Source organism: Marinococcus sp. LNHM4E3-1 (genome assembly GCF_056034405.1).
In genome coordinates, this window is the sequence record NZ_JBQLID010000009.1 from 57672 (window position 1) to 115342 (window position 57671).

The window sequence follows — 57671 nt, forward strand, 5'->3', positions numbered from 1 at the left end:
GAAGCGACAATGCCGGCGAGATCGATGCCCGGAATCAGTGGATAGCCCTGTGCAATCTGGCTTTTAGGTACTGCTGCCAGGCCGTCTTTATAGTTGATGCTTGAATAGTGTACATCAATGGTGACGTCGCCTTCAGGCAGATCCTTTTCCTCCAGTGTACGTACTTCTTTTGTAACTTCTCCCTGATCGTTTTTATCCACGACCAGCGCCTTAAATGTGCTCATACTTTCCACCTCCATAAAATGATCTTCTGCCCTATTCCCATAAAAGTTTTATTTTATGCGGGCTAAACAAAAAGCACGCGCCTCCTTTTGGAAGCACGTGCTGCTTGCTACGGTGTTAAAAACAGGAAAAAGATGATAAATACAAAAAACAGAGCGTACATAATCGGATTCAGCTGTTTCCCTCTTCCCGTCAGCACCATCGTGATCGGATAGAAGATAAAGCCCATGGCAATACCGGTCGCGATACTGTAGGTGAGCGGCATCGAAACGACGGTTAAAAAGGCAGGCACGGCAATTTCGAGACGCTGCCACTCAATTAAGCGAAGCGACGATACCATCAGCGCCCCTACAATAATAAGAGCGGGAGCCGTTACAGCACTTGTTACCACACCGAGAAGCGGCGAGAAAAACAAAGCGGCAAGAAACAGCAGTGCCGTAATAATCGAAGCAAATCCGGTGCGCCCTCCGACAGCTACGCCCGCTGAGGACTCAATATATGCTGTTGTTGTAGACGTTCCAAGAATCGAGCCGATCACGGTAGCAGATGAATCCGCCACCAGGGCTCGCCCGGCACGCGGCAGTTTGTTATCTTTTACGAAGCCGGCCTGGTTGGCTACTGCAAACAAAGTTCCAGCAGTATCAAAAAAGTCGACAAACAAAAATGTAAGAACAACTACGATAAACCCAATAATGAAGCTTGAATCCCACGAAAAGTCTGTAAGAGAGGTGAAAGCAGCCCCGAATGTCGGTGCGATGCTGGGCACCCCGGAGACAATCTGACCCGGAGGCTGAATCTGACCCACCAAAATACCAGCCAGAGCTGTAATCACCATCCCGTAAAAAATACCTCCACGGATACCAAGGGTCATCAGTATGACGGTAACAACCAGTCCGAAAGCCGCAAGAGCAGCCGGTCCGGAAGTAAGTGTGCCAAGCGTGACAAGAGTAGACTCATCAGCCACCACAATCTGCGCTCCCTGCAGACCGACAAAAGCAATAAACAGCCCAATACCAGCAGAAACCGCATATTTCAGTTCCTCCGGAATTGCGTTAATAATTTTTTCTCTAATGCCAAATGTCGTTAAACCAATAAAGATCATTCCGGAGCAGAATACCCCAAATAAAGCAAGCTCCCAGGGGATCCCCATTGTCAGCACAACGGAATATGTAAAAAAGGCATTGAGCCCCATCCCCGGTGCCAGAGCAATCGGATACCTGGCAAGCAGCCCCATGATCAGTGTCCCGATGGCTGCTGCCAGGGCTGTCGCTACAAACACGGCGGCCTCATTCATTCCGGCTTCGGCTAAAATACTGGGGTTGACGAATAAAATATACGCCATCGCAAGGAAAGTCGTTAAACCGGCTAACGATTCTTTCTTGTAGTTCGTCTCATTCTTTGTAAATTCAAAAAAACGATCCATCCTCTTATCTCTTCCTCTCTTTGCTCTCCCCAGGCAAAAATCTCTCTGCTTCTATTATATACTTACTAAGTGCTTACCGCACAAGCCCCTACTCCCATTCAATGGTCGAAGGCGGCTTAGACGTAATATCGTACACGACACGGTTGACGTGCTGCACCTCATTGACAATTCTGGTGGAAATTTTTTCAAGAACGTCATATGGAATACGGGCCCAGTCCGAAGTCATACCATCAATTGAAGTGACCGCGCGGATTCCGACAGTGTAATCATATGTCCGGCTGTCTCCCATTACGCCAACGCTCCGCATATCCGGAAGCGCCGTAAAATACTGCCAGATTTCCCGGTCGAGACCGGCATTCTTGATTTCCTCCCGTAAAATATAATCCGATTCCCGGACAATTTCGAGCTTCTGCTCCGTAATTTCCCCGAGTACGCGAATGCCAAGTCCCGGTCCAGGGAATGGCTGGCGCCACACGATTTCATCCGGCACTCCGAGCTCCGTTCCGAGCTTGCGGACTTCGTCTTTAAACAGCGTATTCAGAGGCTCGATCAGATCGAATTTCATATCTTCCGGCAGTCCGCCGACATTATGGTGTGACTTAATCGTCTGAGCTGTGTCCGTACCACTTTCAATGACGTCAGTATAAAGCGTGCCCTGGACAAGAAAATCCACGTTTTCAAGCTTTCCTGCCTCTTCTTCAAACACGTAGATAAATTCATTTCCGATAATCTTCCGTTTTTGCTCCGGATCGCTCACTCCTTCGAGCTGATCGAGAAAACGTTTGGCCGCGTCTATTTTCACGATATTCATTTGGAATCCGCGTCCGAGAGACTCCATGACGCCTGTCGCTTCCTCTTTACGCAGCAGGCCGTGATCAATAAACATGCATGTAAGCTGATCTCCGATCGCTTTGTGTACAAGCGCCGCAGCTACCGAGCTGTCCACACCGCCGCTCAACGCACACAGCACATTACGGCTGCCTACCTGTTCCCGGATAATTTCCACCTGCTCATCGATAAAGTTAGCCATCGTCCATTCATTCGAGCATCCGCAGACCCGGTAGGCAAAGTTTTTCAGGATATCATCGCCAAACTGGGTGTGGCGTACTTCAGGATGGAACTGAACGCCGTACATTTTCTTCTCCGGAGCACTCATGGAAGCTACCGGGCATGACGGACTGGTCGCGTCGACCGTAAAACCTTCTGGTGGCTCAACAATTAAGTCGCCGTGACTCATCCACACGCTCTGGGTTTTCGGCAGTCCTTCAAATAATACTGGATTCGCCTGCACATGAATATCCGCCTTGCCGTATTCCCGATGCTGGGCTTTTTCCACTTTTCCGCCGTAATGCAGCGTCATCAGCTGCATCCCATAGCAGATACCCAGTATAGGAATGTCAAGGTCAAAAATAGCTGGATCACAGGTGAGCGCGCCTTCAACATACGCGCTGTTCGGGCCGCCGGAAAAGATAATTCCCGCTGGATTTAATTCTTTAATTTTTTCTGCACTGATCGTGTTCGGATGAAGTTCACTAAAAACACCGAGATCTCTGATTCTGCGTGTAATCAATTGATTATACTGGCCGCCAAAGTCCAGAACAATAATCGTTTCACTGATATTTCCTACGCTCATCGCTTCTACCCCTAACTGTTTTCAAATATGTACGTGCAAGGTTCACTTTAAAGGAATGCCTGCTTCCGGGCAACTATCTGTTTTCGATTGCCGGGCGTACGTCAAACATTTTAATGAAAGTCTTTTTTTACAGACTAAAAAAGCTGCTTTCGCATTATACGAAAGCAGCTTTTTAACTGGGGACATACGGCGGCGCTTCGGCTGCTTTCTGTCCTTCACTGCCCTCGTAGTCCAGCCATTTTCCGGCGGCCAGGTAGAGACATTTGGGCCTGATCCCAAACTATACGAGGTATTCACCTGTAAACATGAAATAAATTTTAACAGCCCGTCATGAGCCGGTCAAGAACGGATTTTCTTTACCAGTCGTTTCCATGCAGCAACTGTTTCCGGTTCGGCTCCGTCTCCGGTTTTACGCCCGTAATACAGACGTTCGTATTTTTCAGTCAGTGGTTCCATATCACCGCTGCCGTAAATGTCATTCACCCGCCCGGAAAATTCCCGCAGTGTTTCCCCATTGGTTCGTTTCACGCGCGCTGTCCGCAGCAGCCTTATCAGTGCCTGATAGGCACTTTGAAACTCTGCATCGGAGTGCATATGCCGGTATTTGAAAAGAAGATAGCTGGCCAACAGCTTCCTCCGGAAAAGCCAGCCGGCTCCAAGGAGGAGGACAACCGCTGCAAAAAAGGGCCACAGCGGAAGTCTCCAGTCAATGCCGGCGCCCCCGGATGTATCCTCCTGCTCTTCTTCGTTCTCTTCTTCTGATTCAGGAGTTGTTTCCTCTTCTTCGGGTGCTTCTGCTTCTTCCTCCGCCGGCTCATCTTCAATTTCAGGTGCTTCTTCCGAGGCTTCATTGTTTTCATACGTGTAATTAAACTCTGAAGAAAAACCTTTCGTCGGTTCAAACGGGACCCATCCGACCTCCGGAAAATACACTTCCACCCAGGAATGCGCATTTTCATTGGTGACCTCCACCTGGTTTTCATTTCCCGGAGCCTGGTCACCTTCCGTGAACCCTTTTACCCAGCGTGTCGGTATATCCAGCGTCCGGAGCAGCACCGCCATCGAAGTCGAGTAATTGTCGCAGTACCCGGTCCGTGATTCAAACAAAAACTGGCTGACATAATCCCCGCCTTCCGAGGGAGCCGGGATGTTTGTCGTTTGATAGGAAAAATCCGGACCGCGCAAATACCTTTCCACCGCTCTTGCCTTTGCATAACGGTTATCATCTTCCTCGGTAAGGTCTTCGGCGAGCTCCTGAATTTCTCCCGGGAGATCGTCCGGAAGCTGTGTGAAGTATTCTGTTACTTCCTCCGGGTCTTCTGAGTCATCAGTAACAGCACTCATCTGCTCTACGGGGAAATCCGCCGTTTCATACGCCACCGTATAATTCGTTAACGACGCCGGCTCCCCGCCAGTCTCAAATTCCGCCTGGGTTGTCCAGGTATCTACCGATGCTTCTATGTCTTCTTCAATAGAAAGAAACGAACCCGGATAAAAGGCAAAATCAAATTCCTGGGTTTCTGCCATTTCAACGTTTACTTCCTGTTCTTCCGTCTCGATACTCTCATTATATAAGCCGGCCTCAGAAGACGTCTCATCAGGGGCATCCACTTCCCACCCAAGACCGGTGTAAACATTTTTAGCTTCGCCCCGCCAGTAGCCGTTAATATCACCGGAGGCAGTAAACACCGGCATATCACTCATTTGAAATCCGCCGCCCAGACGTTCATCGGTATCGTCATAGCCAATCTTCTGTACGCCCTGGCTGCTTCCGGTGCTGCTTTCTCCCCACGTTAAAAACGGAACGGGGTCAGGCCACCGTGGTTCACTTTTGGGAGCAAGCACGCCAACGCCCCCGGCTATAATCAAAAAGACAGCCATAATCAGCATCCACCGGCTAAAGACCTTTCTCTGTGCCTGCCTGTCTTCCGCACGTGATACGATACGATCCCACTGAAGCAGTCCTAAAAGCAAAAATCCTATAACAAAAGTACGGATTACCGCAAACATTCCATCGTATTCGAAAAAAGTATCCATCACGCCAATATAAATTATTGTAAACGTCAGAAAAAATAAAATTCGGCGGGATTGAACTACCCAGAAATAAATCAAATAGCTCATAATAGCGAGCAGAAGCATAAACAACACACTGCGGAACATATCAGTTAATGCGTACCACTGGCCGCTGATAATATAACCAATATTTGTCTGTACTTCTGCAGCCAGGGAAACCAGCCAGCCCGGCTGCAGCAGCGACTCCTCGTAAAAAACAGTGTTTATGCCTGTCAGTATGACCAAAAGTACGATGCCAATAATCGTCCACCAGGGTGGACGCAGATAAATGACAACAAAAAAAGCGGCAGAAACAACCATAAATACAGTAACTGAACCTGTTCCGGTAGCTTCCGGCAGAGGCAGCAGCCATTCTGCCAGCAGGAAATAACCAAGAATATAAACAATCAACTTTTTCCAGGTATGCTCCGGTTTAACCAAATAATTATGCCTCCTCTATAACAATTCAAAACCATCCTCGCCCGGCTGAATATAGTAGATATGAATATTGGTATGCCGCAGTGCTTCCACACCTTCGCGGCGCGAGACTCCGCTCTCATCAGAAAGCAGCGCTACAATGATGGAACGCTTCTGGCCGGCCCACTGTTTTAATTCTTTAATTCTAATTTCAGAAAGTACCGGGGTAACATAAATTAATGCTTCAAGCCCCGGGGCCTGGCGTAAAAACGGCGAGGCCTCTGCTTCTGTATTCAATTCTACATACGCCAGACTCTGATAAATACGCTGAAAATGCTCTTTCGAGGTTCCTGGTTGCTGCAGGACCTGCTCGGAAGCCGTGACCCCGCAGCCAATCGGCATTTTCATCTGATAGGCATACTCCGTCAAAGAAGCAGCAAATTCCACCGCGGTTTCAAATAATTCAGACGTTATATCAACGGCGTTTTCAAGCAGCAGAAAATAACCCTCTCCTTTTTCGGATTCAAATTCTTTCGTGACAAGCTTTCCGGCCCGGGCCGTTACCTTCCAGTCAATGTTTGCCATCCGGTCCCCGGGAGTGTAATCGCGAACTCCTGCCACATTCACAGATTCGCTTTGCAGCCGCTGCGACAGCGATACTGCTTCAGAGGAGCTATCTGCCGCTGTATTCCAGTTCGCTAATTTTCTCATTCTTGGAAGCACCACTACTGTGGAAGAAACTGGAATATCATAATCCTTCTCCACAAAGCCAAACAGATCACCGGAGCGAACGCGGAGATAGTCGATGGTGTGCTTTCCCCGCCGTCTGCCCCTAATACTGTAAGAATAGGAGGCCTCCCTTTGAAAAAAAGGGAACACCAGGGTTTCAGCGGACGTTTCCCAGTCCCTGATTCCGTACGGCTGGTGATCCCGGATTTTTACATATATCAGTGGAAACGGAATTCTTTTTTTCAGCGTAACCTCGACTTCTGCAGAGCCGTTGAATGAAAGCATCTCAGCTGTCAGCCTGCGCTCTGCCTTTAAAGAACGAAGTGGATAAATTAACAATAATAATTGCATTACCGCAAGAGTTGTCACACTGTAAAATAAAAACCAGCTGACAAAGCCTCCCTGAAACATAGCGTAAATAAATAATACAGCTAATGCAGCCACAACAGCTGCCAGCTGCATTACTTTTCTTCCGATTTTTAAAAACCGAGTCATGGGCGTACCGCCGAATCACTGTCTGATGCCGGCACACGCACACTCGATAAAATGTCCCGCACTACAGTTTCCCCGTCTTTATCCGCCATCTGCTGGTCTGTCTGCAGAATAAGACGGTGGCCCATAACAAATGGCGCAAGATACTTCACGTCATCCGGAGTCACATAGTCTCTTCCTCTCACAAAAGCATATGCCTGTGACACCTTCATCAGCGCAATTGACCCTCTTGGACTGACGCCAAGATAAATATCGCGGTGGTTTCTGCTTTCCCGCACGATGGAAACAATATACTGTTTCACTGACTGGTCTACATGCACGTTTTTCACGAGTTCCTGAGCCTTTAAAACGTCTTCAAGACTCATTACAGAGGAAAGCTCGTCAATTGGATGGGTGAATTCCACGCGCTCGAGCACTTCTATCTCCTGCTCTTCTGTCGGATAACCGAGCCGGAGCTTAAACAGGAAACGATCGAGCTGGGCTTCCGGCAGAGGATACGTCCCCCCGTACTCTACCGGATTCTGTGTGGCCATTACAAAAAATAAACGTTCGAGGCTTCTCGTTTCGCCGTCCACTGTTACGCTTTTTTCCTCCAGCGCTTCGAGAAGGGCTGACTGCGTTTTCGGGGAAGTACGGTTAATCTCGTCTGCGAGCAGAACGTTTCCCATTAATGGACCAGGACGGAATTCAAACTCCATCGTCCGCTGGTTATATATAGACACACCTGTAACATCTGATGGGAGGAGGTCCGGGGTGAATTGTATCCGTTTAAAACTAGCGCCAATGGATTTGGCAATTGCCCGCACCATCATCGTCTTTCCCACGCCAGGCACATCTTCAAGCAGGATATGCCCACGGGCCAGGAGCGCTGTCAGGCTTAATTCAATTTCAGCTTTTTTTCCGACCACGACCTGCTGCACGTTTTCGATGACACGCTGCAACGCTTCACGTTCGTTCACCAATATCTTTCTCCCCCTACTTTATATGCTCTCGCTCTCTAAATCATATTAATCTTATCACAATTACCCACCCCTAGAAAGAAAACCGACTATCCCTGCTCCCGGTTTTCGGGCAGTATTTTTCTCCGCTCCACCGGTGATTTCAACACAATTGACGTATTAATATTTCCGTAGGAAATCAGGGTATCAACAAGCTCTCTCAGGCTGTCCATTCCTTCTACCGCTGCTTTAATAAAATAGCTTACTTCCCCAGTTACCCGGTGGCATTCCAGTACCCGTGTATCCTCTGCAATCATTTTTTCAAAACGGGGGATCGTATCCTTCAGTTCGCTCACCTGGATCATCAGAAGCGTATCCCGGCCCACTGCTTCCGGGGAAACCACTGCACTGAAGTGATCAATAATTCCTCTCTCCTGCAGCCTTATCATTCGTTCAGAAACGCTTGGACGGCTTAAGTTTAATTTCTTGGATAAATCACTTACTGATATTCTTCCATCCTCCTGAAGCATCTCGAGCATTTCAACATCAATATGATCCATTCAAACGCACTTCACCTTTCTTTTTGAATGTAAATTATATGATATGTATTCATTTTTAATATTTTTAAGCTTATTATCCTTCATATAATTATTCAACCTTGGAATCTTTTTCCTTATACTAGAAGTATCCTATTGTTGAAGGGGAGACGACCGTTGATAAACATAACCAACATACTACAAGTCCTGGCCGGATGTTTGTTAGCTGCCTTCGGCATTACTCTGCTCCAGCATGCTGATTTAGTCACCGGAGGCACGGCAGGCCTGGCGCTCGGCTTGACTTACATCCTGCCGTTGTCTTTTTCGGCTGTGTTTTTTATCATTAACCTGCCTTTTTATGTGTTTTCTGTTGTGCATATGGGATGGAAATTCACGCTGAATACAATCGCCGCAGTGTCTCTGCTTTCCGCGCTGACAAGCCTGAGTTACTTTCTTCCTGCTTTCAGCATCCATCCGGCTGCTGGAGCCATTTTCGGCGGTGTCAGCATAGGCGCGGGCATATCGATACTATTTATGAACAACACCTCGCTCGGCGGCGCTAACATTCTCGCATTATTTCTTCAGCGCCGGCTCCAGTGGAATCCCGGCAAAGTCAATTTATCCTTTGATGTACTCGCTGTAGCCGTTGGGCTTGCTTCTGTCGGCTTAATCGCAGGCACTTATTCCACACTATCCATTATTGCTACTGCTTTTGTGCTCAGCATAGCTAAAGGAAAAATCGCCGCTTCAAGGCCCGTTCCTAAAGCGAAGCCCCGTTCCTCACGCCAGGGTGCACTGATCGAAAAACAATAAATCAAAAGCAGCTTCCCCGTGGGAGGCTGCTTTTTCAGCTTTCAGTCAAGCCCCCCGCCAGTGCTGCAGCTGCTTTCTTTTCATCATCAGCCACAGAAGCTTCAAACAGCTTTTCCTGCTGAAGCGGCGTGTACTTCATGTCAAAGCCATGGTGCCAGGCAATTTGGCGAACGAACTCCCGCTGTGTTCTGCCATTTCCTTCACGGAATGGATGAATGTGATTAAGGTCATTATAAACTGGGGCAAAGGCTTCGGCGAAAGCTTCTCTGTCTCTGTACGTCAGTTTATTTTTTTCCTGGACGGAGTCTCTTAGATGACGCAGACCTCTGTCGATAAATGCTGCAGGCAGAAAGGATGTTCTTCCTTTAGCAAGATCCACCGTCCGAAATTCTCCAGCCCAGGCGTATACATCAGAAAACAGCCGCCGGTGAATACGCCGTATATGCTCTTCATCAAAGGAGCCAAGCACCTTTTTTGCCGTCATCATCTGCTGCAGACGGTACGTTGTAATAATCTGCTCGATTTTCTCTGCTTTGGCTGCTTCCCGAAAATTCATTTTGTTTATAAGCACTCCGCTGTCTCCATACGTGTAATAGGATTCGCTCATATTATAAACGCCCTTCCGCTACAGAAGCTGTCACTTCTTTAATCGTCATTTGCCCGTCGCGAAGCTTCCGCACGGCTTCGATATCTTTTTCTGAAAAAACAAAACCTTCTACTTCTGCAGAAACAATCGCGTTCTTAAGCTCCTGTTCTTCGGGCGTATCCGGGAAATCGTATTTGTCCACTGCGGACAAGCCGTGTTTTTCATGCATTGTTTGCCCTCCCCTGCCTGTAATGAAACTATTTTGCTTTCTTCTCGTTTCCTCCCGCTCTCTCCTGCCCAGGGTAAAAGAAAATCCTTTTTTTGAGCGGTTTTTCAGGTGCGGCCTTCGTTAGTATCGTTTGGGATACTATACCACTTTAAAGTGGGTACTTCCATGCCTGAGCCTTTTCCTAGTATGATGAACTCTACATACACCTGCATACTATAATAAAAATTAGAGGAGGGTTTACGCATGACTAATGTGATTGATCCCGCTGTTTCTGTCGGGCCTGTGCAGCTCCGCGTGCAGGATATCGGACGGGCCGCTGCTTATTACGAAAACGTGATCGGCCTCCGGATACTCAGACGCTCATCTTCTGCCGCAGTTCTCGGCGTGCCGTCAGACGCACTCCCTCTCGTCATGCTTCGGGAAGTGGAGGGTTCGATCACTCCCCCGCGCACATATGCCGGGCTGTACCACTTTGCTGTTCTTCTTCCGGACCGTGCGTCCCTTGGAGCTTTCATCCGTCATCTGCACAGCACTGGTGAGCGGTTCGGAGCCTCTGATCACAGTGTCAGCGAAGCTCTCTATCTGACTGATCCAGACGGAAACGGTATCGAGGTTTACCGTGACCGCCCCCGAACAGAATGGCTATATGACAGCAACGGATTCGTGCACATGACCGTGGAGCCCCTTCATGAACAACAGCTGCTTCAGGCGGGAAAAAATACGCAGTGGCACGATATTCCTGCCGGAACTGTGATGGGACATGTTCATCTTCATGTGCACGACATGGAGGAGGCTTATCATTTTTATGTAGAAGTGCTTGGACTTGGACTGACCGCCGACCCGCAGAAATTCCCTGCTTTTTTTGTTGCTGCCGGCGGCTATCATCACCATATCGGGCTTAATCCATGGGCAGGAGCACAGGCTCCTAAAGCATCTATACGAAATACCGGCATCGATATGTACACACTTGTGCTTCCCTCTGACCGGGCTCTGAAGTCTGTTGCCGACAGGCTGGAGGCCGCCGGTTATCCTTTTCACCGCGAAAAACATGCTTTTTACGTTACCGATCCTTCGGGCATTGTCGTATGCCTTACCGTAAATTCCCCGAATACCGCCCTGTCTTCTGCTAAGATAGTCCAGCTGACTGAATAACCTTTCGCAGTGCGCACGATAAAAAGCAGCCGCATCTAAAAATACGGCTGCTTTTATTATTCATTTTTTGATAACAGCTGCATATCAAATGCTGCGGCCGATATACTTTTTGAAAGCTCCCATTTCCGGATTTCAACCAGCTCTACTGCCCTGTCACTGAAAAAGCGGATGCCGGTAGAAGCTTCTGCCGGGTAAACGCGGGCACTCATCACCTTTTCCCCGTCCTGCATAAATACTTCTACCGTGGAGTGATCGATAAAAATATGCAGATACAAGAGGCCTTTTTCCAGAACAACGTCTGTCGTTCTTGTTCCTCCGGGCCCCCTGCCGGACTTTTCACGATCAAGCGTTATTTTTTGCTCGTGTGTATTATATACAAGCTTCGTTTTTTCCCCTGTACCTTCATTTGCGAGAATGTCCAAACCACTTTCTTCTGCCTTTAGCGGATCTATAACAACCTGAAGCTCCAGACAGTTTCCTTCGACACCTTCCATCTGTCCTTCATCTTCAATGATGACGCCGCGGTGTTTCACTTCTTCTCCGCGCAGGTCTGCCAATTCCGGCAGAGGCCGGCTTTTCCATAGGCCCGCTTCACAGGACAAAACGCGCGGCAGGCTCATCGCACCAGCCCACAATTCTTCTTTTTCCGGCATATCACTTTCCCACATCGCAAACCATCCGATAACGATTCTGCGCCCAAAGCGGTCCAGCGTTGTCTGCGGGGCGTAAAAATCAAAACCATGATCGAGCGGGTGGAACACGTCAAAATCAAACGTTCCCTTCTCGAGGTCCAGGTCACCTACGGCAAACACCGCCTGGTGCAGATTATGATACCGTTCCCCTTCCGGGAGCACGCCCTGCGGGGACATCACAAGCACGTCAAAGCCGTCAAGCCGTAAAAGATCCGGGCATTCCCACATGTAGCCCATATTTCCCCGGCCTGCTGCCAGTATGTTCACGAATTCCCAATCCAGAAGGTCTTCTGACCGGTAAAGAAGCACCTGGCCGACGTTGTCTTCTGTCCGGGAGCCAAGCACTGCATAATAATAATCATTTTCTCTCCACACTTTTGGATCCCGGAAATGATTCGGATGTACTCCTCCTGCAGGGGCTTCTGATATAACAGGATTTTGAACGTGCTTTTCAAACCGGAGACCATCTGAACTTGTGGCCAGACACTGAACCTGCTTTAAATCTTCATCCGGGTCCGGGCCCGTCCACACATTACCTGTATACATTAAGACTAACTGTCCGTCCGCCTCCACGGCACTTCCCGAAAAGCAGCCATCCATATCATATGGTTCGCTTGGCGCCAGCGCGGGCGGAAGATGCTCCCAATGGACAAGGTCCGGGCTTTTAACATGGCCCCAGTGCATGTTATCCCATTCCGGTGAGTACGGGTGATACTGATAAAACAAATGATATTCACCCTTAAACATACTGAAGCCGTTAGGATCGTTCATCCAAGATACAGGAGCTGTAATATGAAAGGCGGGACGCCAGTACTCCTTTTTGTTTTTCTTTTGTATGGATGCAATGCCTTTCACTGCTTCGTTTATTTGCTGCTGATGATTCATGTACCGGCACCCCCTAAAGCGTAAACGACAGCTTCAAACGGCCGCAGGGTGATTTCCTTTATCCCCTCTGCCCGGGTATCTCCGTAATTATTTAATATCAGGTCCGGAGCCTGGACTGCAAATTCCCCGGGGAGCTCACAGCTTGTTTTAGTATCGTAAAGATTCACCATAATAAGCATTCTGGTACCCTCAAGAGTTCTTATATACGCCATAACCTGCGGGTGGTCCGGAAGCGCAAGGTCAAATGAGCCGTATATAAGCGTTTTCCATTTCTGACGCAGCCGTATTAATGTTTGATAGTAAGTAAATACAGACGGGGATCTCTTTTTTTCCTGTTCGACGTTAATCGTAGAATAATTCGGATTAACCTTCAGCCAGGGCGTGCCTGTCGTAAAGCCGGCGGACGGACTGCTGTCCCACTGCATCGGGGTGCGGGAGTTGTCACGGCCGGTCTTCCAGATTGTTTTCATAATATTTTCGTGCGGCGTTCCTGCCTGACGTTCCTTATGATAAAGGTTCCGAATGGCAATATCATTGTAATCTTCAATGGACGGGAATTCGACGTTGGTCATACCGATCTCCTGCCCTTGATAAATAAACGGGGTTCCCTGCATGAAAAAGTACATCGTTGCAAGCCCCGTGGCCGTTTCATACCAATAGTTATCTGCGTCTCCCCATGTAGATACTGAACGCGGCAGGTCATGATTCTCTAAAAACAAAGCGTTCCAGCCGATACCGTCCAGCCCCTTCTGCCACTTAGCAAAAATTTCTTTCAACGCAAAAATGTCCGGCCGGCTGTCGCCTCCTTTTCCCCATAAATCAACGTGGTCAAATTGAAAGATCATATTAAATTTGCCGTTTGTCTCCCCAACCCATGCGTCCGCTTCTTCAATTGTTACTCCGTTGGCTTCTCCGACAGTCATAATATCGTAATGGTCGAACGTTTCTTTCTTTAGTTCCTCAAGGTATGCCTGAATGCCTGGCTGGTTTAAATGACCGTCGAATGAAGGCGGATAGTCTTCATTATTCGGATTTGGTACGTCCGGAAGGCCGGGTTTCTTTTTAATATGGGAAATAGCATCTATGCGAAATCCATCAATTCCTTTATCGAGCCACCAGTTGACCATATCGTACAGATCACGGCGGACATCCGGGTTTTCCCAGTTCAGGTCCGGCTGCTTACGGGAGAAGATGTGCAGAAAATACTCTTTGGTACCCTCGTCCCATTCCCAGGCCGACCCTTCAAAAATGGACCCCCAATTATTTGGCTCCGCGCCATTTTCCGGCTGCCGCCAGATGTAGTAGTTCCGGTATTCACTCTCTTTGGAAGAACGAGACTCCACAAACCATGGATGCTCATCGGACGTATGGTTAATGACCAGATCCATGATCAGGCGCATTCCCCGCTGATGCACTTCCCCGAGCAGCCTGTCAAAATCCTCCATCGTCCCAAACTCCGGCATAATCGCCTGATAATCACTAATGTCGTATCCATTGTCGTCATTAGGCGAGGCATATACCGGACATACCCATATCACCCCGATACCAAGCTCCTGCAGATAGTCGAGCTTCGAAATAATTCCAGCGATATCGCCAATCCCGTCCCCGTCTGCATCCATAAAGCTTCTCGGGTAAATTTGGTAGACGACCGTTTCCTTCCACCATGTCTGCTCCATTGTTTATACGCCCCTCTGTAAATAAAAATGGTAGTATTGCGGCTTTTTATTTCACCGCGCCTTCCGAAACTCCTTCGATAATTTGTTTTTGAGCTATAAAGTAGAAAATAATAACTGGAACCACTGCAAGCACAAGACCGGCGAGTGCCAAATGCCACTGAGTCGTATACTGGCCGAAGAAATAGAACATTTTCAGCGGAATTGTTGCATTGTCCTGGCCGAGCACCAGTGACGGCAGCAAATAATCGTTCCAGATCCAGATAACATTTAAAATGGCAACAGTTACTGTGATCGGTTTTAACAGCGGAAAGATAACAAACCAAAACATTTGAAAACGATTGGCTCCGTCAATAATTGCTGCTTCATCCATCGATTTTGGAATGCTTTTGAGCGCCCCGTGGTATAAAAATATAGCCAGACTCGAACCAAAACCAAGATACATAAAAATCAGGCCGGCTCCGTTCAGCAGGTTCACCTGACCGAAGATCGATGTAAGAGGAATCATTACGGACTGAAACGGAATAAGCATAGCGGCCACGAATACAAACAGCAGCGTCGTGCTGAGCCTGCTCGGATTCCGGGCGAGCGCATAGGCTGCCATCGAGGAAAATATAACAATCACGGCGATGCTCACACCGGTAATCATAACAGAATTAAATAAGGATTTTAGAAACTCGAGCTCCTGAAAGGCCGTAATGAAATTCTGCCATACAAAGGTGCCAGGCAGAGCCATAACGCTTTCAAAAATTCCGTCCGGTGTTTTAAAAGCGTTGGTAAGCATCAGATAAAAAGGAATTAACCATAGCACTCCAAGGACTATTCCCACAATTTCAAGCGGCACCAGTCTGCGTTTTTCGGCTTTGGTCATACTCATTACATTTCAACCTCCCGGCGTTTGTTGTAGTAAACCTGGGCGAGTGCAATCGCCGTTACGATAATAAAGAAAATCACAGCTTTACCCTGGGCATAAGCCATATCGTTTTCGACGAATGCCGTCCTCACGATGTCCATGGCAAGCATCTGGGTTGAGTCGAACGGGCCGCCATTTGTCAGTGACAGATTCTGGTCATAAAGCTTAAAACCAGTCGAAAGCGTTAAAAACATGCTGACCGTAAAGGCTGGGGCGAGCAGCGGAAACAATATACTTTTGAAGCGTTCAAAAGCCCCTGCCCCGTCGATTTTTGAAGCTTCAATCAAATCACCGGGAATGCTCTGCAGATAAGCAATATAGATAACCATGATATATCCGGACATCTGCCAGGCGGTAAGAATCACAAGCCCCCAGAATCCGGTGGCGGTCGTAGAAAGCCACCCCTGCATCGCTTCAATATTTAAAGCCGTTCCTATTTCACTGAACACGTTAACGAAAATGAACTGCCAGATGAAGCCAAGAATCAAGCCGCCAATCAGATTCGGCATAAAGAAAACAGTCCTAAGCAGATTGCTGCTTTTTAAGCTTCTGGTCACGAGCAAAGCAAGACCGAGACCAAAAATATTCAGCAATATGACTGTCGCGACGGCAAATAAAAGTGTGAACCAAAAGGCGTTGCGGAACTCACCGTCCTGAAAAAGGCTGATGTAGTTTTCCAGTCCGACGAAGCTGCTGATGGACACCCCATTCCAATTGGTAAACGACAAACCGAATCCGTATAAAAACGGGAGAACAACCACTGCTCCGAGGGCAATGAGTACTGGGGCCAAAAATAACCAATATGCTAAACTCCGATCATTCATCGTACTCCTCCTGACATTGCTCATAATGTATCTTTTATATATTCTTTATGAAATTACCGGTTTTTACCGCTCTATTCTGTCGAACGTTCTTCTTTCCATTCTTCCTTCGAAGCTTCTATCGCTTCGTCCCACGTATAATCACCGCTTAAGTAGCGCTGCATTTGAGAGCCGAGGAAACCATCCCATGCATTTGGATAGCTCAGTTTAATCCAGTTCAGTGTTTCATCGTTCTGAATGCTTTCGTTTACCTGCTGGGATAAGGGATCGGAAATTTGCGATGTATCGTAATCTTCATAGGCCGGTACAAAGTTAAAGTCATTTAAGACAGCATCTTTGCCGGTTTCAGAATTGTTCATCCAGTCCAGAAACGCCTCTGCTTCCTGGATGCTTTGATCATCGTTATCCTTGTTTACTGCCCAATAGTTCGGGACGCCGACCGGTATTTCTCCTTCATGCCCTTCCACCGGAATCGGCATCATGCCTATATCTTCGTTCGCAAACTCTTCATCTGCCTGAGCAAGCGACGGATACACCCAGTTCCCCTGCTGGATGATCGCGGTATCACCCTGGGCAAAATATTCCTCCACCTGCTGGGCATAGGTCATGCTGAGAACCGGAGTAATCGAATATTCCGCCTGTAAATCAAACATCCGCTGATACTCATCTTCGCGTTCGAAATCTACTGTTTCTGCCTCATATGCTTCTGTACCGCTTTCATTAAATTCAGGCGACAGATAAGCGTTGCCAAGATCGCCGCCAATGACCCAGGATTCTTTTCCTGGAAAAGCGAATACTCCGTCAATACCAAGCTCTTCTTTTTGGCTGTCCATTGTCTGTACCGCTGCTTCTAAATCTTCATATGTCTGAATGTCATCAGCATTAACTCCGGCCTCTTCAAAAATACGTTTATTATAAATCAGTCCATAGCCTTCGTAGTTGAACGGCAGTCCGTACACTTCGTTTCCTTCACTTACCTGCTCCAGAGTGCCATCAAGAGCTGTTTCAGCTGACTCGGTGTCCGATAAATCCTTCACATACTGATCAAACTGCTGCAGTTCCCTGGGACCAGCTACGCTAAATACATCCGGTGCATCTCCCGAAGAAAAACGAGATTTCAGCGTGCCCAGATAGTCTGATCCTCCGCCTACGCTTGTAATTTGAATATTCACATCCGGATTTTCTTCTTCGTATTCCCTGGCCAGTTCTTCAAAGGCATCGTTAATTTCTACTTTTCCCGTCATGATTTCTACTTCTGTACGGTCATCATCTGCTCCAAACGATTCAAACGAGCAGCCGCTAAGTCCTAAAGCTGAAAAAGCGATTAAACAGAGGGCAGGTTTTTTCACGGTGCACACTCCCTTAGGCGTTCATTTTTTGTAAGTGCTTTCAAGTTGCATTATACGTATTTAAAATTATATGTCAAACGTTTTCATAAAAATAAGTCATATTATTCTCCTTCACTGTTTTTATTTTCATTAAAGCCTTTACAAATAAGCATTTTTAATAGATTATTTAATTATAAATTATAAGTTAACGTTTTCATAAAAGATGCCCTTGTGAAATAAGTTATAATAGAATTAGAAGAATGTTTGTTTGAGGGAGAGAAGGTGCCTATGTCCAGCATCAAAGATGTCGCAAAATTATCCGGGGTTTCCGTGACCACTGTTTCAAGAGTTATGAACAACCGCGGCTATATTGGAAAAGAAACAAGAAACCGGGTGGAAAAAGCTATGAAGGATCTTGATTACCAGCCGAACCAGATCGCCCGGTCGCTGCAGCGCAGCCGTTCGGGGTTAATCGGCGTAATTGTGCCGGACCTGGCACATCCATTCTTTTCTGAACTGATTAATGAAATTGAAGCTTACGCAATTGGCCGGCATTACAAAATCATCGTCTGTAATTCTCTGCACGATGCCGAAAAGGAAGCCAATTATATAAATATGCTCCGCCAGAACCGGGCGGACGGTATTATTGTATGCAGTCATACATTGTCTACCGAAAAATATGAACATGAAGAAATGCCGGTTATCTCCTTTGACCGCGTGATTTCCCCTTCTATTCCCTATGTCGCCAGTGATAACTATCAAGGCGGAGAGATTGCCACCAGACACCTCATTGAGAGCGGGTGCAAAAAAATCCTTCATATTTCGGGACCGCTCGAATACGACCTGCTTGCCAACCGGCGCAAGGACGCCTTTGAATTAACAGCTATGAAAGCAGGCGTCGCTTATAGGAGTATCGAAGGTGCCTATATTGAAGCGACCTTTGAAGATAATTATAAATTTATTGAAGAACAGATCAGTACTGTTCTTAAAAATTATGACGGCATCTTCTGCAGTAACGATCTGCTCGCTTACGCGTTATATGTTTATGCCTCAAGACATCATATCCATGTACCTGATGAACTGAAAATTATCGGCTATGACAATCACAGCTTCACCCGTATGCTGCAGACACCCAGGCTGACTACCATTCAGCAGCCACTCGATAAATTGGGAGAATCGCTTGCGTTTTCCTTAATCAATAATATTGAACGGCAGGATGACCGAAAGCATAATCAAAACATCGTCCTCGACGTTCAGTTGATTAAAGGTGACACTACCTGAAAAATAATAAAACAACTTCCCTCTTGGAAAAGGCGGAAGTTGTTTTATTTGCTCTGCTTGTATAGGAAAACATGGACAGAAAGAAATTCAGCTGATATGATAAATATTGATTGATAATGATTATCACTACTGAATGACTTTTTAATGTTGAAAGAGGATAAAAATGCGTCAACAAACGGAACCCTCTACCTATAAAGACGATATTACTTCACGTCCTGTAACAGCTGTACTAATGTTTATTGCCGGCCTTCCTATACTTGGATTTATTTTTTTGCTTTCGATTTCTGTCGGCGCTGCAGACGTGGAAATTGGTACTGTTTGGAACGCATTGTTTCACTATGACGCTTCCCTGAATGATCACGTCGTGATCCGTGAGCTTCGTCTTCCAAGGGCTATCGCAGATATTATTGTCGGCGCCTGCTTCGCCGTAGCCGGAGCCATTATGCAGGGAATGACAAGAAATCCACTGGCCGAATCCGGGATTCTCGGCATCAACGCAGGTTCAATTTTTATGGTGGCAGTCTGTTTTGCATTTCTGCCGGGTCTTTCTTATAACCTGCTGATCGTTTTTTCTTTTTTAGGCGCGGCGATCAGCATGGGACTGATTTTTGGCATTGCTTCGCTTTCACGCATCGGCCTGACGCCTCTTCGCATGGTACTTGCCGGGGCGGCGATTAATGCATTATTCACTGCATTAAGTGAAGGCATCGCGATTCACTTTGATCTCAGCCAGGATATTGCTTTCTGGTATGCCGGCGGACTGTCCGGCGTCCGGTGGGAACAGCTGCTGCCAGCCCTCCCGTGGATGGGGGGAGCGCTTGTATTTGCAGTCGCCCTATCGAGGTCTGTCACTATTTTAAGCCTTGGGGATGATATCGCTTCGGGTCTTGGGCAGCGTGTCGGCCTGATCAAATTACTCTGCACACTTGCCGTTTTGTTTCTCGCCGGCATTGCCGTGTCTATTGCGGGTCCTATTGGATTTGTCGGCCTCGTTATTCCTCACGTTGTCCGGTTTTTCGTAGGAGTCGACTACCGGGCTATCATTCCGTGCTCAATCGTCGTGGGCGGGATTTTTATGTCGCTCGCCGATATCGGTGCCCGGATTATTAATCCGCCGTACGAAACCCCTCTCGGCTCTTTATTCGCGCTTATCGGTGTGCCGTTCTTTTTATACATTGCGCGCCGCGAGAGGAGGGAGCTCTAAATGCATTCTATATTTTCCGGCGAATGGGAACGAAAGCGCCGCCGACGGCGCATTTTCGTATTCAGCTTCCTCGCCATTCTAATATTTATCGTACTGCTGTTCAGCATGAATTCCGGTGTTACCCCGCTGGGACCGTTTGAAGTGTTAAAGACGCTCTTCGGTTTTGGCGACAGCAACCAGAACCTCGTCCTATTTCAGTTCCGTCTTCCCCGGATCGTTATCGCACTTCTTGTCGGAGCGGCTCTTGCCGTTTCAGGATGCGTACTGCAGGGAATCTCCCGTAACAGTCTGGCCGATCCGGGTATTCTCGGTATTACTACTGGAGCCGGTTTGTTTGTAGTTTTATATATTTCGTTTTTCAGCTCGATTGACGCCGCTTCACCGTATCTACTTCCGGTATTCGCGCTTTTTGGCGGCCTGCTGGCTGCGGCATTAATTTATATTCTTGCCTACGACCGGCAGCTCGGCCTCGTACCGATGAGAATGATACTGACTGGCATCGCAGTAGCTGCCGGGCTGAATGCACTGATGACCGTTCTCATGCTGCGTCTGCAGCCGGAGCAGTTTGACTTTGTCGCTATATGGCTGGCTGGAAGAATTTACGGGTCCACCTGGCCTTATGTATATTCGTTTCTTCCCTGGTTTATTATATTATCGATTTTCATTTACTACCGGTGGCGCGCGCTCGATACTCTCACATTCGGCGAACAGATGGCAAAAGGGCTCGGCCTCCGGGTGGAAAAAGAGCGTCTTTTACTTACCTTCGCGTCAGTGGCGCTTGCGGCATCGGCTGTTTCTGTCAGCGGCGGCATTGGCTTTGTCGGACTGATTGCTCCTCATATAGCACGGAGGCTGATCGGCCCCAATCATGCGCTGGCTCTCCCTGCCTCGGCGCTTCTCGGAGGTCTTCTGCTTTTGTTTGCGGACACACTCGGCCGCACTATCATTCAACCTTCGGAAATTCATGCAGGGATTGTCGTTGCCGTTATTGGCGCTCCTTATTTCCTATACCTGCTTGCCAGAAGCAATGTCTAACTTTATCACCCTGAAAGGATGTTTATGCGATGATCGAAACAGATCAACTCCATATTGGTTATGATCAGCAGACAATCGTAAACGATTTAAATATTGAGATTCCTTCTGGTAAAATTACCGCGCTCGTCGGCGCAAATGGCTCCGGAAAGTCTACCATTCTAAAGGCCCTATCCAGGCTGATGAAGCCCTCGAAGGGTGCCGTTTACTTAAACGGCAACTCCATTCACAGCCAAAAAACAAAAGAACTAGCCAAACAGATGGCCATTCTTCCCCAAAACCCTGAAGCGCCGCAGGGCTTAACGGTTACGGAGCTTGTAACATACGGGCGGGCCCCCCATCAGCGCGGTTTTGGTTCCTTAAAAGCCCATGATAAAGAAATGATCGGCTGGGCAATTGAAATCACCGGCATGCGCGAATTCGCCAACCGCCCAATTGATCATTTATCCGGCGGGCAGCGCCAACGGGCGTGGATTGCCATGGCTCTGGCACAGGAAACCGACACCCTGTTCCTGGATGAGCCTACCACTTTTCTTGATATGGCCCATCAGATGGAAGTGCTGAACATTCTTGAAAAGCTAAATGTTCAGGAGCACCGGACAATCGTGATGGTCGTGCATGATTTGAATCATGCCAGCCGCTACGCCCACCATATTGTTGCCATCAAACACGGTAATGTTGTAAAGACCGGCACTCCTCACGAGGTGATGGAAGCAGGAATTATCGAAAAAGTGTTTGGCATTAAAAGCGATATTATTAAAGATCCCCGTTCCGGAATGCCGCTCTGTCTTCCTTATAATTTATGCGAGGAACAGGGAGCCTCCCCAATATTTGGATCCTAAAAAGAGAGCCGTGCATTATTATGCCGGCTCTCTTTTGCTATAACCATTTTCTCAAATGCCACTCATCCCGGATAGTTATTCCGTTCACACCGACAAGCGGGATGGAGGGCTTATCCTCCCGGGCTCTCCTCGCAGCATCAACATGTACACTCGCCAGCTGAAACCCCCGGCGCCGGTAAAAACGAAGCGCGTATTCATTCTCATTTGTAATGACGACCCGCAGGTCTTTCACTCCCGCTTTTTTTAAATACTCTTCTGTATACATAAGCAGACGGCTCGCATGTCCCTGTTTCTCAATTATACTGTCCAGAGACACAATTAAACCGATGCTGCCTTCGTATGTATAAGTAATCGCTGCGGCAAGTACGCCCTCTTCCTGGACACAGAATCCTTCAAGCTCCGGCAGTACATACGTTTGATTATTAACATGCATTTCATTTGTTTCCCAGCAGGTGGCAAAAAAATCCTTTTTCTTCTGCCAGTCAATTTCTTTCATTGGTTGAATGTTCACAGCGTTTCCCCCTTTTCCCAATTGCTGGTCAATGTCCATTCCAGTCGTTTGATCCATCGGCGTTGAATAGCTTCCGGAGAACGTTTTACCCGGCCAAGCGCCCGGTAAATCACAGCAAGACTATAGGCTTTAATGTTTTCATCTGTAATCTTCATTGTACGAATATTTACGTACGTCTCTAAAAATGCACGACGGAGTTCTCTGTACCTTTCAGGGGCGTGGAATGCTGCGTTCCATAATGCCCAGCTGATGTCTATCATCGGATCGTTCCATCCGGCCCACTCCCAATCGATCAGGACTGCTCTATGGCTTTCGTTCAGAATCATATTGTGCGGCCCCGCATCTCCGTGAACAAACGTAATTTCCCCAGGTGTCCGTGCCTCCCAGGCTTCTACAGCCTGCTGATGCATGCCCCGTGGAGGCAGCGTATCTATACCCAGCTGCAAAGGCTCCGCATTCCGGTCATACTCCCGAACCTTCCCAGAGCGGCTGTGCACCTCAGAAGCAAGCACGGCAGCAAGCTTTTTATAGGCTTCAAGCCAGAGGGAAGAGTGAGGCGGCAGTTTAGAGATATTTTCTCCGCGGTGATAGCTTTGCATAAATGAAAAATAGCCCTCTGAATCCAGACAGCCCGCTGGAGCCGGGAGAAAGGATCCGCCCTGCAGCTGTTCGAGCACTTCATACTCCCTGCGCAGATAACTGCCGCGTCCTTTCTCAATTTTCAATACACGCTGTCCCGACGTCTGGGTAACCAAAAAGGTGTGGTGGCTGAACCCTCCCGTCAAACGTTCGCTCGCGAACGGGCCAATGATTTTTTCCCATTCCTTTTTTATATCTATCAGCATGTGTCATCTTCCATTCTGTCATTCTCTGTGTTCTGCTTTTTTCTTTCCCGTTCAGGCCCTTCCAGAACCATTTTTTACCCAAGGAGCAAAAAAAGACCCGGGACATTTCCCGGGCACCGGCTGTTTAACTTCCTACAAGCTTTAATGCTTCTTCGCCCTTAATACTGACGCTTACCTTCCCGTCGCTTTTTAATACCCTGGTAATGTTCGCTTTGCCAATCCTTGCACTGTTTCGTTCTGTATAAAAAATCATGCTGCGTACATCACAGTTCTCATACATTTCTTCAAACAGCTCGATATGATGAGGGTTTTCAAGCTCTACATACCACACTTCTGCCGGCTCGTAATCATATACAGTTAAAAGTCCTTTATCGAACGTCAATGGTGTTTGTGCGTGTTCAAACTTCAGTCTCGTTAAGCGATACTCTTTCATCGGTAACGCCCCCCTTAATGAGTTCCAAAGACTTCTACTCCGGGTCTGTGTTTTATTGTTTTCCCTATTTTCACACATTTTAAAAGTGATTTAAAGCGCTTACATGCTTTTCTATCTTTCAGCTGTGTGCTGGCAGCCGGTATAAGCGCTCATTCAGTCCCACAGGTATTTTTATTACTGTTTGCTTCCCAGGAGCCTCAGTTCTCCACTTCCTTTAAAGCTCACACTCACTCCCGAGCTGCTTTCTGTTACTCTGGTGACTTTAGCGAAGTCGATTCTTGCGCTGTGGCCATCAGTAAAAAAAACCACTTCCTCTTCTGTATCTTTTTTCTTCCATTCATTTAATAATTCCAACTCTGAAGGCTGTTCAATCTCGGCATACCATATACTGGCTTCATCGTCATAAATAGTCAGCGATCCCCGTGAAATATTGATCGTTTTCGCTGAATGTTCGAGCTTTATTTTTGTGAGACGGAATTCCTGCATGAGGTTAGACCCCTTTCTGCGGTTATTTGCGGTATTGCTTCAGTTCGTCGTATACAATGGCAGTATACAGGGTATGTGAGATAGTATATTGTTTTTGATATCAGCTCCTTTTACTTTTTTGCATACATTTGCGATAGTTCTCGCTTTTTCTCCGTGATATGCTGTATCTTTCAGCATTTCTGACACTAAAATTAACAGTTGACGCAGGTGATAATGATGAATCAGCACTTTGAATGGGTGAATATTGCCAAAGGTCTCGGCATAATTCTTGTTGTCCTCGGGCACGCTCCTATTGATGATATTCTACGCCAGTATATTTTCGCCTTTCATATGCCTTTGTTCTTTCTTTTATCCGGGGTTACATTTAAAGGCGGTTATACTGATCTTCGGCCGGTCGATTTCGCCAGGAAAAAAGGCCGTTCACTGCTTATACCTTATTTTACCTTCTCCATCATTACATATACATTCTGGTTTTTTCTCGAGCGTCCTCTTCTGGGTAAAGATGACGTTGACGCTATTATTCCCGCTCTTGGTATCTTTTACTCTGCCGGAGACAACTACCTGCTCACCTACAATCCGGCTATATGGTTTTTGACCTGCCTGTTTGTCGTCGAGGTTGGCTTTTACCTGCTGCTCAAATATGTGCCGTGGAACATTGTCCGCGTTATCAGCATTGTTGCTGTCGCTGCGGCAGGATATTTTTCCACACGCTGGTTTGACTCCATGCTCCCCTGGAGCATTCAAGTAGCTACTGTGGCTGTATTATTTTTCGGACTCGGTTATTTGTTAAAGGGCCACACAAAAATATTCGAACACTCCTTCGGCTGGGTCGCGGCGGCCGTAACACTGAGTTTGATTTATCCGCTCATTCAATTTACGAACCGGATCGACATGCGCTCCGGGGAATACGAGTCTATTCCTATCTTCATTTCTACTTCTCTGCTCGGCATTGCGGGTATTTTATTTTTAAGCTTCCGTCTGGCAGGAAAAAGCCGCATCCTCAGTTATTTGGGACAGAACTCACTGATCATTTTCGCTTTACATTTTATGATTTTCGCCATCATTCGTATCACGCTTCAATACGGCTTCGGTATTGAAGGCAATCCTATGCCTATTACTTCTTTATGGGGAATTATGTTTACTGTAGTTACGCTTATCATCAGTGTGCCATTCGTATATTTAATTAAAAACAAAGCTCCATTTCTTATCGGCAAATAACACCCCGGCCTCCTTCTGGACCGAAAACTGTAAACAATCAAATACCTGTGTTAAGATAATACGTATTGGCTCTCACGAAGCAACTTTTAAGGAAGGTCGGTGCATGAAAAGACAAACACCAAAGAGAAAATTACAATACTGGATTTTAAGCCTTTTGGGTCTTTTCGCTGCAGGATTTTCTGCGTTTATCCTCTACACAAGCTGGCACGAGGACCGCTCGGTAATGTCCGTAGTGACAAACCTTGCTGACGGCTCAACCGGCAAAGACGGGCCTTATCCGGACAGGCCGGAGTACCAGCTTCCCGAAGAAACTGAGGCCCGTTACGATTACGAAAAAATGACATTAAACGGCATGGACAACTATGTACTCGATAACGAACAGCCCGCAGAAAAGAAAATCATTTATCTGCACGGGGGCGGCTATGTCAGTCAGCCGAACCCCCGTCATTTTCAGTGGCTTGCAGGAGTGCAGGATCAGACCGACAGCACGGTAATGCTTCCTGTTTATCCGAAAGCCCCGCAGCATCAATATGAAGAGACCTTCGAAAAGCTGGTGCCTCTCTATATGCAGACACTTGAGAACACAGAAGCTGAAAATATTATCATTATGGGGGACTCCGCCGGCGGGGGACTGGCTCTTGCACTTGCCCAGGAGCTAAACCGCCAGGGCATCGAACAGCCGGGAGATATTATCATGCTTTCTCCGTGGCTTGACGTCAGCATGACAAATCCCGGCATCCAGGATTTAACTTCGGTAGATCCTTTTCTTGATCTGGAATGGCTGCTGAACGCCGGAGCTTCCTATGCCGGAGACGCCGATTTGAGAAATCCGATGGTAAGTCCGATTTATGGAGATATGACCGGACTTGGAGATATGACTTTAATTGTTGGCACTCATGAATTGTTTCTTGCGGATGCCCGGAAGTTTTCTGAGATTACCGACGAGAAAAACATTCCCATCAACTACTATGAGTATCCGGAAATGCCTCATGTGTTTCAGCTCCAAGACACCGATGAAGGCCGCCGGGCCACACAGCAGATAGTTAACATCATTAACGACGATGCAGAGGATACCTCCACCACAAATTAAGGTGGAGGTATTTTTGTGGTTAATGAGAGAATTTTTTTCAATAAAAAAACGCACTCCGGGAGGTGCGCCTGCTTTAAAAATCCAGTTCGTCCTTATCACGGAAAAACTTTCCGTTTGGTCCATCTTCGTCAAGCTGGGCAAGCCACAAAATACCTTCCATTGCTTCAGCCGGCTTTCGCTTAGCTTTTTCTCCGCCCAAATCAGTCTGTACCCATCCCGGGCTGACCGAATTCACTTTTACATCTTTTTTCCGTACCGCTCCGGCGAACAGCCGTGTCAGAGCATTTAATCCATATTTAGAGGATTTATACGCGCCACCCATCGGGGCATCCATAGTGCCGGAAACTCCGATTTCAGCAGCTATATTTACGATACGTCCATAGCCTGCTTCGAGCATGGAGGGCATAAAGCTCCTCATCGTAAAAAACGGTCCGAAATAATTTGTTAATTGAATGTCTTCGAACGTCTCTGGTTCAATATCAACGATAGACTGCTTTTGATCCGGAAAAATTCCGGCGTTATTTACAAGCACATCGAGTTTTCCGTCTTCGTCCAGAATGTGTTTTTTCACCGCCTCCACCATATCAGGGAGACCGACATCGAGTGCAATAAACTGCACGTCGAGGTCTTCGTCCTGTAATGCTTTTGCTGCTTCCCTGCCCGCATTTCCGTCTCTTGCTCCAAGCCATACTTTGAAGCCGTTTTGAGCTAACTGCCGGCAGGCTTCCAGTCCAATACCGCGATTCCCGCCAGTCACCAGGGCGTTTTTTTTCATTATATACTCCTCCTCCCAGTCTACATGCTCCCCTATACCCGAAGGAAGAGCAGCCTAGTCCGGGAAGCAGGGTAATAAAATAGATATATTCCATGTACGTTAAATCTGAAAACAGCAAGCTGTTTTACATACTTCCAAGGCCATGGGCCGCCCAGGCGAAAAAGCTATTTAAAACAGCAAGCATCAGCAGCACCCCTGAAAATCTTTGGTTATTTCTCCACTCCCATGCAGCGCCAATAAAACCTACGCCGGCGGAAACCACCCAGACAGAAATGAATATTTTTTCCACTGCAGCCTGAGGCAGTATAGTATAAAAACCTGTAAGAAACAGCGCCCACTGCGTAGCAAGTATACCTAACGCTGCAATGCTGAACTTTTTTATTTTCCCACTTTTTTGAACTGCCTGGTATGAACTGCCGCACATGACATTTCCTCCTAATTAAATCAGCTGGCAGAATTTTATCTTTTAATCACTATGCAGGTAACGGTATAGATCGGTATCGATTTCTTCCTTTAATTGAAGCTTCAGCCGCACAACTGGAATTGATTTTCCGTTTTTATCCTGCATGGATGTATCTTCTGCCGTATGCTTCAGCGGGCTTGCTTCGCCCATGTAATAAAACTCACGGCCCTCGTCATCGTCTTTTTTCACAAAGATATAAATGCGGTTACCGTGTTCATCCGCATCGATAATTTCCTGCACTTCCCTGGAGGCAGTGGTTCGGTTGCTCCTTGTATACCACTGCAGCTCTTTGCGGCTAATAAACTCATCCTCGTAATTAATATTTGCTTCCACATCTTCCGGCTTATGGTACGTAATAAAAATAGGGGTCGTGCCGTATTTCGTTTTATAGCCATATATGGTTGAGCTTTCATCGTTTTCCCAGTTCAGCAGCCGGCATACGTCCTTACGTGAATACTTCTGGTACAGCGTAAACGGCGGCCTGCCGTATTGTTCATTCTTCATCTCCGCACAGGAGAGCACGTCTGCCGCAAGCACACTGAACCAGGACGAACCGGCGAGCGCTTCTTTCATCGCAGTGTGCCATATGATTGTTCCTCTGTCCTCTTCAATCAGTGGGGTTCTGCCGTACCTTTTCTGATAAGGCTCTGTGAAAAAATCCGTTGTTAAAAGCCTCTTCACTGAGACGGCCGCTGCCTTTGGACCAACGTCCCCCGACGCCTGCACAATACGCTCTATTTCTGCTGTCGTAATGCGGCCATGCTTGAGAAGATGCCGCAGTACCTCCATTTCATGCCGGCGTTTTCCGTTAATAAATTCCGCCGAAATGAGGTATAGGAGCTGATCCTCAAGCGGAGACAGCCGCGGGACCTCTTCCTTCAATTTGACCAGAAAACGGTGATAGCTTCCATATTTAGAAGTGATCACTTCCGGATCCACGGCATTCTGCTGTAGAAAATCTTTTAAAAGTGGCATCCGTCCGATACGCTGCTTTACATTCGTATAAGATTCCTTCAGCTTTCGCATTTCCTGTAGGTTCGTCTGATCGATAGCAGCAAACACCTTTTTTTTAGCAACCTCTTCAAAATTAATGGAGGAAACTCCCTGCACAAAGCTATTGGTCTGCATCCGCCGGCGGATATGATCTTTATTCAGCGAACGGTCGCCGGAAAGTGCCACCGGAATCAGATAGTTATTTTTATAATTGCCGATAAAATCCACGACGGTTACGAAATCCTTAGTGGGGGCTTTGCGGAGTCCTCTACCAAGCTGCTGGGTAAAGACAATGCTCGACTGCGTCTGCCGGAGCATGACGACCTGATTCACACTCGGTATATCAATACCTTCATTGAAGATGTCCACGGTAATAATGTATTCAATCACGCCGTTCTCAAGACGGTTCACCTGCTTCCACCGCTCGTCCTGCGAATGAGCCCCGGTCAGCACTACGGTGCTCCGCCCTTTTTGGTTCATGAGGGCAGAAAGCTCTTCTGCCTCCCGGTTGCGGCTGCAAAAAATCAGGCCACGCACTGTCTCCCCGGAATGACCATAATAATGAATTTTTTCGAGCAGGTGTTCTACTCGCTCCTCCGAGACAAGCCGGCTCAAATCTGTCGTCTGATCAATCACTTCTCCGTCCTTCTCATAATCGGTCACCCCAAAATAATGAAAAGGGCAGAGCATTTCTTCTTCAAGCGCTTCCTGCAGCCGTATTTCATACGCCACCTGGTAGTCAAACAGAGCGAAAATATTCACATCATCGCTTCGCTCCGGTGTCGCTGTCATACCAAGTAAAAATGATGGCTGAAAATAATCGATAACTTTTTGATACGATGCAGCCCCTGCTTTATGTACCTCATCGATTAAAATATAATCAAACGCTTCAGGGTCGAACCCGTGCAGATGGATATCTCTTGAAATTGTTTGTATCGTTGCAAACATGTACCGGGCCTCCGTGTTCTGGCCAGCGCCGGTATATAACCCGAAATCCTCTGTGCGGCCGCCGAGAACTTCGGCGAAGTCGTCCTTTGCTTTCCGGAGAATCTGCTCCCGGTGTACGATAAACAGCATCTTCCGGGGCCGGTACTTTCTCACATCGAACGCGGCCAGATACGTTTTTCCGGTACCTGTTGCTGAGATAACGAGCCCCTTTTGCTGCCCCTCTGTTCTCAAGGCCTCCAGTTCTTTCAAAGCCGCCTGCTGCATTTTATTCGGCTTGATTTCCAGTGCTTCCTTCATTGCGTTCCGGTCAATCCAGGCTGGAGAAAGCTCGGCAATCTTCTCCTGGGCCTGCGGGCGATACAGCTGCTGATACTTTTCTATCCATTCCTCCGTTAACGGAATCGCCTGCGACCAGGTATCCTCAAACTGCTCCCGGAAGTGATGAATCACTTCTCCATTTTCATGAGAATGCAGCTTAATGTTCCATTCATAGTTCACCTTCAACGCATGCACCGTCAGATTTGAGCTCCCGACCATCAGTGAATAGTGGTCGTTATGCTTAAATACATATCCTTTGGAATGAAACCCGTCGATTTCAGCTAAGCGCACTTCTACATTCGTAATTTTCAGCAGCTCCTGAAAGACCTTCGGCTGATTAAACTGAAGAAAGGTGGACGTAAGTATTCTTCCATGCACACCGCGCTCTTTCAGCTCCAGCAGGTGTGTTTTCAAGGTGGCCAGGCCGCTTTCCGTAATAAAGGCGACGGAAAAGAAAAAAGATTCACATCGTTGCAATTCATGAACAAGTGTAGCAAGCACCTCCTCATGCTTTTTTTTATCATTCATCAAAAGCTTTGGTGCATAAGGGCTGCGCTCGTAGCTGTTCTGGTCAATAAAGCCGCGGTATAACGATTCCTGTAATTGACGTACTGTATCCATCATCAATCTCCTGCCTATGTTTGTAATAAAAACTACTGAGTAATTTTATGAATGGCAGGAATATCTGCCGGCGCCCAGTCCAATTCATGCAGACTTTCTTTATGTACCCATTTGATTGTACGGTGTTCCGTAAGTGTCGGTTCTTCTCCAGTAAGCCTGCAATAAAACGTGGTTAAGTGCACAATCCCGAAATCGTATTCATGCGTTGTTTCCTCAATTTTGCCTTCAATACTGATACCGCATTTCATTTCTTCCCTGATTTCTCTTTGCAGCGCCTGCTCCGGCGTTTCCCCTGCTTCAATTTTCCCGCCCGGGAATTCCCATTTCAATGGAAGAGTTTTCGTCTGCCCGCGCTGAGCGCAAAGAATCCACTCTTTGTCGTAAATGACTGCTCCCACCACATAGATATCTTTTTTCATTTTACCTCTGCCCTTCTGAATGGAGATGCGTTCTGACTTCTTTTTACCAGCTTACTATACTTTCCATTTTTCAGGCAAAGATGATTCATAAAAAACCTCCAGCCCGGAGGCCGAAGGCGTTGACTTAGTCATTGTATTCTTTTTCAAATGTTTTCGTGCTTCTTACTGTATCAATCGGCCGCACAGACGCCTCGATCTGTTCGCGCTGCGGTTCGAGCATCGGCGGCAGGGCGAGATTTTCTCCGAGGGTCTCATATGGTTCATCTCCCATGAATCCCGGTCCATCCGTCGCAAATTCAAATAAAATCTGTGGTGCCACCTGAGAGTAAAGTGATTCAAAATAATGCCGGTTCACGTACCCAGATGTACGGAAGCGGAAATCCGCCATTCGCTGGATCCAGGCGTCGAGCTCCTCGCGATCCTTCACCCGGAATGCCGAGTGATGCACAGTGCCGTAGCCCTGACGTGCCGGCGGAAGAACCGCATTGTATTCGACGATCACCTGGGCGCCGTTTCCTCCTTCTCCGACCTCAAATAAACGAAATGAGCCGTCATGTCCGATTTCTTTAAACATGAGCACTCGCTCCATCATTTCTTTAAAATAGTCAATGTTATCGATACGGACATAAATGGGCCCAAGCCCCGTAATCGCGTACTCATCTGGGATAGGACCGCTTTTCCACGGCTTTCCTGCCGGCACTCCTTCATTATTTTCATCAGAAACAAGTTCATACTGCTGTTCATCAAAATCAACGAATGGGAGACGTTTTTTGCCAAAGCGTTCGTAAATGCCCTGGTGCTTAACATCTTTTCGGTCAAATCGTTTTTCCCAATATGCCAGAGCCTCATCACTTGGCACCCGGAACGATGTTCGCGCGATCTCGTTTGTGCCATGTGTGCCTTTAGGGATACCTGGAAAATCAAAAAAAGTCATATCTGTGCCGGCATTTCCTTCATCATCAGCAAAAAACAAATGATACGTCTGAATATCGTCCTGATTGACGGTTTTTTTGATAAGTCTCATGCCTAATACGTACGTAAAGAACTCATAATTTTTTTCTGCACTGCTCGTAATAGCTGTTACATGGTGCAGTCCTCTGATTCCTTCCACCCTGCGTTCCTCCTTTGTTCCTAATGCTTTATTAGATTCCATATAAAAGGGGCGCGTGCGCCCCTTTTTGACTACTGCTGCTCCATACCTTTTTTCACCCATGAAGCTACTGTCACTGTACGCTTCGCCTGATGCTTGACAGCTTCTTCAATGTCTTCCTGCATGTTGCCCTCCTGGTCGACCGTTACACTCGTCCCATAAGGGTTGCCGCCGGAAGCGAACGTGACTGGATCTGTGTAGCCCGGAGAAGCGATAATGGCTCCCCAGTGCATCATCGTCGTATATAGGTTTTTCACTGTGGCTTCCTGTCCGCCATGTGGGTTCTGGGCGGAGGACATGCCACTTACAACTTTATTGACCAACTGACCATTCATCCACAGGCCGCCGGTAGTATCAATAAACTGCTTCATCTGCGCCGGCAGGTTGCCAAAACGCGTCGGCATACTGAAAATAAAGGCATCTGCCCATTCCAGATCAGCAAGTGTGGCCTCAGGAATGTGGGAGGTATCTTCGAGATGCTGCTTCCACGCCGGGTTTGCATGTACCGCTTCGTCAGGAGCAAGCTCCGGAACACGGACGAGCTTCGCTTCCGCCCCGGCTGCTTCTGTACCTTCCACGGCCCATTGTCCCATTGTATAGTTTGTGCCTGTTGCGCTGTAATAAATGACTGCTACTTTTACGTTTTCCATTGCTTCATCGCTCCTTGTATTTTGTTTCAAAAAATCAAATAGTCCCACTTTCGTGCACCACCATTTCTTTTATTCCTGCATGCTTTCTGGTATAAGGATGCGTGCTCCATTCACACACGAGAGTCAATTAAGTTAAAGTACCGAGCGTTTATACCAGGCAGCCGCCTGCTCCACTTCTTCTCTTGTCAGCTGATGGCCGCCGGCCTCCCAATGCAGGGTGACTTCAGCACCAGCTGCTTCAAGCATTTTCGCCAGTTCCTCTGTTTCTTCCGGGCGGCAGATCGGGTCATTTTTTCCCGCTCCTATAAACACAGGCAGGCCTGTTAAATCCGGAAGCTGTATGCCTCGGCGGGGCACCATCGGATGAAAAAGAGCCGCCCCTTTTACCGGCTCTTCGTAATGAAAGAGCAGGTTCGCAGCAATGTTGGCACCATTGGAATACCCAACAGCCACCACGTTCTTCCGGTCAAAGGAATGCTCTGCAGAAGCGGTATCTATAAATCCATAAAGCTCCTCCGTCTGTTTCATTAAATCTTCTTCATCAAACACGCCTTCGGCCAATCGTTTAAAGAATCTTGGCATGCCATTTTCCGTAATATTTCCGCGCACCCCAAGCACCGAAGCGGAATCATCTATCATTCCCGCCACCGGTAATAGATCGTTTTCTGTTCCCCCTGTCCCGTGAAGAAGCATGAATGTTGGTTTGCTCTGGTCAGTTCCCTGCTGAAAAATGTGTTTCACTATAATCCTCCTTTATTCTGATGCATGCACCGGTTCCAGTGACGCTTCAATATGCTCCCGCCTTGGCTCCAGCCAGACCGGCAGCTTCAATTCCTGTCCCAGCTGTTCGAACGGCTCGTCCCGGGTAAATCCCGGGGGATCGGTCGCAATCTCAAACAACAGACCACCATGCTCCCGGAAATAGATGGCTTTGAAATAATCACGGTCCTTCACTTCCGTAGTTGCGTAGCCATGGGCCGTCATGTGCTGCTGCCATTCGAGCTGGTCCGCCTCGTCCTGAGCCCGGAAAGCTATATGGTGCACAGTACCTGTCCCGAGTTCTCCCCTTGGAACGGGTGCTGTACTGATCTCAATGGTATTCCCGAAAGGAGCTTCGGTCTGGAAACGGAGATACGTCCCCTCCTGTCCCACATACTTCATTCCCATCACCTGCCCGAGAAGATCAGCTGTCTGGTGAGGTGCCCCGGAATTCAGTACCGCCCCGGCAAATCCCTGTATAGCGTAACCATCAGGCACCCTGGAAGAACTGTCCCCCGCCGGCGGACGTTCCGTCAGCTCCAGATGAAGGCCGTGTGGGTCCTGAAAGCGAAGGTACGTCTCGTTATATCTTCCGAATTGTTCGACTTTCACCCCGAAAGCGGTGAGGCGTTCTTTCCAGAAGGTAATACTCTCGGAAGGGACAGCAAACACTGTGGTATCCACCTGGCCGCTGCCAGTCCGGCCTCTATGTGCCTGATTCCAGGGAAAAAATGTCATAATGGTGCCCGGCGAACCTTCACTGTCACCAAAATACAGATGATACGTGCCGGGATCATCAAAATTTACGGTTTTCTTAACAAGCCTTAAACCAAGAACTTCTAAATAAAAGGCAATATTTTCTTTTGGATTTTCTACGATAGCCGTAATGTGATGAATACCAGCGGTTTTTTTCTTCATATTCATCCTCTCTTCACTATTATTTCGAAACCATATATCTTTAATTCAAGATATTAACGTAAAAAAATTATTTTTCGAGAGAGAGACCTAATTTTTTCAGCATAGCTATAAATGTTTCTTTTTCCTGATCATCAAGTACACTGAACATCTCCTGAATAGTTGCCTGGTGACGAGGGAAGATCTCATCCATCAAGGCAGAGCCTTCTTCTGTAATACGTACATTAATAATTCTCCGGTCTTCCGGACACCGGGTCCGAAAAAGATATTCTTTCTTTTCGAGTTTATCAATAACGTAGGTCATGCTTCCACTCGACAGCAGAATTTTTTCTCCGATGCGCTGAATGGCCTGTTCTCCTTTGTGATACAAAAGCTCAAGCACAGCAAATTCGGTAGGATTCAAACCATGTGCACGTATATCCTCCCTTATTTTTTCTTCTACTGCATGATTGGCTCTTGATAACACGACTAATGATTTTAAAGCGAGGTCCTGCCCGCTCATAGGATTGCTCATGCTCATCATATCCTTAATTCAATTATCTTTAATTAAAGATAATATTACGCTTTGTTTTTTTATGTGTCAAGAAGGAAACGAGTATTTTTAAGAAAAAGCTCGTATGTTTAAGGACCAGCATGGCTTTGCTGATTAAAGAACGCCCTTAGTTGTAATCATTTTTCCTTTTAAATAAATAAAACCGGCTGATTTTTCAGCCGGTTTATTCGTTTTCTCCTTTTTCAAGCGTACCATCTAAATTAAAAACAACTCCACACTGCTCTATCGTTGTTTGTCCCATTTCAAATAGTACTGTTCCAGCCTGCGGTGTAAGCCGGTCCTTCGTTTCGTAATTCACGTGTACAGCCCGTTCGTTATTTTTTTCCACGAAATTGATCGTGTACTGAATGTTATGACCGTCGCTGCTTTTCGTAGTGTGTGTGCCTTTTTCTGGTTTGAACGTAATTTCGGTCATTAGAAAACCTCCCTTTTCTTACGGTCTGCTTCTCTTTACCCGTACAGGGCTTACGTTCAACCTTTTATTACGAAGCGATTTTTAATTTCTGACCGATACTGATTACTCCAGTATTGGAGATGTTATTGTCCGCAGCGATTTTTTGGACAGTAGTATTGTATCTTCCTGCGATGCTGTACAACGTATCACCTGACTTTACGGTGTACGTAGTAGATGAGGCTGGCGGAGAGGTTGTGCCTTTACCCGGGATTTTCAACACCTGGCCGACCCGGATAACGTTCGAGTTCGTCGGAATGCCGTTCGCTTTTTTCAGCTCCGTCACGCTCACATCGTTGCGGTTTGCGATGCTGTACAGCGTGTCCCCGGATTTCACGGTATACGAGCCGGATTCAGCAGGAGGCGGAGTAGTAGTCCCTTTGCCCGGGATTTTCAACACCTGGCCGACCCGGATAACGTTCGAGCTTGTCGGAATGCCGTTCGCTTTTTTCAGCTCTGTCACGCTCACATCATTGCGGTTCGCGATGCTGTATAGCGTATCTCCCGATTTCACAGTATAAGAAGCTCCCCCGGTCGATGGCGAACCCTGGATTTGCAGAAGCTCAGAGACCGTTACAAATTTGTATCCTTGCGCTTTCAGCTTGGTAATCATTTCCGGCAGTGCAGCTGGCGTGCCAGGCGCTCCTGCTCCGGTATGCATTAATACAATAGAACCCGGTTCAATATTATTCACTACTTTATTCAGCACCTGCGTTTTTGAAAGTCCTCTCCAGTCAATGGTATCGATATTCCAGTGAAGAGTATGCGTATAGCCTGCGTCTCCTACTGTTTTAAGAACTGTAGAGTTAGTGGCGCCAAACGGAGCCCGAAAGATTGGCTTGGTTGATTTACCAGTAGTGCTTTTTACCAGGGCTTCTGTATCTGCTAATTCTTTTTTCATTTGCGTGGTGGAAATAGTAGTAAAATCAGGATGAGAGTAGGAATGGTTTCCGAGTTGGTGCCCGGCAGCGGCGATATTTCGAATAGACTGCGGATGATCTTTCGTACCAGAACCAGTTAAGAAAAACGTGGCTTTTACATTGTGGGTCGACAGCGTCTGAAGAATTCTGGAAATATTCGTGCCATCCGCGCCGTCATCAAAAGTCAGCGCCACCACCTTGCTCGAAGTATTTCCTTTCACTACATACTTTGAACTCGCAGCGTCCGCCTGCACCGGGAACGAGAAACAGGTAACAAGCAAAAATACTAGAATGACAGCGGCTTTAAACCACTTCATACCCATCCTGCTCACCCCATTTATTTAGTTATGCCGGTCGTCCGGCATATGTATGAGTGAATATCCATTCATTATTTCCTTTATTATACTTCAAATATAGTAATAAGTACCGTGCTTTAAGAACTATATTTTATACATATAAAGTACATTTTTCTAGAAATATCTTTTAAATTTAGAAATAAAAGCAAAAAAAGCCTGGCATACCAGGCTTTTTTTAAGTCATTACTATTTACACAGACGGATAGCCCTCTGGGTTTTGTTTAATCCAGCGCCAGGAATCCTCACACATATCCTCGACTCCTTTTTGAGCGGTCCAGCCCAGTTCCTTACGTGCCTTGGCCGGATCGGCATAGCAGACAGCAATATCACCCGGACGCCGGTCCCGTATTTCATACGGCACGTTCTTGCCGGATGCTTTTTCGAAGGCCTCCACCAATTCCAGTACACTGTAACCCTGGCCGGTGCCAAGATTAAACTCTCCAATACCCGGCCCTTCCATCGATTTATGCAGGGCGCTTAAATGACCCTTCGCAAGGTCGACAACGTGAATGTAGTCCCGCACTCCTGTACCGTCTTTTGTAGGATAATCATCGCCGAACACATTCAGCTGCGGGAGCTTTCCTACTGCCACCTGCGTTATATACGGCATCAGGTTGTTTGGTATACCGCTTGGGGATTCTCCGATGCGTCCACTTGGATGTGCGCCGATAGGATTAAAATACCGTAGAATGGAAATACTCCATTCGTGATCGGACACGTAAAGATCCCGGAGAATATCTTCAATCATTAGTTTTGAATTGCCATAGGGATTCGTCGCCTGCAGCTCAAAGTCTTCCGTAATTGGATTTGTTTTCGGTGTGCCATACACGGTAGCCGAAGACGAAAAAATCATCTTTTTCACATCATATTTTTTCATCGTTTCTAATAAAATAATGCTGCCCGTAATATTGTTATGATAGTATTTGAGCGGAACCTCCACAGACTCTCCGACTGCCTTCAGCCCTGCCAGGTGAATGACTGCTTCAATATTAAATTTTTCAAATATGCTCTCCATTCCTTTGCGGTCCAGCAGATCCACATCGAAATATTCAAGAGTTTTTCCTGTGATTTCCTCCACCCGTTCCAGCGAAACGGAGCGGCTGTTGGAAAAATTATCAATAACTACTACTTCGTGACCTTCCTCCAATAGTTCTACACAAATATGGCTTCCTATATATCCCGCACCACCGGTTACCAGAATCATCGCTGATCTCCCTCCAAAATTTGGTTATTTATTATTTTCAAACTACATCATTTTCTTGTTAATAACAATACTATTATCTGTAAAACTCTTTACTGCTTTGATTTTCTGCTCTACTCCCAGACATTATATCCACGCGGGGAATGAAAATGGCAGAACCCTTTAGCTTCTGCGTACTGCCGGCTTTCTTTCTCTTCACGCCCCGACACCGTCAGTACTTGAATTTTGTGTTTTTTCCGCAGCTTTTTTAATTTGGCAATTTTCTGCTGTGCCCATTCATCCCCTACAATTGCTGAATACTCAAACCCTTCCCACATGACGGCGTTTACAAACGGATACGTGATAGAACTGAGCGTATCAAATCCCCAGTTTTGAATGATGGCGAGATGCGGATGCTTATCTTTAATGCTTTGCATAAACACAGCCATCGCGGCACGCTGCGTACGCAGTATTTCAGATTCGTTTTCATGCTCGTCATCGATATTTCCCACCGTGTCTAAAAATACACCGTCACACCCTTTAGCATGAACCTGCTTTGTGACTTCATTCAAAAGGACTTGCCGGTAATGCTCTTCGTCCATATTCATAAGGTAGGAATCCCACTGTTTATAATATACGCGGCTGCCATGGCGGTGAAAAAAATCTTTTTCCTCCATCTGTGTATACAAAGCCTCATTCCATCGATCCGCTTCCATTGCATTAATATAACCGTAAACTTTCGTTCCCGCCCGTTGAATGGCTTTTACCTGCTGTCTGGAATAATACACCGGTTCAATGATTACCAAATCATAATTTTTCATTTCCCTAATTATATTTTTGTTTGGGGAATCGTAAAAAATTTTGTAATTTTTCATTTTCGCCAGCGGGAAAGTACCGCTAGAAGCGGGTTTTATTTTCGTTAGAAAAGACTCATAAAAAAATAGAGAAAAATTTGTAACAAAAATCATTTTTTGTGAGATAATACCCATAATGCTCCTCCTTATAGATAATAATCAAGCTTTGAAGCACAGAATTAGGACCGGTCCTTTTTAAGTGCAGGGATTTATGAACCATGTCATTGAACCCTTATTATCACAGTTTCAATTCTTTTGTAAGTACAAAGTTTCATTAATCTTACTCTGATGGTGCGGCAATGGCAATATGGTACATAAATCTAATATAACTTTTTGAAGAGGTGATGGGATGATTTACACGCAGAAAAATGTGTGGAGAAAAGTTGTGGAGCTGCTCGTTGTCGTTCTTGTCCTGGGGATCATCGACCAGGTATTCCAGCTGGGAATGCTTGATTGGACACTTAACCCATTTTTGTTTGTTATTTTGTTTTTCTCTCTGCGGTACGGCATTAATATTGCCATCCTGAGTTTTTTCACTATTCTTGTGTATCACGTTATTGCCACATTTACAGCAGGAGATGATCTGTTCCTTCTGTTTTATGACACCGGGGACTACCTCTATTTATTGTTTTCCCTGCTTCTCGCTGTTATATGCGGCCTCTACAGCTCGTCCTACCGGGAGCGCTATGAAAGTCTTACGTACACCCAGGATGAATTGAGGGATGATAATAAAGAACTGACCAAAACCATTAAAGAACTCGAGGATTCCCAGCGGGTTATGCAGGAAAAAGTACTGGACTCCGAGCATACTCTTGCTCAGATTTACCAGGTCGGCATTAAGCTCGACCAGCCTACGCCGGAGCTTGTGCGAAATGAAGCGATCGCGATTATCTCAGATTTATTTAAAGCTAATGATATTGCGATTTATCATGTAGACTCGTCGAAAAGATCCCTTCGGCTGAGAGTGCGTCAGGGAAGCTCCCAGACACTGCCGCAAACTGTATTTTTAAGCGAAGAATCATCCTTTTACCAACGCTTGTTTACGGAAAAGGCAATCACGCTGCGAAACGTCAAAGACGAAAAAAATGCCCCGGTAATTGCAGGGCCTATCGTTTATAACGAAGAAATCCAGGAAGTACTGATTATCGACCAGCTCGATTTCTCCCGTCTTACTACTCATGAAATCCAAATCATGTCCTTTGTGCTTGACTGGATTTCCAACCGTATTGAAAAAGCACGTGAATGGCAGGCCAAGGATGAAGAGAAACAAATGCTTCCCGGAACAAAAGTCTACTATAAAGATGCCTTTGATGCTCATGTGGCCCAGCAGGAGGTGCGCCAGGAAGAGTACGGCGTTCCTTACAGCACAGTAGCCATTCAGTTTGACCGCTTCGAGAGAATGTCTGTTGCTGAAGCTGAAGTTATTTTGCGGACCTACCTGCGTGAAATAGATATTATCGGCTTTGATGCCAGACAGAGTATTCTCTACTTCCTCCTGCCCGGCACCGATGCTGAAAACGCTCAAGTGGTTGAAAAACGAATCAAAAAAGCCTTAAAAGAAAAAGGAGGCACTCATGCTGGGTAACCTTATACAGCCAACGATACTCGTGATTCTTTTTTACATCGTTCACGCCTGTATTTTATTTGCTGCGGCGAAGGCTGCGAAAAAAAGACTCCAGCCGGATCAGTACGGAGCCGTTATCTGGATTGTGCTGATCAGCTGCTTTCTTCCTTTGCTCGGGGAGGCTTTCGGTCTTCTTGCCTGGTGGGCTTCGAGGAGGGTGGATTCAAACAAAATTGTCTCTGATTATACAGAATACGTGAAGTTTCAGCCGATTAACCTGGAGCATCTTCGCTATGAAGCTAAAGACAATAAAAACCTCACTCCCTTGATGGAGGCATTTACAAACGATAACCAGCCGGACCGCAAAAGCTTAATGCTGAAGCTGATTAACTCCAACATCTCGGATAAAGGAAAGTATTTGAATCTCGGACTCAACAACGATGATTCAGAGACCGTTCATTATGCTGCGACGACAATGAATCTGCTTGTCGACCGCTATGAAAAAAGTCTTGATACAGCAAAAACGAAGCATGAACACCTTCACAGCGAAGAGACTCTCAGCAGATTGATGGGAGTATACCGGGGCTACCTCGACAGCCGCCTGCTTGACGATCATTCGCAGGAGCACCTCCGCTATGTGTATCTTCAGTTTTTAGAACAGGCGGCCAAAGACTTTCCGGATCAGATGGAGGTTTTCAACCAGCTTGGGGACATCTATCTGCAGCAAGGTTCTCCAACACAGGCCGTCAATACGTACATGTATATGCTTCAGGCTTTCCCACATGAAGCCGATGGTTATTTAAACTTAATCGAATACTACTATAATCAAAAAGACTGGGCCGGGATAGAGCAAGTTCTCTCTCAAATGAATGAACATGTAGCTGCAGAAAAAATACCGGAAAACCGCCAGTATATTGTCCGGCAGATGGGAGGGGTCGTTTCATGAAAAAACAGATGATGAAGTCAACGATCGGGCTCTTCGTCGTTATTTTAAGTATTCTTCTTATTCTCCAGTTTATCCGGCTCGAGCGTTTTCAGCTGTGGCTCCCCCATCAGGCCTCAAACACAGCGGAAGAAACAGAAACGATGGATTCCGGCAACGCGGAAACGGCGGGTGAAGAAATGAATGTCTACATTCACAAAAACGACAGTGACCTTTCTGAAAATACGTTAAATAACTTTGAGCATGCCCTCGATTATGCTAAAGTGCCGCATACCGAAATTTCCCGGGACGAAATTGCAGATCTCGAGCCTTCTCCTTACAATGTGCTTGTTCTCGCCGGCGAGCATGCTGAAGAATGGCCGTTTGAAGAAATAGAATCCTTCGTCGAAGAGGGCGGCCGTCTCTACATTGGCGCTCGTTTTATTGACACAAGATATAACGAAATGCTCGGCATTGACGACGTGAATGATTTTAGCAACCGGCAGGGCCTTACCTTTGAGCAGGAGCTTTTTCCGGGCTATACCGATCTTGGTTCTGATTCTACCCTGTTTTCCCACAGCATCGCCAACATAACACTGCGTGAAGGAGCGGAGCCTTATTTATCCACCGAAGGCGACCCACTGATGTGGACAAATGAATACGGGGACGGAAAAACGCTTTTCTGGAACACAACTTCCATGGAAATAAAAAACTCACGGGGTATGATGCTGCAGTCACTATCTATTCTGCCTCCTGCTTTTGCAAGCAGTCAGGCTGACATTAAAATGGCCCATATTGACGACTTCCCTGCTCCCGCTCCGACAGAGGAGAACGAACAAATTGCCAGTCAGTACAATATGTCTGTGGAGGACTTTTACGCCGATGTCTGGTGGGAGGATATGAAGCAAATTGGCATGGACCACGACCTTACGTACACCGGGTTAATAATTGGCACATATCAAGATACGATGGATGCCACGGCCGAAGAGCTTATTGAAAATGACCGCTTTCCATTGCTTTTCTTTGGTAGAAATGTTTACCGCCACGACGGAGAAATCGGCCTTCACGGTTACAATCACCAGCCGCTCGTAACCGAAGACGAACCGATGGATCCCGAGCTTTTATACCGACCTTGGGAAAGCCAGGAGAAAATGGAGGAGTCACTGACACGGGTAGAGGAAGTCTTTCAGCATTACTATCCTGAAGAGGAATTTAAAACGTACGTGCCTCCTTCCAACGTACTGAACAGAACCGGAATTGAAGCGATTCATAACGCTCTTCCAAGTATTAACACAATTGCTTCTCTCTATACCGGCGAAGGCGAAGGAAGCTTCATTCAGGAGTTTGAAGAAGATGAAGATTATCCGTCGATTTACCATTTCCCGCGTATCTCCAGCGGGTATTGGGAAAGTTCCGAATCTCAATTCATTCAGGCAGATGCAATTGCAAACTTCGGTGTCTTCTCCCACTTTATTCACCCGGATGACGTGCTTGACCCGGACCGGGCTTACGGGGAAGGCTGGGAGGATATGAAAGCCCAGTTTGAAGACATGGCAGTTTTTGTCGAAGACACTTATCCACAACTCGACAGCATGACCCAGGCACAGGCAACCGAACGAATGAAAAGCTATCAGGCTTCAAGCGTTGACGTTATGTATCAGGAGGACCGGATTATGATTCAGGGGGAAAGTCTTCTTGAACCTTCCACCATGATGCTTCGTGTTGAAAAGGGTACCTCCATTGAAACAGGAAGCTTTGACTTCGGCTCCATTGAAGCCTACGGTGATTCCGGCACTTTGTACCGGCTCACCCTCGAAGAGCCGCAGGCTGAAATTCCATTAAAGGATGATGCGTCATGAAAATAGGTATGGTTGTAGAAGGAAGCTATCCGTACGTCAGCGGCGGGGTGGCTAGTTGGGTCCAGATGCTCGTAAAGCAGATGCCCGAGCATGAATTCATCATCATCGCTATCACTCCGGAGCCGATCTCCCCGGAAGATTACCGTTATGAGCTGCCGGGCAACATTTCGCAGGTCCTGAATCTTCCGCTTAATATGCAGCAGCCGAGACGGCAGCGGAATTTCCATTTGACGCCGGAGGATGAAGAAGCCATTACCGAATGGATGATGTTTGAGTCAGTTCGTTCAGACGCTCTTCTTGCTCTCGGACAAAAGCTTGGGGGCACAGAAAACTTTTTCTCAAGCAGCCTGTTCTGGGAAATAGTGCAGCAGAGCTATGATAAAGAAAAGCAGTCCGGTTCGTTTATCGATTATTTCTGGATGTGGCGCGGCATGTTTGCGCCCGTGATCGAACTGCTTCAATTTTCGTTTCCTGAGCTTGATATTGTGCATTCAGCCTCGACAGGCTATGCCGGTATGGTAGCTGCAGCTATTAAAAAACAGCAGGAAATCCCCTATCTTCTGACCGAGCATGGCATTTATTCCCGGGAGCGTGAGGAAGAAATTCTTCAGGCTGACTGGATACCGGATTACTACAAACAGCGCTGGATCACGTTTTTCCACCATCTTTCCCGTCAGGCATACAAAGAGGCGGATGATGTAATCACCCTGTTTGCCCGCAACGGCGAATTGCAGGAGGATATTGGGGCTGATCCGGCTAAGATTGAAATCATTCCGAACGGCATTGACTACGCCCGCTTATCGCTTGTAGAAAAAGATAAGCATCATCGATCCTATGTTCATATCGGTGCTATTGTACGTGTTGTCCCTATTAAAGACATTAAGACGATGATTCATGCCGGTAACATTTTAAAAAGCCGGTCTGTCCCTTTTAAACTCACTATTATGGGGCCTCTGGATGAAGATCTCGAGTATGCCGGTGAGTGCCGGCGGCTCGTCGACCAGCTTGGGCTCCAGGACCACGTCTTTCTAGTCGGAAAAGTAAACATTACCGATTACCTGCCAACGTTTGATGTATGTCTGCTGACAAGTATTTCTGAAGGACAGCCACTGGCCGTTCTTGAAGGGATGGCAGCAGGGCTCCCTTTTATCGCTACAAATGTAGGCTCCTGCTCCGAGCTGATTCACGGCCGGGAAGGCGATCCATATGGGCCGGCCGGCTTTGTAGTGCCTCCGGTGAACCCGGAGCAGGTCGCCCAGCGCTGTGAATGGATTTATCAGCACCCGGAAGAGGCCGAAAAATTCGGCCGCAACGGGCAGAGCCGGGTCGAAGCGTATTACCAGATTCATCAGTTTATTCAGGAGTACACAGAACGTTATCATCAAAGGGGGCTCGAATATGGCCGGCATAGGGTTTAAACTCCAGCAGTTGTTTCAGGAAGATTACTTTTCCTCCAGAATGAAAGCCTATGCTTTTGCCGGCCTCGTAACCGCCGGGCCATGGATTGTAGTTATCGCCACGATTGCGATGATCCAATGGTTTTCCATGGTTTTTCTACCTGTAACGCTGCAGGAACGGGAGCTTTTCAACTTATCGATTTCCTATTCGTTTATATTTTCTCAGGTGCTGTTTGGTATCCAGCAGCTGGTAGTTACGCGATATGTCGCGGATCTATTTTATGAGAAAAAGACAAATAAAGTCTTTCCAACCTTTCTCGGAATGACAAAAGTAACTCTGCTTCTCGCGGTTACTGCCTGGCTCATCTTTATATGGATCAGCTCTCTTCCATTTTTGTATGAGCTTTTGCTCCTCGTATTGTTTGTAACCATTAACTTAATCTGGGTGCTGTTTTTATTCTTAAGTGCCGCAAAGTTTTATCAGGCTGTCGCCTACAGCTTTTTATCCGGGGCAGTGGTTGCGGTGGGCATGGTATTTCTCCTTGGCCGCTCTGCAGAAGCTTTTGCGTTCATTCCACACGCTACAAGCTTTATGCTTGTACTCGGATTTACGAGCGGCATGGTTATCACCTTGTTCGGGCTGCTGTTTTCGATGCTGCTCACGTTTCCTCTTCATACATCTGACAGCCAGTTTCAATACATCAGCTATTTCGACAAATACCCGACCTTGTTCTGGACCGGATTTTTGTACAATGTCGGTATCTGGGTGTGTAACTGGATTATCTGGTTCGGAGAAGGAAGGTCGATTCTTCTCGACTCGTTCGTCTATAACCGGGTGTATGATACCGCGATCTTCTGGTCGTATCTGACTATTATTCCTACCCTGATTATCTTTGTCGTATCGGTGGAGACCCGCTTTTACGAGCGGTATCGTTCATTTTACGGCTATGTCAACCAGGGAGGGACGCTTCAGCAGATCAAAACGTCGAAGGAATCTATGCAGTACGTCTTGAAGCAGGAGCTTGAACGACTCGTTCGCAGCCAGGGCCTGATTTCGATTGTAATCATTTTATCGATTGGCTACGTTACCTCCTTCGTGGCAATTGAGGACGATATCATTTCGATTTTCCGTTTTACGACGGTCGGAGCCTTTTCAAACGCGATGGTTCTTGTGCTGACGCTGATCCTTCTCTATTTTGAAGACCGGCGCGGTGCGATGATTACTTCCATCCTGTTTTTCTCTTTAAATGCGGTACTCACCTTCCTGCTTCTTCCTTTTGGATTTAACGGCTACGGATTAAGCTTTGCTCTTGGATCGAGCGGGGCCCTGCTGTTTGCTCTGCTCCGTCTCACGTACTTTATCGAAAAAGTCGATTACTTTGCTTTTTGCAATCCGAATAATCTTGAACGTCCAAATCCTCCGACCCTATTTACTAAATTGAGTCAGTGGATGAACAAACGCACCATTCTTTAAAAGCATAAAAGAGCCGGACGGATAAACTGCTATCCGTCCGGCCTTTTTTATTCAATGACATCACGTGCGGGGGAATCCTGCGACAATTCAAAGTTGTAATTAGCGGCGTTTTTATACTGCGGATTCACGTAACGGGAATCGTTATTACTGCCAATCAGGGACTGAAATTCATTAAGCGTCGATACCTGCTCGTTTTCCCAAATCCAGATGCCTTCCTTGCCCTTCTCCCGGTGGTACACATTCTGGTCAAATTCGTTATTCGTGTTATCTTCAAAGTAATTAGCCACAAACACCCGGGAGCTTCCTGCTGTTAATATATTGTTTTCAATCCTGTTGTTTTCCGTATCATTCTGCAGCAGCAGCTGGCCTCCGTCCAAATCGTTTGTATCATTACGGTATATAATGTTTTCTGTAATCGTGCTGTCTTTTGTCCCGCCTCTTTTTTCGTCATACCCGCCGATGGAGATACCGGTAAAGTTGTTTTCATAGACGGTGTTCCCGATAATCCGGATATTGTCCGCCTGTTCCCCGTCCTGCTCCGAGGTTGCTTCAATACCCAGGTCATTCCTGTATACCGTATTGTTCTGAATATCAATGTCGCTGCCGCCGTCTACATAAATGCCTCCTGCGGCATAAACATCCCCCTCGCCATATGCAGGATTGCCATACGAAGAGTTGTCGTAGACGGTGTTGTTTTCCACGATTCCATTCCGTGTGTAATCAAGATCCGGGTCGTCTCCGACCTCCTCGTAGCCGATCATGTCAATTCCAATGTTATCGTTATGGCGTACTGTATTCGAAGCAATCGTAAAATCTTCTACATTTCCATTTAGCACAACCGCTTCGCTTGAGCCGAGTATAAGATTTTCCACCGTGTTGTTAATAATTTCGACATTGGTTATCGCTTCCCGGCCGTATACCGCAATACCGTGAGCATTTCCGCTGTCTGCGTTTGTTTCAATCCCGCGAATATGGTTGTTATCGAGTGTAATTCCTTCGGCGCTGTCATGAACGAAAATACCTACTGGGGTTTCGTTGCTAATTTCTGTCGATAAATTCTGGATGGTGAATCCACGAATGGTGATATGATTCTGGTTTTCTATGCGGATCATTGCTGTTATACCTGCTTCATCTTCCATTTCTTCACCGCTTAAAATGACTTCTTCGTCTTCATATGCCTCAAACGTAACCGGATTCGAGGCGCTGCCGCTTTGTGATACCTCCAGCGGTTCTTCGTACGTGCCCCCTCTGACATATACGATTGTTCCAGGCTCCGCCTGTTCAGAAGCTGCGTTCAACGTCTGCAGCGGTGCCGATCTGCTGCCGTCATTACTGTCGTCCCCGTCCGTCGCTACATAAAGACAGGAGCTAGCGGCTGCCTGGGTGCATTCCGAAAAAATTAATACTCCGGCAGTAATACCCGCTGCAATAAGAAGCGTCAGGGCTATCCATAGTTTTTTCATTTAATCTGCTCACTTTTTGTCAAAGTTACCCTGAGTGTTCTGCACAGGGATGGTACTGTTATTTATTATACGTCATAACAAGAGTTTAGTCCTAGTCCCTGCCTGGAATTTTATTTTTTATTAAGCCGATTCCAAGCAATATTAGCCCGAGGGCAAGGAGTACTGCCCCGACGTAAGCAGCATATATAAATGCGTTTGGCTCTGTAGCTTGTGGGTCCAATACTGAAAAGAAAAAACCGGCTGGCAGCAGTATGGCTGACATCGGAATACTGTGGCGTATAAAGCGTTTCGTTTTTGACCCATAGGAAGTATAGTCCACATATAAAAGTATGACCAGTGAAAGGATAAGAAGCACTCCTGCGTGCGCATGTCCGGCACGAAAGAAATCCTGCCGGAGCGTATTCTCTACATAACCTGCATCCTTAGAAACAATCATTTGAAGCAGACTAACGCCTCCGTAAATAACTGCAGGTAATACTATCACCAACCATCCTGCTGTTCTGCGGCTCTCTTCTTCCACTTTTTCTCCTCCTTGTGCACCTGGTTATTTTCCGGCTGTCCGGTTCAATCGTTCTTTGGCTGTACCGGTCGCTTTGGTTACTGGCTCAGTGCTAAGAGCTTTGCCGCGCCCAAAGGACGGCATGTTTACATAAATCGATTCGTATGCCCCTTTTGGCACTATATACGTTTCGTGGTAAATCCCTACTGCGTCATTTCCTTTAGTTCTTTTATTAAACGTCCGCCACGCCTTCAGATGCTTCGGCTCCTTTGCGTATGCCAGCAATTGTTCTTCGGAATTCCAGTACTGGATCATCATCGTTGCTGGCAACTGAATATAGCTTTGTAAGCCCATGCAGCCAAGCTCTTTGTTTATTGATAATTCTTTGATCATTGGGGGCATTGCGAGCAGTACCGGCAGCCATTTATGCACCTCCCGCCATCTGTTGATTCTCATTCCTATTACAAACACAGTCACTTCCTGATCCCCTGTCGTGGTATACCTGCCGGTCATAATTTCACTGGCCATCCTTTTCTCCCCTTTCGCTGTAGTTCTCCCGAAAATGACAAGCTTTGCTCATCTTTTCTTTATCATACCCTCTTTTTTTTGATGCGGCTTCCCTTTCATAAAAAAACTCTTCAGCTGTTTTAGCCGAAGAGCTATTATTAGATTTCCACCATTTCGTGTAGCGTTGTCCGGTTCCGCCCTTTTTGTTTCGCATTATATAACGCACGGTCCGCCTCGTTAATCACCTCTTCAGTATCCCGGCCTCTTTCCCATTTCGCTATCCCGATTGATACCGTTACCGGCACCGGTTCTCCGCAGTGGTGCAGGGCCTTTATATTCATCTCCTCTTTTACCATCTCTGCCAGCCTTTCCGCTTCTTCATCACCTGAAACGTCTGCCGCTGCCAAAAACTCCTCCCCGCCCCAGCGGGAGACAAAGCCTGTATTCTTGAGGTTTGCCGTAATAACTTCCGAGACATGTATGATAGCTGCATCTCCTACCGCATGCCCGTATTGGTCATTGATTGATTTAAAACAATCAATGTCGATCATCATGATATAAAAGGAATCGTTCTTTTCCATTTTTCCAGACATCAGTTCATACATCTTCCGCCTCGTAAAAAGCCCTGTGAGTGCGTCAGTTGCGGCCATATGTTCAAGCTGCCGGTTCATTTGATATAAGTTCTGGATCATTTGATCAAAATTATTACGGAAAATCGAGCCGAGCAGCGCTATAATACAAAGCGCCCCCACCATATTCGCTTCCGGCAAAACGAAAGCCACAATATCATTTTCCACAGGGGGCATGCCTGCAGTAATTCTGTATAATCCCATATACAAAATTATAATAATTACAAAAGCCATAGGCTTTACCCCGCGAATCTGCGGAAAAAAGAACAGAACATAGGCAGTAACAATCATGTAATAATGAAAGCCCGTTCCCCAGCCAAGTACCAGCGTAGCGACAACAGCATGGGCCATGACTTCTGTAAGTACGAGGAAAAAACATGTTACATAATTTCTTTTTTTCATTAAATAATAGGCAATTACATATGCAAGGCAGCTGATTACATTCACAGCAGCCATCGTCTCAAATTGCAGCCACCAAAAGCCTAAGAGCCACACCATGTGAACAGTAAAGGCAACGTACACACCGTACTTGATAGTTGTATGATATAACTGCACTTCTTTATTTTGTCCACTCAAGAGCCAGCCCTCCCCTCAGCCACAAACTGCGAACGGTACAATTCTTTTCTTAACAATAAAAAAATATACTTAGTATTTTATTATAAATTATATAGTTCTTTAGTCTTATAATATCATTATTATTACCCATTGTCTTCTAATTCAAACGTTTCGCATGAAAATTTTTTCATACTCAACCATATAAAAAACCGCTTTTCAGCGGCTTTTTACCTTTTATTTATTTGCCAACATACACAGACTGAGGCCGGATGATCCGGTTATCCTTTTGCTGCTCTTCAATATGGGCACTCCAGCCGACACTTCGTGAAAGGGCGAACGTTGGAGTGAATAAACTTTTAGGAAGCTTGACGGCTTTTAAAACAGCGGCTGCATAGAATTCTACATTAGTATAAAGCTTTCTTCCCGGCTTGTATTCCTCCAGCAGCTGTACCGCCTTTTGTTCCACATAATACGCAGTATCAAGCCAGTCATTTTCACCTGCAATGTTTTCACATATCTTTTTTAACGCTTCTGCTCTCGGATCTGTTGTTTTATATACCCGGTGGCCGAACCCCATCAGCCGCTCCCCGGACTCTATTTTCGCCCGCAGCCACACTTCTGCGTTTTCTTTCTCTCCTATAGCTTCAAGCATATCAATGACCCCTCCCGGTGCTCCTCCGTGAAGCGGGCCTTTCAGGGCGCCAATTGCTCCGGCAGCAGCTGAAAAGAAATCGGACTCTGTAGAAGCAATCACCCGGGAAGTAAAGGTGGAAGCATTCATGCCGTGCTCCATCGTTAAAATTAAATACGCTTCGAGCGCCCGGATCTCTGCTTCTGCTGGCTTTTGCCCGTGGAGCATATATAAATAATTCGCCGTATGGGAAAGGTCCGGGTCCTCCTGCACAATTTCTTTTTGCTGAAGCGAACGATGTCGATAGGCGATAATGACTGGCAGCACAGCAATCAGCCTTTCAGCCTGATCACGCAGTGGTTCTTCCAATAAAGGCTTTTCTGCCAGCGCAGACACTGCAGCCTCGAGAACACTCATCATATTCAGGTCATGAGGAAATTGCTCAATCATCTTACAAATATGCTCCGGCAGCTTTCGTTTTTTCTTCAGCGAGTCTGTAAATACTTGCAGCTGCTGTTCATCAAACTTTTCTCCTTCAAGCAGCAAATAAGCGGCTTCTTCAAACGAAGATTCAAGTGCTATGTCTCCCGCGGGGCGACCCCTGTAAATGAGCCTCCCCTTTTCCCCGTCGACCATACTTACAGCAGTTTCGGCAGCAACTACATTTTCCAGTCCTTTTCCTTCCATTATATTTTCCTCCTTTATGATTGTTACATTAAGTCTAGCGCAGGTATATAATAATAAACATTAAATAAATTCTTCATTATTAATAATATTATGTTATTAAAAAAGGAGGCTATCATGAAAATAGAGTGGCTGGAGACGTTCACTACCGCAGCTCTATATGAGAATTTCCGCGAGGCGGCGGAAATTCTTTTTATTACTCAGCCGGCGGTAACTATCCATATCCAAAATCTCGAAAAGCAGCTCGGATTTAAATTATTTGTTTCCAAAGGCCGCCGGGTCACACTGAGTCCGGACGGACGCCGGTTTCTTCCGCATGCCCAGGCTATTCTTAAAAGTTATCATTCCGGACTCGAGGACATGGAGCAGTGGCAGCAGGGTAAGACACGCACACTGACAATCGCCGTTTCCCCGCTCCTTGCGGTATCGATGCTTCCCCGGGTTATACGCAGGTTTATAAAAACCTATCCGCACATTGACGTAGTCATCGACGTTCAGGAATCAGCTCTCATTGAACGCCGTCTCCATGATGGCTCTGCCGACATCGGCCTTTCGCTGCTCCCGGCTTCTGGAGGCGATACGAACCAGAAACTGCTGCATCAGGAACCAGTGCTTTTAATCGCCCCCCATGACGGAGGTGATGCTGAAACAGCTCCGCCCCTCGACAGCACAGACGTCCTGACGAAAAATGTCGTTTTCACCTACAATCACCCCGGTTATTGGGAAATACTGCTTCGAAAGCTGCGGGCCCGCTTCCCCGCTCTGCAGACGATGGAGGTTTCCCAGAGCCACGTAACGAAACGGTTTATCGAAGAAGGGCTCGGCGTGTCTTTTCTCCCCCGTTCTGCAGTGAGAAGGGAACTTGCTGAAGGACGGGTCCTTCATGTGGACGCCCCGGAATTCGACCTTCCGCAGGCTTCAACCTACCTTTTGTATAAGTACACAAGCGAAGAGATCCTTCAGTTTCTTGATTATGTATAGAAAAAGGTGCCGGCTTCCCGCCAGCACCTACTGCTTCCATTATTAAAAGCTTTCCTTCAGCCATTCAAGAAAGAGCTCGTAATCCTCCTCTACCCGCTCTTTGTAAAACCTCGACCATGTAACCATTTCCTCAACAAAAATTTCTTCGTTGTCTCCAATGGCTTTTAAAATTTCATCTTCGCTGTGATAATCAAGCAGCCCCTGCTGAATATCAATATCTGCCCGGGCATGAACTTTTGCTGATATTTTCCCCATGGTTTTCACCGTACGGTGCATCCGTTTCGGCTTCTCCAAATGCTTGCTTTTTAAATCTTTGTCGTACGGTGACCGTTCCCGTACGTAGTAGTCGCGGTGCTGCAGCGTGAAGTAGCCTAAATAAGGGTCAGCCAGATGGTGCATCGCCCGCTGGGTTTTGATTACCCGTTTACCCTGATGCTTATTTGTGGTCCAAAACGTTTCTTCATAAGGAAAAAAGTAAGCTGGAATCGGCGTCCGTGCTTCTTTTGCTTCCAAAATAACATGGTCCTCTCCGCCTTCAATTAAAATGTAAAAACGCTTTAGGCCGGTGGAACCAATGCCGGCTCCGGTCTTTTTCACTATATCCTTGATTTCATAATGCTCTTCGCTCCGGTAGCTTTCCTCTGCCAGACTGCCTAAATATTGATCCCAGATTTTAACTATTTCCTGATACTCTTTGTCGGTTACCGAATCCAGTTTTGACTTTTCTCTCTCAAATACATGGTCGCCGCTGTCATTAATGAAAGTCTGCTTTTCGAGCTCATGGGTGGCTTTTCGGTCCTCAAGCTTTTCGAGCGTCTTTTTTATTGGCTGCTTTGTGTTTTTTGAAGTAAACTGCGTTTTCACAGGATCTTTTTTGCCTTTTTTAAACTTTTTCAGACGTTTATGATAGGCTTCTAAATACGTCCGCACAAAAGCGTCCCGCTCCTCATCATCAAATCCCTGCTGCATCGCGAACAGCCGGATGCTGACCACCATACGGAGTACATCATACAGATAAGAACCAAGATATCCCTCATCAAAATCATCCACATCAAAAACAATTTCTCCGTTTTCATTTTGAAAGCTGCTGAAATTCTCCATATGCATGTCGCCCATAATCCAGGTTGGCTTATCTTCTGGTGTATGATGCCGGAACGGGATATTTACTACATCGTAGTAAAACAAATACGCACTTCCCCGGAAGAAGCTGTAGGGATCCTGCTTCATCTTGACATATTTCGCCTTGCGGCGCGTTTTGTTCAGGTTCATCAGCCGGTCATCGAATTGATCAAGAATGGTTGCCAGCGTCTGCTTACGCAGATATTTTTTTGTCGTGTAAAAATCCAGTTCTTTATTTTGTTCTGACACCAAATCTCTCCTTTTTTATGAATTCCATTATTTTCTATCATACCATGTCAAATCGCAGGTATCACTTACCCTCTTTTTCCCTTTCCTATCCTCTCTGCTTTTGTGCTACAATCACTTTAATCTACGCTACTAATCAATAAAGAAGGTCTTTGTATGTTTAATGACTTTAAACGTGTGCAGTCGGCGTGGCTGCGCCTTTTTGTTACTGCAGCAGCTGCCTGCGTTGGCGGCTTCTTCTTTTCCATGCTGACTATTCCTGTGCCCTGGCTACTCGGGCCTATGGCAGTTGTATTACTTCTTTCAAAGCTGCCGCAAATGCAGATGTATTGGCCACAGCCCCTTCGGAATACCGGATTAATCATTGTCGGCTATACGATCGGCCTGGCTTTTACGATGGAGACCTTTTATCAGATCGGTTCCCAGCTGCCGATGATGATCGGACTGACCATGCTGCTTCTCCTGTTTTCCGGATTAATGGCCTTCGGATTTGCCTCTCTTTCCGGGGTTTCCCTGCCCACGGCTTTGACCGGGAGCATTCCGGGAGGCCTCTCCCAGATGGTCACTCTCGCGGAAGAAGAAAAGCAGATTGATATTACGGTCGTAACGTTCATGCAGGTGACCCGGATCATTTTAATTATGTTTCTGGTGCCCGTGCTTGCAGTGAGCCCGCTATTTACAGACGGAAACGCGACGTCCGGAGGAAGTTCCGTTCAGACAGCGGCGTCCTGGGACAACCTTTTTCCTTCTGCTCTTCTGTTTCTTGGCCTTTGCCTCGCCGCTGCCTGGACCGGCCAGAAGCTACGGCTGCCCACCTCCTATATGCTCGCTCCTATGCTTGTAATGATCGGTGTTACGCTTATCGGCCTACAGGCGCCGGCTCTCCCGGTTGTCGTAACGAACGGGGCACAGCTGTTGATTGGTACTTACTTCGGTCTGCTGCTCCGGCCCGAACAGCTTCAGCATAAAGCAAGGATAGGAGCCTTGACCATAGCCGGCGGGGTCGTTCTAATCGCCGGGGCGTTCAGTCTCAGTCTGATTTTGGAGCATATGCACCATGTTTCTCCCGCTACTGCCCTATTAAGCCTTGCTCCCGGCGGCATGGACCAGATGGGCATTATCGGCCGGGAAGTGAATGCGGACATTTCAATTGTCATCTGCTATCAGCTGTTTCGCATTCTGTTCATTTTTATAGCCGTACCCCCAATACTTCGGTGGCTATTTAAATGGATTAGAAAGCGCGGGTCATTGAAAGTATAAAAATATTCCCTTGCCTTTTATCAGGGCGAAGGGATATTTTTTAATGTTATTCATAATTTGAATAATTTTCAGCTACCTCCAGGTCCTTTTTGAAAAAGCTGCCCGGCGTGTATTCAAGCTCCGTGAGCGCAAGCCTTTCTTTAAAATACTGCTCGAGCTCTTTATCCGTGCAGTAGATAAAGCATCCTTTCTGCCCTCTCGTCATTAACGTCCGGTAGGTGTTCCGGATGATTTCATCGGCAAGGTTCCCGGCTTTTTCGGGCTCTTCCTTCATCATTTTTTTGATTCCGCGCAGCGACTGATCCGTTTTGGCCCGTTTCGTATAATCGGTCTGTACTTCTCCGTCCCGATACACGAGATCGTCCCCGATAATGACCCCCACATAATCGAATTCGAGTCCCTGACATGTGTGAATGCAGCCCGCTTCTGTAACTGATCCTTCATCAATGGCCCACGTATTGGAGGTATCGAGGTTCCAGCTAATGCCAAAGCCGTGCTCCGGAAGTGTAATGTCGTGCGAGTCTGAAGAAGACCTCTCCTTTTTTGGCCATTCCCAGCAGTAGCCTGCCACGAGCCTCGCCTTGTTGTTTTGTTCATTTAATGCAGCAATCGTTTCGTACAATTCATTCGGATCGCTGAACACCCTGAAATCGTAATCCTTTCCCATGAAATGCTCATTGGCTGTTTCCCGGATGCCGAGCGTATCGTCCACCCAGGCCAGGTAGCCGTCGGAGCCGTTGCAGCGAAACTGGGAGGCAAGCTTCATCCGATGCAGGACGCCTCCTGCCTGCTCGGTGAATGCTTCGATTTCCTTCGTCGTTCCCGCATCCTTTAAAGTAACCCGCTGGTGTTCATCCATAAAAAATACCGCCAGCTTCGACGTATGAATGATTTCTTTCATCTGATTTTCACCGAGATTTTGAAACAAGCCGGACTTTTCATTTAAGCGGTGGGCTTCGTCTACGACAAGCACGTCCAGTTCATCCTTCGGCCGGTCCACATAGCTGCCTGAGCCCTTGAACAAGTTATCGATATGAGTTTTGCGGTAGTCTTGCTTTAACTTATTGGCATACACATTTCTTGGCGCTGAATTTTTTGTCACATACTGCACGGTTTGATTTCTATTCGTCAGCTCCACCAGCAGATTCACCGCAAGTACTGATTTCCCCGTGCCCGGCCCGCCTTCGACTACGAGCACCTGCTTGGTATCCGTACGTTTCGCTTTTTCTGCGAGCTGGAGGGCTGTTTCGTATACGATCTTCTGGTCATCAATCATCAGAAATTCATCGTTTCCTGCGAGCATGCTGTTCAACGTATCCTGCAGCGATTTCGACGGCCGGATTTTCCCTTTTTCGATTTTATAAATATTTTCTTTGTTGTCCCCGTGCGTCAGATATTGTTTAATAAATGCGCGGAGCTCGCCGGCCCCTCCCTTTGCAAATACAGGAGCCTGCTCTACATAATAGGTATAGACGTCGTCGGTGAGCGGTTCATTTTCCGACTGTAACAGATAGTTATGTAAATAAGCGCACGGATGCAGCTCAATATGTTCCCTTTGGACATTTTCATTATAATCTTTAATAAGAGAGGCGTACGACCAGGCCTGATAGGAAGGATGAGTTGTTTCCACGAGCCCTCCGCCCATCACCGTTTTAACAATAGCTTCTTTTCCCTCAATTTTTTCCGCCCTGCTCCACTGCTTCAGCTCGACAATAACGATAGAGGGGTCATTGTTATTTTTGCCTGATATTAAAAAATCCACCCGCTTCGCCGTATACGGAATTTTAAATTCAATCGCGACACCGGCATTGTCCGGGATCCCGTCATCCATCAGCACCCGGTACATGTACTGCATCGAATTATCCCAGGACCGCACCTCTGCTTCGTTGATTTTACCTACCTTGGACGTGTAGTTGCTGCATATATTGGTAACGAGTTCATCGTGAAAAACATCTTCCAGAAATTCATGTTTATTTGCTTCGTAAACGATCAGGCTAAAGCTCCTTTTAGCTTGCAAAATGAATAAAAAATGTTTCGTTATAAGCATTTTATCACTGGTTTTCGGCTTTAAACACGATGGCAGCCGGACGGCTTTGCAGAATTAAAAGCAGCTGTGCTGCCATATAATCCGGTCAGTGTTCAAAGCCTTCCCGCGCCCACTCGACAATCATACCCAAAATGGCGTGGGAGTGATACCCGGCCTGGAGCTTCCGGTCCATGTCTTCGTTATTATCCGCATGTAAGAGATCGCTTAGAACGAGATCCCTGAGGACATCGGCCAATTTGTTCTGAAACCCGTTCAGCATGTTTGAGGCAAAAACAAGTGTATAAAAGCGTTCATGCTTTAACACATGCTCGAATATTTTTACCGAAGAAATCGTTAGTTTCGGCACTTCAAGCACTGCTTTGCTTTTATAAGGCTGCCTGAACGCCTCCTTCAGATCTGCCGTGACCCCGTCCATGATTTCTTCAAGCAGTTGTTCTTTATATTCGTAATGTTTATAAAAAGTGCCCCGGTTGACATTAGCCCGCTCCACAATATTTGTAACGGAAATGGATTTAAAGTCCTTTTCCACCATCCATTCCAGCAGAGACTGCTGCATTGCCTTTTTTGATTTTTTCACTCTTCGATCTGTATTTTCAGAGAATGACTTCATAAGCCCCCTCCTCCCTTCTTTTATTTTAAATTTATAAACAAAAAAACCGTCATTTGTTTACTAATCAACAATACATCCTGGTTTTGATGATTGTATTTAAAGACCTGCATCTATTATACTACAAATAGAATCAAGTTATTGAACAGATGTTGAATAAATAATCAATTTGTAAGCGAATACATTAATATTGGGGGGTAAAGTCATGAAATTACAGGCAAAAACGGCGGTAGTAACTGGCGCCGCATCGGGAATGGGGAAGGCAATCGCTGAGCGTTTCGCTGCTGAAGGAGCAAAGGTGATTGTAGCAGACGTGAATAAGCAGGGGGCCGAGGAGGTGGCGGCATCGATTACTTCAAACGGCGGTACCGCCCAGGCAGTGGAAGTGGATGTAACCAGTACTGAGGATATTCAAAACATGATTGA

55 protein-coding genes and 1 riboswitch (2 of these 56 cut by a window edge) are annotated in these 57671 nt (G+C 46.7%); of the genes, 16 read left to right on the forward strand and 39 right to left on the reverse strand.

Annotation, left to right across the window (positions count from 1 at the left end):
• The 7 genes from ACTRXI_RS11015 to ACTRXI_RS11045 form a co-directional block, all read right to left on the reverse strand.
• On the reverse strand, positions 1-224 hold the 5' end (the start) of the coding sequence (locus tag ACTRXI_RS11015) for an acrylyl-CoA reductase family protein (RefSeq protein ID WP_474262476.1). Its footprint begins 772 nt before the window's first position; only the first 224 of its 996 coding nucleotides appear in the window; its start codon is at positions 222-224; its stop codon lies off the left edge, out of view.
• A gap of 107 nt (positions 225-331) precedes the next feature.
• Positions 332-1645 (reverse strand): NCS2 family permease, encoded by a 1314-nt coding sequence (locus ACTRXI_RS11020; protein WP_474262477.1) that lies wholly within the window; start codon positions 1643-1645, stop codon positions 332-334.
• Between the two features lie 88 nt (positions 1646-1733).
• Positions 1734-3278, reverse strand: a complete 1545-nt coding sequence (gene guaA / locus ACTRXI_RS11025; protein ID WP_474262478.1) for a glutamine-hydrolyzing GMP synthase — start codon at positions 3276-3278, stop codon at positions 1734-1736.
• Between the two features lie 207 nt (positions 3279-3485).
• Positions 3486-3586, reverse strand: a riboswitch (purine riboswitch).
• Between the two features lie 31 nt (positions 3587-3617).
• On the reverse strand, positions 3618-5771 hold the full coding sequence (locus ACTRXI_RS11030) for a transglutaminase TgpA family protein (RefSeq protein ID WP_474262479.1): 2154 nt from the start codon (positions 5769-5771) through the stop codon (positions 3618-3620).
• A gap of 15 nt (positions 5772-5786) precedes the next feature.
• Positions 5787-6971, reverse strand: a complete 1185-nt coding sequence (locus ACTRXI_RS11035; protein WP_474262480.1) for a DUF58 domain-containing protein — start codon at positions 6969-6971, stop codon at positions 5787-5789.
• On the reverse strand, positions 6968-7927 hold the full coding sequence (locus tag ACTRXI_RS11040) for an AAA family ATPase (RefSeq protein WP_474262584.1): 960 nt from the start codon (positions 7925-7927) through the stop codon (positions 6968-6970). The genes ACTRXI_RS11035 and ACTRXI_RS11040 overlap by 4 nt, the downstream gene beginning before the upstream one ends.
• 89 nt (positions 7928-8016) lie before the next feature.
• Positions 8017-8466: an Lrp/AsnC family transcriptional regulator gene (locus ACTRXI_RS11045; protein WP_474262481.1), complete on the reverse strand. Its 450-nt coding sequence runs from the start codon at positions 8464-8466 to the stop codon at positions 8017-8019.
• 153 nt (positions 8467-8619) lie between these two features.
• Here ACTRXI_RS11045 and ACTRXI_RS11050 point away from each other — a divergent pair, with 153 nt between their 5' ends.
• Entirely contained in the window at positions 8620-9255 is a 636-nt protein-coding gene (locus ACTRXI_RS11050) for a YitT family protein (protein ID WP_474262482.1), read from the forward strand.
• Positions 9256-9289: 34 nt separating this feature from the next.
• Here ACTRXI_RS11050 and ACTRXI_RS11055 read toward each other — a convergent pair whose 3' ends face one another.
• Entirely contained in the window at positions 9290-9862 is a 573-nt protein-coding gene (locus tag ACTRXI_RS11055; RefSeq protein WP_474262483.1) for a Fic/DOC family protein, read from the reverse strand.
• A 1-nt stretch (position 9863) separates the two neighbouring features.
• Positions 9864-10070, reverse strand: a complete 207-nt coding sequence (locus ACTRXI_RS11060) for a hypothetical protein (protein ID WP_474262484.1) — start codon at positions 10068-10070, stop codon at positions 9864-9866.
• A 243-nt stretch (positions 10071-10313) separates the two neighbouring features.
• On the opposite strand from ACTRXI_RS11060, the gene ACTRXI_RS11065 reads away from it, so the two are divergent.
• Positions 10314-11222, forward strand: a complete 909-nt coding sequence (locus ACTRXI_RS11065) for a VOC family protein (RefSeq protein ID WP_474262485.1) — start codon at positions 10314-10316, stop codon at positions 11220-11222.
• 56 nt (positions 11223-11278) lie between these two features.
• On the opposite strand, the gene ACTRXI_RS11070 is transcribed toward ACTRXI_RS11065, so the two are convergent.
• From ACTRXI_RS11070 to ACTRXI_RS11090, 5 genes are all read right to left on the reverse strand, one after another.
• Positions 11279-12799 carry a glycoside hydrolase family 32 protein gene (locus ACTRXI_RS11070; protein WP_474262486.1) on the reverse strand — a complete coding sequence of 507 codons (1521 nt, stop codon included), beginning with the start codon at positions 12797-12799 and terminating at the stop codon, positions 11279-11281.
• Positions 12796-14475, reverse strand: a complete 1680-nt coding sequence (locus tag ACTRXI_RS11075) for a glycoside hydrolase family 13 protein (protein ID WP_474262487.1) — start codon at positions 14473-14475, stop codon at positions 12796-12798. Before ACTRXI_RS11075 ends, ACTRXI_RS11070 begins: the two co-directional genes overlap by 4 nt.
• A gap of 46 nt (positions 14476-14521) precedes the next feature.
• Complete coding sequence (locus ACTRXI_RS11080; RefSeq protein ID WP_474262586.1) at positions 14522-15343, reverse strand: carbohydrate ABC transporter permease; 822 nt, start codon at positions 15341-15343, stop codon at positions 14522-14524.
• A 5-nt stretch (positions 15344-15348) separates the two neighbouring features.
• Positions 15349-16209: a carbohydrate ABC transporter permease gene (locus ACTRXI_RS11085; RefSeq protein ID WP_474262488.1), complete on the reverse strand. Its 861-nt coding sequence runs from the start codon at positions 16207-16209 to the stop codon at positions 15349-15351.
• A 71-nt stretch (positions 16210-16280) separates the two neighbouring features.
• A complete protein-coding gene (locus tag ACTRXI_RS11090; protein WP_474262489.1) occupies positions 16281-17555 on the reverse strand; it encodes an ABC transporter substrate-binding protein in 1275 nt (424 codons plus the stop codon).
• A gap of 267 nt (positions 17556-17822) precedes the next feature.
• On the opposite strand from ACTRXI_RS11090, the gene ACTRXI_RS11095 reads away from it, so the two are divergent.
• From ACTRXI_RS11095 to ACTRXI_RS11110, 4 genes are all read left to right on the forward strand, one after another.
• The gene (locus ACTRXI_RS11095) at positions 17823-18815 is read left to right on the forward strand and encodes a LacI family DNA-binding transcriptional regulator (RefSeq protein WP_474262490.1); all 993 of its coding nucleotides are present in this window, start codon (positions 17823-17825) and stop codon (positions 18813-18815) included.
• Positions 18816-18978: 163 nt separating this feature from the next.
• Positions 18979-20019: a FecCD family ABC transporter permease gene (locus tag ACTRXI_RS11100; protein WP_474262491.1), complete on the forward strand. Its 1041-nt coding sequence runs from the start codon at positions 18979-18981 to the stop codon at positions 20017-20019.
• A complete protein-coding gene (locus ACTRXI_RS11105) occupies positions 20020-21054 on the forward strand; it encodes a FecCD family ABC transporter permease (protein ID WP_474262492.1) in 1035 nt (344 codons plus the stop codon).
• 29 nt (positions 21055-21083) lie between these two features.
• Positions 21084-21893 carry an ABC transporter ATP-binding protein gene (locus tag ACTRXI_RS11110; RefSeq protein WP_474262493.1) on the forward strand — a complete coding sequence of 270 codons (810 nt, stop codon included), beginning with the start codon at positions 21084-21086 and terminating at the stop codon, positions 21891-21893.
• A 37-nt stretch (positions 21894-21930) separates the two neighbouring features.
• Here ACTRXI_RS11110 and ACTRXI_RS11115 read toward each other — a convergent pair whose 3' ends face one another.
• The 4 genes from ACTRXI_RS11115 to ACTRXI_RS11130 form a co-directional block, all read right to left on the reverse strand.
• On the reverse strand, positions 21931-22404 hold the full coding sequence (locus ACTRXI_RS11115; protein WP_474262494.1) for a GNAT family N-acetyltransferase: 474 nt from the start codon (positions 22402-22404) through the stop codon (positions 21931-21933).
• Positions 22401-23249 (reverse strand): phosphotransferase family protein, encoded by an 849-nt coding sequence (locus tag ACTRXI_RS11120; RefSeq protein ID WP_474262495.1) that lies wholly within the window; start codon positions 23247-23249, stop codon positions 22401-22403. Before ACTRXI_RS11120 ends, ACTRXI_RS11115 begins: the two co-directional genes overlap by 4 nt.
• A 124-nt stretch (positions 23250-23373) precedes the next feature.
• On the reverse strand, positions 23374-23682 hold the full coding sequence (locus ACTRXI_RS11125; protein ID WP_322526122.1) for a hypothetical protein: 309 nt from the start codon (positions 23680-23682) through the stop codon (positions 23374-23376).
• 174 nt (positions 23683-23856) lie between these two features.
• Positions 23857-24168: a hypothetical protein gene (locus ACTRXI_RS11130; protein ID WP_474262496.1), complete on the reverse strand. Its 312-nt coding sequence runs from the start codon at positions 24166-24168 to the stop codon at positions 23857-23859.
• Positions 24169-24381: 213 nt separating this feature from the next.
• Between ACTRXI_RS11130 and ACTRXI_RS11135 the strand changes: the two genes are divergently transcribed.
• Together ACTRXI_RS11135 and ACTRXI_RS11140 are read left to right on the forward strand one after the other, a co-directional pair.
• Complete coding sequence (locus tag ACTRXI_RS11135; RefSeq protein ID WP_474262497.1) at positions 24382-25386, forward strand: acyltransferase family protein; 1005 nt, start codon at positions 24382-24384, stop codon at positions 25384-25386.
• Positions 25387-25489: 103 nt separating this feature from the next.
• The gene (locus ACTRXI_RS11140) at positions 25490-26476 is read left to right on the forward strand and encodes an alpha/beta hydrolase fold domain-containing protein (protein ID WP_474262498.1); all 987 of its coding nucleotides are present in this window, start codon (positions 25490-25492) and stop codon (positions 26474-26476) included.
• Between the two features lie 73 nt (positions 26477-26549).
• On the opposite strand, the gene ACTRXI_RS11145 is transcribed toward ACTRXI_RS11140, so the two are convergent.
• The 13 genes from ACTRXI_RS11145 to ACTRXI_RS11205 all read right to left on the reverse strand — a co-directional run bounded on the left by ACTRXI_RS11145 (position 26550) and on the right by ACTRXI_RS11205 (position 38768).
• Positions 26550-27251 carry an SDR family NAD(P)-dependent oxidoreductase gene (locus tag ACTRXI_RS11145; protein WP_474262499.1) on the reverse strand — a complete coding sequence of 234 codons (702 nt, stop codon included), beginning with the start codon at positions 27249-27251 and terminating at the stop codon, positions 26550-26552.
• A 124-nt stretch (positions 27252-27375) separates the two neighbouring features.
• On the reverse strand, positions 27376-27675 hold the full coding sequence (locus ACTRXI_RS11150; protein WP_474262500.1) for a hypothetical protein: 300 nt from the start codon (positions 27673-27675) through the stop codon (positions 27376-27378).
• A 42-nt stretch (positions 27676-27717) separates the two neighbouring features.
• Complete coding sequence (locus ACTRXI_RS11155; RefSeq protein ID WP_474262501.1) at positions 27718-30597, reverse strand: DEAD/DEAH box helicase; 2880 nt, start codon at positions 30595-30597, stop codon at positions 27718-27720.
• Between the two features lie 29 nt (positions 30598-30626).
• Entirely contained in the window at positions 30627-31013 is a 387-nt protein-coding gene (locus tag ACTRXI_RS11160; RefSeq protein WP_474262502.1) for a (deoxy)nucleoside triphosphate pyrophosphohydrolase, read from the reverse strand.
• 124 nt (positions 31014-31137) lie between these two features.
• Complete coding sequence (locus tag ACTRXI_RS11165) at positions 31138-32124, reverse strand: ring-cleaving dioxygenase (protein WP_474262503.1); 987 nt, start codon at positions 32122-32124, stop codon at positions 31138-31140.
• A 71-nt stretch (positions 32125-32195) separates the two neighbouring features.
• Entirely contained in the window at positions 32196-32813 is a 618-nt protein-coding gene (wrbA, locus tag ACTRXI_RS11170) for an NAD(P)H:quinone oxidoreductase (RefSeq protein ID WP_474262504.1), read from the reverse strand.
• A gap of 132 nt (positions 32814-32945) precedes the next feature.
• Positions 32946-33554 (reverse strand): alpha/beta hydrolase, encoded by a 609-nt coding sequence (locus tag ACTRXI_RS11175; RefSeq protein ID WP_474262505.1) that lies wholly within the window; start codon positions 33552-33554, stop codon positions 32946-32948.
• 12 nt (positions 33555-33566) lie between these two features.
• On the reverse strand, positions 33567-34490 hold the full coding sequence (locus ACTRXI_RS11180) for a ring-cleaving dioxygenase (RefSeq protein ID WP_474262506.1): 924 nt from the start codon (positions 34488-34490) through the stop codon (positions 33567-33569).
• A 67-nt stretch (positions 34491-34557) separates the two neighbouring features.
• The gene (locus tag ACTRXI_RS11185) at positions 34558-35010 is read right to left on the reverse strand and encodes a MarR family winged helix-turn-helix transcriptional regulator (protein WP_474262507.1); all 453 of its coding nucleotides are present in this window, start codon (positions 35008-35010) and stop codon (positions 34558-34560) included.
• 193 nt (positions 35011-35203) lie between these two features.
• Entirely contained in the window at positions 35204-35455 is a 252-nt protein-coding gene (locus tag ACTRXI_RS11190) for a hypothetical protein (RefSeq protein WP_474262509.1), read from the reverse strand.
• A gap of 67 nt (positions 35456-35522) precedes the next feature.
• Positions 35523-36728, reverse strand: a complete 1206-nt coding sequence (locus ACTRXI_RS11195) for a LysM peptidoglycan-binding domain-containing protein (RefSeq protein WP_474262511.1) — start codon at positions 36726-36728, stop codon at positions 35523-35525.
• 229 nt (positions 36729-36957) lie between these two features.
• Positions 36958-37971: a UDP-glucose 4-epimerase GalE gene (gene galE, locus ACTRXI_RS11200; protein WP_474262513.1), complete on the reverse strand. Its 1014-nt coding sequence runs from the start codon at positions 37969-37971 to the stop codon at positions 36958-36960.
• Positions 37972-38081: 110 nt separating this feature from the next.
• A complete protein-coding gene (locus ACTRXI_RS11205) occupies positions 38082-38768 on the reverse strand; it encodes a glycoside hydrolase family 191 protein (RefSeq protein ID WP_474262515.1) in 687 nt (228 codons plus the stop codon).
• 382 nt (positions 38769-39150) lie between these two features.
• Here ACTRXI_RS11205 and ACTRXI_RS11210 point away from each other — a divergent pair, with 382 nt between their 5' ends.
• From ACTRXI_RS11210 to pelG, 5 genes are read left to right on the forward strand one after another with little or no spacing between them, the layout of a single operon-like run.
• A complete protein-coding gene (locus ACTRXI_RS11210; RefSeq protein ID WP_474262517.1) occupies positions 39151-40386 on the forward strand; it encodes a hypothetical protein in 1236 nt (411 codons plus the stop codon).
• Positions 40376-41311: a tetratricopeptide repeat protein gene (locus ACTRXI_RS11215; protein WP_474262519.1), complete on the forward strand. Its 936-nt coding sequence runs from the start codon at positions 40376-40378 to the stop codon at positions 41309-41311. Before ACTRXI_RS11210 ends, ACTRXI_RS11215 begins: the two co-directional genes overlap by 11 nt.
• A complete protein-coding gene (locus ACTRXI_RS11220) occupies positions 41308-43146 on the forward strand; it encodes a DUF2194 domain-containing protein (RefSeq protein ID WP_474262521.1) in 1839 nt (612 codons plus the stop codon). Before ACTRXI_RS11215 ends, ACTRXI_RS11220 begins: the two co-directional genes overlap by 4 nt.
• Positions 43143-44564, forward strand: a complete 1422-nt coding sequence (pelF, locus tag ACTRXI_RS11225; protein WP_474262523.1) for a GT4 family glycosyltransferase PelF — start codon at positions 43143-43145, stop codon at positions 44562-44564. The genes ACTRXI_RS11220 and pelF overlap by 4 nt, the downstream gene beginning before the upstream one ends.
• Positions 44545-46017, forward strand: coding sequence for an exopolysaccharide Pel transporter PelG (gene pelG / locus ACTRXI_RS11230; RefSeq protein WP_474262525.1), 1473 nt, complete (start codon positions 44545-44547; stop codon positions 46015-46017). Before pelF ends, pelG begins: the two co-directional genes overlap by 20 nt.
• A gap of 47 nt (positions 46018-46064) precedes the next feature.
• Here pelG and ACTRXI_RS11235 read toward each other — a convergent pair whose 3' ends face one another.
• From ACTRXI_RS11235 to ACTRXI_RS11255, 5 genes are all read right to left on the reverse strand, one after another.
• On the reverse strand, positions 46065-47480 hold the full coding sequence (locus ACTRXI_RS11235; RefSeq protein WP_474262527.1) for a right-handed parallel beta-helix repeat-containing protein: 1416 nt from the start codon (positions 47478-47480) through the stop codon (positions 46065-46067).
• A 91-nt stretch (positions 47481-47571) separates the two neighbouring features.
• Positions 47572-48000, reverse strand: coding sequence for a hypothetical protein (locus tag ACTRXI_RS11240; protein WP_474262529.1), 429 nt, complete (start codon positions 47998-48000; stop codon positions 47572-47574).
• Between the two features lie 24 nt (positions 48001-48024).
• The gene (locus ACTRXI_RS11245; RefSeq protein ID WP_474262531.1) at positions 48025-48507 is read right to left on the reverse strand and encodes a DUF4188 domain-containing protein; all 483 of its coding nucleotides are present in this window, start codon (positions 48505-48507) and stop codon (positions 48025-48027) included.
• Between the two features lie 137 nt (positions 48508-48644).
• Positions 48645-49691: a GGDEF domain-containing protein gene (locus ACTRXI_RS11250; RefSeq protein ID WP_474262533.1), complete on the reverse strand. Its 1047-nt coding sequence runs from the start codon at positions 49689-49691 to the stop codon at positions 48645-48647.
• Between the two features lie 217 nt (positions 49692-49908).
• Positions 49909-50988, reverse strand: coding sequence for a citrate synthase (locus ACTRXI_RS11255; protein ID WP_474262534.1), 1080 nt, complete (start codon positions 50986-50988; stop codon positions 49909-49911).
• 114 nt (positions 50989-51102) lie between these two features.
• Here ACTRXI_RS11255 and ACTRXI_RS11260 point away from each other — a divergent pair, with 114 nt between their 5' ends.
• Positions 51103-51966, forward strand: coding sequence for a LysR family transcriptional regulator (locus tag ACTRXI_RS11260; protein WP_474262536.1), 864 nt, complete (start codon positions 51103-51105; stop codon positions 51964-51966).
• A gap of 42 nt (positions 51967-52008) precedes the next feature.
• Here the strand turns inward: ACTRXI_RS11260 and ACTRXI_RS11265 are convergent, their stop codons facing one another.
• Positions 52009-53334, reverse strand: a complete 1326-nt coding sequence (locus tag ACTRXI_RS11265) for a DUF2252 domain-containing protein (RefSeq protein ID WP_474262538.1) — start codon at positions 53332-53334, stop codon at positions 52009-52011.
• A gap of 153 nt (positions 53335-53487) precedes the next feature.
• Here ACTRXI_RS11265 and ACTRXI_RS11270 point away from each other — a divergent pair, with 153 nt between their 5' ends.
• Positions 53488-54591 (forward strand): AbrB family transcriptional regulator, encoded by a 1104-nt coding sequence (locus tag ACTRXI_RS11270; protein WP_474262540.1) that lies wholly within the window; start codon positions 53488-53490, stop codon positions 54589-54591.
• Between the two features lie 46 nt (positions 54592-54637).
• Here the strand turns inward: ACTRXI_RS11270 and ACTRXI_RS11275 are convergent, their stop codons facing one another.
• A complete protein-coding gene (locus tag ACTRXI_RS11275; protein ID WP_474262588.1) occupies positions 54638-56584 on the reverse strand; it encodes a DNA/RNA helicase domain-containing protein in 1947 nt (648 codons plus the stop codon).
• 139 nt (positions 56585-56723) lie between these two features.
• Positions 56724-57248: a TetR/AcrR family transcriptional regulator gene (locus ACTRXI_RS11280; protein WP_474262542.1), complete on the reverse strand. Its 525-nt coding sequence runs from the start codon at positions 57246-57248 to the stop codon at positions 56724-56726.
• Between the two features lie 202 nt (positions 57249-57450).
• On the opposite strand from ACTRXI_RS11280, the gene ACTRXI_RS11285 reads away from it, so the two are divergent.
• Positions 57451-57671 carry the beginning of an SDR family oxidoreductase gene (locus tag ACTRXI_RS11285; protein WP_474262544.1) on the forward strand. The gene runs 541 nt beyond the window's last position, so the window shows 221 of its 762 coding nt (coding positions 1-221); the start codon lies at positions 57451-57453; its stop codon lies off the right edge, out of view.

Bases quoted from the DNA above. Each gene is read 5' to 3' on its own strand.
- ACTRXI_RS11210 (WP_474262517.1), top strand. From the start codon at position 39,151: ATGATTTACACGCAGAAAAATGTGTGGAGAAAAGTTGTGGAGCTGCTC.
- ACTRXI_RS11245 (WP_474262531.1), bottom strand. From the start codon at position 48,507: ATGGCCAGTGAAATTATGACCGGCAGGTATACCACGACAGGGGATCAG.
- ACTRXI_RS11215 (WP_474262519.1), top strand. From the start codon at position 40,376: ATGCTGGGTAACCTTATACAGCCAACGATACTCGTGATTCTTTTTTAC.
- pelF (WP_474262523.1), top strand. From the start codon at position 43,143: ATGAAAATAGGTATGGTTGTAGAAGGAAGCTATCCGTACGTCAGCGGC.
- ACTRXI_RS11255 (WP_474262534.1), bottom strand. From the start codon at position 50,988: ATGGAAGGAAAAGGACTGGAAAATGTAGTTGCTGCCGAAACTGCTGTA.
- ACTRXI_RS11105 (WP_474262492.1), top strand. From the start codon at position 20,020: ATGCATTCTATATTTTCCGGCGAATGGGAACGAAAGCGCCGCCGACGG.
- ACTRXI_RS11085 (WP_474262488.1), bottom strand. From the start codon at position 16,209: ATGAATGATCGGAGTTTAGCATATTGGTTATTTTTGGCCCCAGTACTC.
- pelG (WP_474262525.1), top strand. From the start codon at position 44,545: ATGGCCGGCATAGGGTTTAAACTCCAGCAGTTGTTTCAGGAAGATTAC.
- ACTRXI_RS11130 (WP_474262496.1), bottom strand. From the start codon at position 24,168: ATGCAGGAATTCCGTCTCACAAAAATAAAGCTCGAACATTCAGCGAAA.
- ACTRXI_RS11095 (WP_474262490.1), top strand. From the start codon at position 17,823: ATGTCCAGCATCAAAGATGTCGCAAAATTATCCGGGGTTTCCGTGACC.
- ACTRXI_RS11060 (WP_474262484.1), bottom strand. From the start codon at position 10,070: ATGCATGAAAAACACGGCTTGTCCGCAGTGGACAAATACGATTTCCCG.
- ACTRXI_RS11190 (WP_474262509.1), bottom strand. From the start codon at position 35,455: ATGACCGAAATTACGTTCAAACCAGAAAAAGGCACACACACTACGAAA.
- wrbA (WP_474262504.1), bottom strand. From the start codon at position 32,813: ATGGAAAACGTAAAAGTAGCAGTCATTTATTACAGCGCAACAGGCACA.
- ACTRXI_RS11235 (WP_474262527.1), bottom strand. From the start codon at position 47,480: ATGAAAAAACTATGGATAGCCCTGACGCTTCTTATTGCAGCGGGTATT.
- ACTRXI_RS11045 (WP_474262481.1), bottom strand. From the start codon at position 8,466: ATGGATCATATTGATGTTGAAATGCTCGAGATGCTTCAGGAGGATGGA.
- ACTRXI_RS11155 (WP_474262501.1), bottom strand. From the start codon at position 30,597: ATGATGGATACAGTACGTCAATTACAGGAATCGTTATACCGCGGCTTT.
- ACTRXI_RS11020 (WP_474262477.1), bottom strand. From the start codon at position 1,645: ATGGATCGTTTTTTTGAATTTACAAAGAATGAGACGAACTACAAGAAA.
- ACTRXI_RS11135 (WP_474262497.1), top strand. From the start codon at position 24,382: ATGATGAATCAGCACTTTGAATGGGTGAATATTGCCAAAGGTCTCGGC.
- ACTRXI_RS11185 (WP_474262507.1), bottom strand. From the start codon at position 35,010: ATGATGAGCATGAGCAATCCTATGAGCGGGCAGGACCTCGCTTTAAAA.
- ACTRXI_RS11195 (WP_474262511.1), bottom strand. From the start codon at position 36,728: ATGAAGTGGTTTAAAGCCGCTGTCATTCTAGTATTTTTGCTTGTTACC.
- ACTRXI_RS11280 (WP_474262542.1), bottom strand. From the start codon at position 57,248: ATGAAGTCATTCTCTGAAAATACAGATCGAAGAGTGAAAAAATCAAAA.
- ACTRXI_RS11145 (WP_474262499.1), bottom strand. From the start codon at position 27,251: ATGAAAAAAAACGCCCTGGTGACTGGCGGGAATCGCGGTATTGGACTG.
- ACTRXI_RS11150 (WP_474262500.1), bottom strand. From the start codon at position 27,675: ATGTGCGGCAGTTCATACCAGGCAGTTCAAAAAAGTGGGAAAATAAAA.
- ACTRXI_RS11140 (WP_474262498.1), top strand. From the start codon at position 25,490: ATGAAAAGACAAACACCAAAGAGAAAATTACAATACTGGATTTTAAGC.
- ACTRXI_RS11205 (WP_474262515.1), bottom strand. From the start codon at position 38,768: ATGAAAAATTATGATTTGGTAATCATTGAACCGGTGTATTATTCCAGA.
- ACTRXI_RS11220 (WP_474262521.1), top strand. From the start codon at position 41,308: ATGAAAAAACAGATGATGAAGTCAACGATCGGGCTCTTCGTCGTTATT.
- ACTRXI_RS11125 (WP_322526122.1), bottom strand. From the start codon at position 23,682: ATGAAAGAGTATCGCTTAACGAGACTGAAGTTTGAACACGCACAAACA.
- ACTRXI_RS11065 (WP_474262485.1), top strand. From the start codon at position 10,314: ATGACTAATGTGATTGATCCCGCTGTTTCTGTCGGGCCTGTGCAGCTC.
- ACTRXI_RS11260 (WP_474262536.1), top strand. From the start codon at position 51,103: ATGAAAATAGAGTGGCTGGAGACGTTCACTACCGCAGCTCTATATGAG.
- ACTRXI_RS11070 (WP_474262486.1), bottom strand. From the start codon at position 12,799: ATGAATCATCAGCAGCAAATAAACGAAGCAGTGAAAGGCATTGCATCC.
- ACTRXI_RS11035 (WP_474262480.1), bottom strand. From the start codon at position 6,971: ATGACTCGGTTTTTAAAAATCGGAAGAAAAGTAATGCAGCTGGCAGCT.
- guaA (WP_474262478.1), bottom strand. From the start codon at position 3,278: ATGAGCGTAGGAAATATCAGTGAAACGATTATTGTTCTGGACTTTGGC.
- ACTRXI_RS11270 (WP_474262540.1), top strand. From the start codon at position 53,488: ATGTTTAATGACTTTAAACGTGTGCAGTCGGCGTGGCTGCGCCTTTTT.
- ACTRXI_RS11100 (WP_474262491.1), top strand. From the start codon at position 18,979: ATGCGTCAACAAACGGAACCCTCTACCTATAAAGACGATATTACTTCA.
- ACTRXI_RS11075 (WP_474262487.1), bottom strand. From the start codon at position 14,475: ATGGAGCAGACATGGTGGAAGGAAACGGTCGTCTACCAAATTTACCCG.
- ACTRXI_RS11120 (WP_474262495.1), bottom strand. From the start codon at position 23,249: ATGCTGATAGATATAAAAAAGGAATGGGAAAAAATCATTGGCCCGTTC.
- ACTRXI_RS11080 (WP_474262586.1), bottom strand. From the start codon at position 15,343: ATGACCAAAGCCGAAAAACGCAGACTGGTGCCGCTTGAAATTGTGGGA.
- ACTRXI_RS11160 (WP_474262502.1), bottom strand. From the start codon at position 31,013: ATGAAAAAAGATATCTATGTGGTGGGAGCAGTCATTTACGACAAAGAG.
- ACTRXI_RS11055 (WP_474262483.1), bottom strand. From the start codon at position 9,862: ATGAGCGAATCCTATTACACGTATGGAGACAGCGGAGTGCTTATAAAC.
- galE (WP_474262513.1), bottom strand. From the start codon at position 37,971: ATGATTCTGGTAACCGGTGGTGCGGGATATATAGGAAGCCATATTTGT.
- ACTRXI_RS11180 (WP_474262506.1), bottom strand. From the start codon at position 34,490: ATGAAGAAAAAAACCGCTGGTATTCATCACATTACGGCTATCGTAGAA.
- ACTRXI_RS11110 (WP_474262493.1), top strand. From the start codon at position 21,084: ATGATCGAAACAGATCAACTCCATATTGGTTATGATCAGCAGACAATC.